Origin of the sequence: Dyella choica (assembly GCF_003977665.1) — a bacterium.
GTDB classification, from domain to species: Bacteria; Pseudomonadota; Gammaproteobacteria; order Xanthomonadales; family Rhodanobacteraceae; genus Dyella_B; species Dyella_B choica.
In genome coordinates this window covers 1-57,671 of the sequence record NZ_RYYV01000017.1, presented here as the reverse complement: position 1 = coordinate 57,671, position 57,671 = coordinate 1, and the positions used below count along the sequence as shown (strand labels likewise).

At 62.2% G+C, this 57,671-nt stretch carries 49 protein-coding genes and 1 riboswitch (1 of these 50 running past the window's edge); of the genes, 16 read left to right on the top strand and 33 right to left on the bottom strand.

The genetic code is table 11. The annotated features are described in order from the left end of the window. From EKH80_RS18435 to EKH80_RS18400, 8 genes are all read right to left on the bottom strand, one after another. A protein-coding gene (locus tag EKH80_RS18435; protein ID WP_230473798.1) for a DedA family protein/thiosulfate sulfurtransferase GlpE crosses the window boundary here: on the bottom strand, positions 1-915 show its 5' portion. The gene continues 72 nt to the left of window position 1, outside the view; the window shows 915 of its 987 coding nt (coding positions 1-915); it begins with the start codon at positions 913-915; its stop codon lies beyond the left edge, outside the window. 193 nt (positions 916-1,108) lie between these two features. Continuing rightward, positions 1,109-1,813, bottom strand: a complete 705-nt coding sequence (gene aqpZ, locus EKH80_RS18430) for an aquaporin Z (protein WP_126686260.1) — start codon at positions 1,811-1,813, stop codon at positions 1,109-1,111. A 266-nt stretch (positions 1,814-2,079) separates the two neighbouring features. Further along, positions 2,080-2,448 (bottom strand): HU family DNA-binding protein, encoded by a 369-nt coding sequence (locus tag EKH80_RS18425; protein ID WP_126686259.1) that lies wholly within the window; start codon positions 2,446-2,448, stop codon positions 2,080-2,082. A 141-nt stretch (positions 2,449-2,589) separates the two neighbouring features. Continuing rightward, entirely contained in the window at positions 2,590-3,330 is a 741-nt protein-coding gene (locus EKH80_RS18420) for a sulfite exporter TauE/SafE family protein (protein WP_126686294.1), read from the bottom strand. Between the two features lie 496 nt (positions 3,331-3,826). After that, the gene (locus tag EKH80_RS18415) at positions 3,827-4,378 is read right to left on the bottom strand and encodes a c-type cytochrome (RefSeq protein ID WP_126686258.1); all 552 of its coding nucleotides are present in this window, start codon (positions 4,376-4,378) and stop codon (positions 3,827-3,829) included. Between the two features lie 9 nt (positions 4,379-4,387). Next, positions 4,388-5,167: a copper resistance protein B gene (locus EKH80_RS18410; RefSeq protein ID WP_126686257.1), complete on the bottom strand. Its 780-nt coding sequence runs from the start codon at positions 5,165-5,167 to the stop codon at positions 4,388-4,390. After that, complete coding sequence (locus tag EKH80_RS18405) at positions 5,164-6,933, bottom strand: copper resistance system multicopper oxidase (RefSeq protein WP_126686256.1); 1,770 nt, start codon at positions 6,931-6,933, stop codon at positions 5,164-5,166. The genes EKH80_RS18410 and EKH80_RS18405 overlap by 4 nt, the downstream gene beginning before the upstream one ends. Positions 6,934-7,016: 83 nt before the next feature. Continuing rightward, positions 7,017-7,412 (bottom strand): hypothetical protein, encoded by a 396-nt coding sequence (locus tag EKH80_RS18400; protein WP_126686255.1) that lies wholly within the window; start codon positions 7,410-7,412, stop codon positions 7,017-7,019. Between the two features lie 140 nt (positions 7,413-7,552). On the opposite strand from EKH80_RS18400, the gene EKH80_RS18395 reads away from it, so the two are divergent. Then, entirely contained in the window at positions 7,553-8,494 is a 942-nt protein-coding gene (locus tag EKH80_RS18395) for an MBL fold metallo-hydrolase (RefSeq protein ID WP_230473797.1), read from the top strand. A 113-nt stretch (positions 8,495-8,607) separates the two neighbouring features. Here EKH80_RS18395 and EKH80_RS18390 read toward each other — a convergent pair whose 3' ends face one another. From EKH80_RS18390 to EKH80_RS18365, 6 genes are all read right to left on the bottom strand, one after another. After that, positions 8,608-8,961 (bottom strand): tRNA-binding protein, encoded by a 354-nt coding sequence (locus EKH80_RS18390; protein WP_126686254.1) that lies wholly within the window; start codon positions 8,959-8,961, stop codon positions 8,608-8,610. Then, the gene (locus EKH80_RS18385; RefSeq protein ID WP_126686253.1) at positions 8,958-10,247 is read right to left on the bottom strand and encodes an NAD(P)/FAD-dependent oxidoreductase; all 1,290 of its coding nucleotides are present in this window, start codon (positions 10,245-10,247) and stop codon (positions 8,958-8,960) included. The genes EKH80_RS18390 and EKH80_RS18385 overlap by 4 nt, the downstream gene beginning before the upstream one ends. Before the next feature lie 112 nt (positions 10,248-10,359). Then, the gene (pbpC, locus tag EKH80_RS18380) at positions 10,360-12,738 is read right to left on the bottom strand and encodes a penicillin-binding protein 1C (protein WP_126686252.1); all 2,379 of its coding nucleotides are present in this window, start codon (positions 12,736-12,738) and stop codon (positions 10,360-10,362) included. 137 nt (positions 12,739-12,875) lie between these two features. Beyond that, positions 12,876-18,908: an alpha-2-macroglobulin family protein gene (locus EKH80_RS18375; protein ID WP_230473796.1), complete on the bottom strand. Its 6,033-nt coding sequence runs from the start codon at positions 18,906-18,908 to the stop codon at positions 12,876-12,878. A 375-nt stretch (positions 18,909-19,283) separates the two neighbouring features. Continuing rightward, positions 19,284-19,922 carry a Vgb family protein gene (locus EKH80_RS18370; protein WP_126686250.1) on the bottom strand — a complete coding sequence of 213 codons (639 nt, stop codon included), beginning with the start codon at positions 19,920-19,922 and terminating at the stop codon, positions 19,284-19,286. Between the two features lie 30 nt (positions 19,923-19,952). Further along, positions 19,953-21,173: a helix-turn-helix domain-containing protein gene (locus EKH80_RS18365; RefSeq protein WP_126686249.1), complete on the bottom strand. Its 1,221-nt coding sequence runs from the start codon at positions 21,171-21,173 to the stop codon at positions 19,953-19,955. A 128-nt stretch (positions 21,174-21,301) separates the two neighbouring features. Between EKH80_RS18365 and EKH80_RS18360 the strand changes: the two genes are divergently transcribed. The 3 genes from EKH80_RS18360 to EKH80_RS18350 all read left to right on the top strand — a co-directional run bounded on the left by EKH80_RS18360 (position 21,302) and on the right by EKH80_RS18350 (position 24,529). After that, complete coding sequence (locus tag EKH80_RS18360; RefSeq protein WP_126686248.1) at positions 21,302-22,069, top strand: DUF899 domain-containing protein; 768 nt, start codon at positions 21,302-21,304, stop codon at positions 22,067-22,069. A 75-nt stretch (positions 22,070-22,144) separates the two neighbouring features. Then, the gene (locus EKH80_RS18355) at positions 22,145-22,918 is read left to right on the top strand and encodes a DUF2182 domain-containing protein (RefSeq protein ID WP_126686247.1); all 774 of its coding nucleotides are present in this window, start codon (positions 22,145-22,147) and stop codon (positions 22,916-22,918) included. Positions 22,919-23,257: 339 nt separating this feature from the next. After that, entirely contained in the window at positions 23,258-24,529 is a 1,272-nt protein-coding gene (locus EKH80_RS18350) for a glycerophosphodiester phosphodiesterase family protein (RefSeq protein ID WP_158628877.1), read from the top strand. Between the two features lie 159 nt (positions 24,530-24,688). On the opposite strand, the gene galU is transcribed toward EKH80_RS18350, so the two are convergent. From galU to cmk, 8 genes are all read right to left on the bottom strand, one after another. Then, positions 24,689-25,561 (bottom strand): UTP--glucose-1-phosphate uridylyltransferase GalU, encoded by an 873-nt coding sequence (gene galU / locus EKH80_RS18345; protein WP_126686245.1) that lies wholly within the window; start codon positions 25,559-25,561, stop codon positions 24,689-24,691. Beyond that, complete coding sequence (locus EKH80_RS18340) at positions 25,562-27,457, bottom strand: polysaccharide biosynthesis protein (RefSeq protein WP_126686244.1); 1,896 nt, start codon at positions 27,455-27,457, stop codon at positions 25,562-25,564. It abuts the gene before it with no gap. Next, positions 27,444-28,490, bottom strand: coding sequence for a glycosyltransferase family 4 protein (locus tag EKH80_RS18335; protein WP_126686243.1), 1,047 nt, complete (start codon positions 28,488-28,490; stop codon positions 27,444-27,446). Before EKH80_RS18335 ends, EKH80_RS18340 begins: the two co-directional genes overlap by 14 nt. After that, a complete protein-coding gene (lapB, locus tag EKH80_RS18330; RefSeq protein ID WP_126686242.1) occupies positions 28,483-29,658 on the bottom strand; it encodes a lipopolysaccharide assembly protein LapB in 1,176 nt (391 codons plus the stop codon). Before lapB ends, EKH80_RS18335 begins: the two co-directional genes overlap by 8 nt. Then, the gene (locus tag EKH80_RS18325; RefSeq protein ID WP_126686241.1) at positions 29,655-29,915 is read right to left on the bottom strand and encodes a DUF1049 domain-containing protein; all 261 of its coding nucleotides are present in this window, start codon (positions 29,913-29,915) and stop codon (positions 29,655-29,657) included. Before EKH80_RS18325 ends, lapB begins: the two co-directional genes overlap by 4 nt. Positions 29,916-30,171: 256 nt before the next feature. After that, positions 30,172-30,540 (bottom strand): integration host factor subunit beta, encoded by a 369-nt coding sequence (locus EKH80_RS18320; protein ID WP_268991920.1) that lies wholly within the window; start codon positions 30,538-30,540, stop codon positions 30,172-30,174. Continuing rightward, the gene (gene rpsA, locus EKH80_RS18315) at positions 30,540-32,213 is read right to left on the bottom strand and encodes a 30S ribosomal protein S1 (protein ID WP_126686239.1); all 1,674 of its coding nucleotides are present in this window, start codon (positions 32,211-32,213) and stop codon (positions 30,540-30,542) included. The genes EKH80_RS18320 and rpsA overlap by 1 nt, the downstream gene beginning before the upstream one ends. Positions 32,214-32,374: 161 nt before the next feature. Further along, positions 32,375-33,055 (bottom strand): (d)CMP kinase, encoded by a 681-nt coding sequence (cmk, locus tag EKH80_RS18310; RefSeq protein WP_126686238.1) that lies wholly within the window; start codon positions 33,053-33,055, stop codon positions 32,375-32,377. Positions 33,056-33,115: 60 nt separating this feature from the next. On the opposite strand from cmk, the gene EKH80_RS18305 reads away from it, so the two are divergent. Continuing rightward, positions 33,116-33,424 (top strand): acyl-CoA-binding protein, encoded by a 309-nt coding sequence (locus EKH80_RS18305; RefSeq protein WP_425481162.1) that lies wholly within the window; start codon positions 33,116-33,118, stop codon positions 33,422-33,424. 85 nt (positions 33,425-33,509) lie between these two features. Beyond that, on the top strand, positions 33,510-35,531 hold the full coding sequence (locus EKH80_RS18300; RefSeq protein WP_126686237.1) for an NADPH-dependent 2,4-dienoyl-CoA reductase: 2,022 nt from the start codon (positions 33,510-33,512) through the stop codon (positions 35,529-35,531). Between the two features lie 52 nt (positions 35,532-35,583). On the opposite strand, the gene EKH80_RS18295 is transcribed toward EKH80_RS18300, so the two are convergent. Continuing rightward, positions 35,584-35,823, bottom strand: coding sequence for a DUF1272 domain-containing protein (locus tag EKH80_RS18295; RefSeq protein WP_230473807.1), 240 nt, complete (start codon positions 35,821-35,823; stop codon positions 35,584-35,586). A 168-nt stretch (positions 35,824-35,991) separates the two neighbouring features. After that, on the bottom strand, positions 35,992-36,231 hold the full coding sequence (locus EKH80_RS18290) for a DUF1272 domain-containing protein (RefSeq protein ID WP_230473805.1): 240 nt from the start codon (positions 36,229-36,231) through the stop codon (positions 35,992-35,994). 408 nt (positions 36,232-36,639) lie between these two features. On the opposite strand from EKH80_RS18290, the gene EKH80_RS18285 reads away from it, so the two are divergent. Then, positions 36,640-37,551: a LysR substrate-binding domain-containing protein gene (locus EKH80_RS18285; RefSeq protein WP_126686234.1), complete on the top strand. Its 912-nt coding sequence runs from the start codon at positions 36,640-36,642 to the stop codon at positions 37,549-37,551. 63 nt (positions 37,552-37,614) lie between these two features. Beyond that, complete coding sequence (gene ykgO / locus EKH80_RS18280) at positions 37,615-37,740, top strand: type B 50S ribosomal protein L36 (protein WP_010342887.1); 126 nt, start codon at positions 37,615-37,617, stop codon at positions 37,738-37,740. A 98-nt stretch (positions 37,741-37,838) separates the two neighbouring features. Here ykgO and EKH80_RS18275 read toward each other — a convergent pair whose 3' ends face one another. The 4 genes from EKH80_RS18275 to carA all read right to left on the bottom strand — a co-directional run bounded on the left by EKH80_RS18275 (position 37,839) and on the right by carA (position 43,720). After that, the gene (locus EKH80_RS18275) at positions 37,839-38,585 is read right to left on the bottom strand and encodes an SDR family oxidoreductase (RefSeq protein ID WP_126686233.1); all 747 of its coding nucleotides are present in this window, start codon (positions 38,583-38,585) and stop codon (positions 37,839-37,841) included. 305 nt (positions 38,586-38,890) lie between these two features. Continuing rightward, the gene (gene greA / locus EKH80_RS18265) at positions 38,891-39,367 is read right to left on the bottom strand and encodes a transcription elongation factor GreA (protein ID WP_126686232.1); all 477 of its coding nucleotides are present in this window, start codon (positions 39,365-39,367) and stop codon (positions 38,891-38,893) included. After that, on the bottom strand, positions 39,364-42,591 hold the full coding sequence (carB, locus tag EKH80_RS18260) for a carbamoyl-phosphate synthase large subunit (RefSeq protein ID WP_126686231.1): 3,228 nt from the start codon (positions 42,589-42,591) through the stop codon (positions 39,364-39,366). Before carB ends, greA begins: the two co-directional genes overlap by 4 nt. Position 42,592: 1 nt before the next feature. Continuing rightward, on the bottom strand, positions 42,593-43,720 hold the full coding sequence (carA, locus tag EKH80_RS18255) for a glutamine-hydrolyzing carbamoyl-phosphate synthase small subunit (RefSeq protein WP_126686230.1): 1,128 nt from the start codon (positions 43,718-43,720) through the stop codon (positions 42,593-42,595). Between the two features lie 233 nt (positions 43,721-43,953). On the opposite strand from carA, the gene EKH80_RS18250 reads away from it, so the two are divergent. The 6 genes from EKH80_RS18250 to EKH80_RS18225 all read left to right on the top strand — a co-directional run bounded on the left by EKH80_RS18250 (position 43,954) and on the right by EKH80_RS18225 (position 48,449). After that, entirely contained in the window at positions 43,954-44,652 is a 699-nt protein-coding gene (locus EKH80_RS18250; protein ID WP_126686229.1) for a 2OG-Fe(II) oxygenase, read from the top strand. 39 nt (positions 44,653-44,691) lie between these two features. Then, positions 44,692-45,438: a prolipoprotein diacylglyceryl transferase gene (locus tag EKH80_RS18245; RefSeq protein ID WP_126686228.1), complete on the top strand. Its 747-nt coding sequence runs from the start codon at positions 44,692-44,694 to the stop codon at positions 45,436-45,438. Positions 45,439-45,514: 76 nt separating this feature from the next. Then, the gene (locus tag EKH80_RS18240; protein WP_126686227.1) at positions 45,515-46,951 is read left to right on the top strand and encodes a radical SAM protein; all 1,437 of its coding nucleotides are present in this window, start codon (positions 45,515-45,517) and stop codon (positions 46,949-46,951) included. Next, a complete protein-coding gene (locus tag EKH80_RS18235; RefSeq protein ID WP_126686226.1) occupies positions 46,948-47,271 on the top strand; it encodes a hypothetical protein in 324 nt (107 codons plus the stop codon). The genes EKH80_RS18240 and EKH80_RS18235 overlap by 4 nt, the downstream gene beginning before the upstream one ends. An 18-nt stretch (positions 47,272-47,289) precedes the next feature. Then, complete coding sequence (locus EKH80_RS18230; RefSeq protein ID WP_126686225.1) at positions 47,290-47,613, top strand: hypothetical protein; 324 nt, start codon at positions 47,290-47,292, stop codon at positions 47,611-47,613. Between the two features lie 83 nt (positions 47,614-47,696). Beyond that, positions 47,697-48,449 (top strand): tetratricopeptide repeat protein, encoded by a 753-nt coding sequence (locus tag EKH80_RS18225; RefSeq protein ID WP_126686224.1) that lies wholly within the window; start codon positions 47,697-47,699, stop codon positions 48,447-48,449. A 9-nt stretch (positions 48,450-48,458) separates the two neighbouring features. On the opposite strand, the gene EKH80_RS18220 is transcribed toward EKH80_RS18225, so the two are convergent. From EKH80_RS18220 to EKH80_RS18200, 5 genes are all read right to left on the bottom strand, one after another. Then, the gene (locus EKH80_RS18220) at positions 48,459-49,460 is read right to left on the bottom strand and encodes a sodium:calcium antiporter (RefSeq protein WP_126686223.1); all 1,002 of its coding nucleotides are present in this window, start codon (positions 49,458-49,460) and stop codon (positions 48,459-48,461) included. Positions 49,461-49,551: 91 nt separating this feature from the next. Beyond that, positions 49,552-49,689: riboswitch (yybP-ykoY riboswitch) on the bottom strand. Positions 49,690-49,786: 97 nt separating this feature from the next. Continuing rightward, entirely contained in the window at positions 49,787-50,836 is a 1,050-nt protein-coding gene (locus EKH80_RS18215) for a glycerophosphodiester phosphodiesterase (protein ID WP_230473804.1), read from the bottom strand. 56 nt (positions 50,837-50,892) lie between these two features. Further along, positions 50,893-53,109, bottom strand: a complete 2,217-nt coding sequence (locus EKH80_RS18210; RefSeq protein WP_425481163.1) for a TonB-dependent receptor — start codon at positions 53,107-53,109, stop codon at positions 50,893-50,895. Positions 53,110-53,283: 174 nt separating this feature from the next. Continuing rightward, complete coding sequence (gene dapB, locus EKH80_RS18205) at positions 53,284-54,087, bottom strand: 4-hydroxy-tetrahydrodipicolinate reductase (protein WP_126686221.1); 804 nt, start codon at positions 54,085-54,087, stop codon at positions 53,284-53,286. A gap of 314 nt (positions 54,088-54,401) precedes the next feature. Beyond that, positions 54,402-55,349 (bottom strand): alpha/beta fold hydrolase, encoded by a 948-nt coding sequence (locus EKH80_RS18200; protein ID WP_126686220.1) that lies wholly within the window; start codon positions 55,347-55,349, stop codon positions 54,402-54,404. Positions 55,350-55,466: 117 nt separating this feature from the next. On the opposite strand from EKH80_RS18200, the gene gcvA reads away from it, so the two are divergent. After that, the gene (gene gcvA, locus EKH80_RS18195; protein WP_126686219.1) at positions 55,467-56,354 is read left to right on the top strand and encodes a transcriptional regulator GcvA; all 888 of its coding nucleotides are present in this window, start codon (positions 55,467-55,469) and stop codon (positions 56,352-56,354) included. A gap of 123 nt (positions 56,355-56,477) precedes the next feature. Then, positions 56,478-57,458: an MBL fold metallo-hydrolase gene (locus EKH80_RS18190; RefSeq protein WP_126686218.1), complete on the top strand. Its 981-nt coding sequence runs from the start codon at positions 56,478-56,480 to the stop codon at positions 57,456-57,458. The last annotated feature ends 213 nt before the right edge of the window (positions 57,459-57,671 follow it).

Below are 57,671 nucleotides of genomic sequence, written 5' to 3'. Positions count from 1 at the left end.
ACCAGCATCGGCCCACGCGTCGAGTCCGCCCAGCAGCGGACGCACCTTCCGGTAGCCCAACATGATCAGCCCCTTCGCCGCCGTGGCGGCCGAGACTTCGTTTGGGCAGCTGCAATAGATCACCAGCTCCTGATCGATCGGCACATGCTTGAGCTCCTGCTCAATGCCGCCGAGGTTCGCCATCAGGGCGCCGGGAATGATGCGGCTGTCGGCCAGCCGCGCAGCCTGCGAGCGCACGTCTACTACCACCGGTGCCTTGCCGTCCTCGACCAGACGGTGGAGTTCATCCACGTTGATGCGCGCCAGCCGCAAGGCCAGCAGCAGCCGTTTGCGCTGCCACCATTTCACGACAATGTAGGCGAACAGCAGTGTAGCCAGCACTTCCACCGCCACCGTGCCGGCGCTGGCCAGCGCGAACAGCACGCGGTCGATCTGCTGCGAAAACACGTAACCCAGGCCGACGATCAGGCCGATCCAGAGCAGCGAGCCCAACGCATCGAGCAGCATGAACACTTGCGGCCGCAGCCTCATCGCGCCCATCAGCGGCGGCGCGATGGTGGAAAGACCCGGCACGAACTTGGCGATCAGCAGGATCCGGCCGCGCCAGCGCTGAAAGCGCAGTTCCGATTGCTTGACGCAGGAATCGGGCGAAAGCGAAATGCGGCACAGCGTGCGCATGACAGACGCGCCATAACGGCGGCCCGCGATGTACCAGGCAAAATCGCTGATCAGGCACGCCAATAACGCCACCAGCACCACCCCGCCCAGCGGCAACCTACCGGTGGATGACAGCGCCCCCGCCACCACCAGGGCCGGCACCGCCGGCAACGGCAAGCCCGCCTGCTCCACCAGTACGTTGAGGAAGATCAACAGCAAGCCGTATTCGGCAATCAGTTCGATGATCGCATGCGTCACCGGAATCACCTCGGGTCGGGACGCCTGCATCGTTGGGGTTGGCGAGGTGAATTGCAAGATGGTTTACGAGGGTTTTGCAGCCCATAAAGCTGCCCGCCTCTTTCGCAGCTCCCTCCCCTGCTTGCAGGGGAGGGAGTGGAGGTCGCAAGCAAACCGACAGCTCAGGCGTTACTTACATCTGGCTGAACACTCGTCACGCTCGCCTGGAGTCTTCACCCAGCAAAAAGCGGAAGATCAGGCCGCCCGCTGCGCCGCCCAGCAGTGGCACCACCCAGAACATCCACAGTTGCTGCAGCGCCCAGGTACCCTGGAACACCGCCACGCCGGTGCTGCGCGCCGGGTTCACCGAAGTGTTGGTGACCGGGATGCTGATCAGGTGGATCAGGGTGAGCGCCAGACCGATCGCCAACGGGCCGAAGCCGGCCGGTGCGCGACGGTCGGTGGCACCGTGGATCACGATCAGGAACATCGCGGTAAGCACGAATTCGCTCACCATGCACGCCTGCAACGAATAACCGCCAGGCGAATGCTCGCCGTAGCCGTTTGAGGCAAAGCCGCTCGCGGTGGCGTCGAACCCCGGCTTGCCGCTGGCGATCAGGTAGAGCACGGCGGCGGCGGCGATCGCACCGATCACCTGCACGAGGATGTAAGGAATGACATCTTTGCCGCTGAAGCGGCCCCCAAAGAACAGGCCCAGCGTGACCGCGGGATTGAAATGCGCTCCGGAAATGCCCGCGCAGGCATAGGCCATGGTGACCACGGTAAGGCCGAATGCCAGCGCCACGCCGGCAAAACCGATCCCCAGATTCGGAACCGCCGCCGCCAAAACCGCGCTACCGCAGCCACCCAGCACCAACCAAAAAGTGCCCAAAAACTCCGCACTCAGTCGCTTGAACATCACTGTCGTCTCCCATGAATGAAACGGTGAGCGAGACCACGCTACTTGACTTGCGCGGCTGCCTTACGTCCCCCTTGATTCCCTGCGGACACTTCCTTGGCCCTCAAGGACATGCGCGTAATACCACGCTGCCGGTTTGGACGAAAGAGGATTGGCGCGCAGCGCGGGATGGGAGTGCACATAAAAAACGGGATGCGCCGCCTCGCGGTGACGCATCCCGTGGTTTGCTTGCAGCCGCTGCTTGGCACAACGGCTCTAGGCGAGGATCAGAGCGCAGCGTCCTTGAGCTTCTTCAGCGGACGGATCTTGACCTTCACGGTGGCCGGCTTGGCGGCGAACCACTGCTCTTCCTTCGTGAAGGGGTTGATGCCCTTGCGCCGCGGCTTGGCGGGCACATTGACAGCGGTGACCTTCAGCAGACCAGGCAGGGTGAACATGCCGGCGCCCTTCTTATGAATCGAGGCATGCACCACGCCTTCCAGCGCGGACAGAACGCCACGCACTTCCTTGGATGCAAGACCCGTGGTTTCCGCCAGATGCGCAACCAGACCGGACTTGCTCAGCGCATCCTTGATCGGCTTCGGAGCTGCGGCGGCCTTGGACGCCGACTTGCTTTTTGCTGCCTTCTTTGCCATGGACTACCCCATCGTTATTTGGATTGTTGAAATATGCCTTTCGGCGAGCGAAATGTAGGGGAAATTTGTGCTCTCGCCAACTAGCCACGGCAAAAAAGGCCCAAAAAGATGCACTCGGACAGACCCGCGAGCCGAAAACCCCTACGGAAGCAAGCTTTTTGCCAGCATGAAAAGGGCCACCGCAACGATCACGGCAGCAAAAAGCATGCTGAGCATGCCCCGCACGGCGGACAATTTTTCAGCCACCCACGAACCCAGCCAGCCGCCTGCCATGCCGCCGGCCACGAATTTCCATGCCATCGACCACGCTACCCAGCCGGACGCCGCGTAGTTGAAGGCAGCCGTCAGGCCGAATGCGCCGACGCAAAACAAGGAAGTGCCGATCGCTTCAATGATTGCCATGCCGCTGGCGAACACCAGGCTGGGCACGATCAGGAAACCGCCGCCAATGCCGAAGAATCCCGCCAGTCCGCCGGCAGCGAATCCCGCCGCGCCAAGGCGGGGAAACATGTTGCGGTGCAGTTGGACCTTGCCGTCGTGAGCATGCCTGCCGCGCAGCATCAGCGCGGCGATCACCAGCATCAACAGCGCAAACAACACCAGCAGATGCCGGCCATCGATCAGCTTGCCCAGGCTCGAACCCAAGTAAGCGCCCAACACCCCGGTAGCAGCGAAGGCAAAGGCTGCCCGCCAGCGCACATGGCCGGCCCGCGCGTGCGGTAGCAGATTGGCAAAGGCATTGGTGGCCACCGCCAGCGCGCTGGTCCCGATCGCCTCGTGCGGATTGCTCAGGCCCACCACATATAGCAGCAACGGCATGGCGAGAATCGAACCGCCACCGCCGATCAATGCAAGCGAAAAGCCGACGAGCGATCCGCACATAACAGCCAGCAGGTCGTGCAATGAAAACAAGAGATCGCCTCACGCTCGCTCCGGGACCATGCGTATTAAACCGTAATCCGCGCGAGCATGAATACCCAAGCGCTGGTCTTCCCCTGCGGCATTTCCACGGGATTTCAGCCGGGGAAAAACACCCCGTGTAGATGAGTTCTTCATTTTGCTATCACCGCAGCTGCCATAAAGCTCTACTGTTCCAACAGGCACCGAGGGGCGTGTCAGGTATCACTGCAAGCCGTGCAACCGCAGATTGGGACCAACCTCAAGAGATTGCGGCAAGACCCCCAGGATCCCCTTCCATGCACGATGAGGCGCGTCATGCGCCGCCGGCTGCTGCGCGAGGGCTACATCAGCCTGCCGAGTACGTGTTTACCCGCGTGGTGGGGCTGGTGGCCGATTGCGGCGAAGCTTGAAGGCACGCCTACACAAGGAGGACGAGTACCGCCGGCCGCAAACCGATCGGCCGCAACCAGCCTACTCATCAATGCGAAGGCATGTCGTCATGGTCATGCCCCATGTCCATGTCTTCATCCGGCGGCGCCTTGGCGACGATGTCCTTGTACTGCGCCGGCGTCATGCCGGGCAGCTTGCGCACGAAGGCGACGATGCTCCAGATGGTCTGGTCGTCGTGCGTGGCGCCCCAGGCCGGCATGGCGGTCAGCTTGATGCCATGCTTGATGACCCAGAACGCCTCACGCGGATCGATAGGTTCCTGGCCCAGCACGGGCGGCTGCGGATAAAGGCCGGCACGCAGTTCCGAATCGTGCATACCCGGCGCCAGATGGCAACCGGTGCACATGGCCGCGTATTGGCCCGCACCTTTTAGTATCAGCGCAGGGTCGTCCAGCTTGGGCACGCTGATGGATTCGGCCTGATGCTCGATCGAGCGGTCCCTAGCCATGTCCAAAAAGCGATACGTAGCGGGCCAATGCGGAACATCCGCGCCTACGTTGTAATAACCCGACCAGGCATAAGCAAAGCCGAGCAAGGCCAGAATCACGGCGACCGCCAGTGTGCTGATGATGGTTTTCATGACTTTTCCCTAGAACCAGAAACGGATGCCGGCGACGAATTGCCGATCGAAGACGCTCTCGCGGTCCGCGCGGGTGAACGTAGCCGTGGTAGCGAAGCGGCGGGACCATACCACGCCGACATAAGGTGCAAATTGCCGCGTGATTTCGTAGCGAAGACGTAGCCCCAGCTGGGTATCGGAGACACCGCTGCCGATGCGTTGCGCCGGATCATCCTTGCTGTAGAGATTGATTTCGAACTCCGGCTGCAGCATAAGGCGTTGGGTGAAACGCAAGGTGTATTCCGCGCGCAGGCGTGCCGCGACACGCCCCTGGTTGCTGAGGTAGCTCGTTGCTTCCAGTTCGAACCAGTAGGGCGCCAGTCCTTCCACGCCGAATGCAGCCCAGTTGCGTTGCGGCCCGATACCCAGGTCATGGCGCACGCCCAGCTGCGTATTCCAAAAGGCCGAAACGGCATGACCCCACAGCGCTTCGAGATCGCCGCGCTCGATGCGCCGATGACTGCCCTCCCCTTCGCTGCGCAACCACAGTTTGTCGCTGTCGTTGCCGTACCAGGCCTCGGCTTCCCACGCCGGGCCGTTGCCATTATGGCCATGGCTCAATTCCAGTTGGTCGACGAGCAGCATGCCGTAACTGGCATTGTCATGCATGTCCATGTTTTGCATGGCCGGGGACGGCTCGTCGTGATGGGTCATCGACATGGCGTCTTGCGCCATGGCGGTGCAAGGCAGTGTGAGCGCTACGCATGCTAGCCACGCGCGCCGCCATCCTGCATAAGTGCGTCGATTCATGCCACCACCACCTCGCGGAACATGCCCGCCTGCATGTGAAACAACATGTGGCAGTGGTAGGCCCAACGCCCCGGATTGTCGGCAGTGACCGCATAGCTGATCTGCTGCGCCGGCTGTACGCTGACCGTATGCTTGCGTAGCTGGAAATCGCCGGCGGCATTTTCCACCTCGCTCCACATGCCATGCAGATGGATCGGGTGATGCATCATGGTGTCATTGACCAGCACGATGCGCAGCCGCTCGCCGTGGCGGAAGCGAACGGGTTGGGCGTCGGAGAATTTCACGCCGTCGAATGACCACATGTAACGCTCCATGTTGCCGGTCAGGCGCAGCGTGATGTCGCGCTCCGGCTCGCGCTGGTCGATCGGGCCACCGATCGTATGTAGATCGGCGTAGGTCAGCACGCGGCGGCCGTTGTCGCGCAAACCCACGCCGGGATCGTCCAGATTCGTGCGCGGCGCCGGCACGCGCATGTCCACGCCGGGCCCTGTCTTCAGCTGGGTGGCGAATGCGTGATCGTCCATCGCCATGCCGGGCATGTCCTGCATGTTTGGCATGTCGTTCATGGCTTCGTGATGCATGCCCTGCATGCCGCTGTGCCCACCTCTTCCCGGCGAGGCCGCGCCTCCCATCATGTCCTGCATGCCCACCCATACGCGCGGATCCATCGCCGGCACGTCGGCTTGCATGCCTGGGCGCGGCGCCAGCGTGCCGCGCGCGTAGCCGCTGCGATCAATGGTTTGGGCGAACAGGCTGTACGCACGATCTTCCTGCGGCTCGACGATGACGTCGTAGGTCTCGGCGGGGGCGATGCGCAATTCGTCCACCGTCACCGGCTCGACGTCTTGCCCGTCGGCGCTGACCACACTCATCTTCAGGCCTGGGATGCGCAGGTCGAAAATGGTCATGCCCGAACCATTGATCACGCGCAATCGCAGCTTTTCGCCGGGACGGAACAGGCCGGTCCAATTGCCTGCCGGCGTAAATCCGTTCATCAGGTACGTGTAGGTGTAAGCGGTCACGTCGCTGAGGTCGGTCGGATTCATGCGCATGGCATTCCACATGCGGCGCTTGGCGAAGGCTTCGCGCAGCCCCAGGTGCTGCGCGTCGCGAACGAAATCGGCCACGCTCGGCTGGGCGGTGTTGTAGTAGCCGCTGCTTTTCTTCAGGCGTGCATAGATGCTGGCCGGATGGTCGTCGCTCCAGTCATTGAGCATCACCACGTAGTCGCGATCGGCGGCGAAACGTTCGCTGCCTTGCGGATCGATGATCAAGGCGCCGAGCAGCCCGGTCTGTTCCTGATACCCCGAATGCGCGTGGTACCAGTAGGTACCGGACTGCCGTACGTTGAAGCGGTAGACGAAGCTTGCCCCGGGAGCAATGCCTCCGAAACTGATGCCGGGCACGCCATCCATGTCGAATGGAAGAATGATGCCGTGCCAATGGATGGAGGTCGGCACAAGCAAGCGGTTGGTCACCCGCAAGCGGACTTCGCTGCCTTGCTTCCAGCGCAGGATGGGCCCTGGCAGGCTGCCGTTGACGGTGGTGGCGATGCCGGGCTTGCCGGTGTAGTTCACTCGCGTCTGGCCAATGTCCAGGGCGAAATCCGTGCCGCTGAGCACGGTGGAGCTGGCGAAACTGCCGGAGGCGATGGCGCCGGTCGGCCGCAGCAGGCCCAGCGCGGCCGCGGCGCCGCCCAGGGCAAGGCCCTGGACGAATCGCCGCCGCGCCACATCGACCGCTGGCGGCGGGTAGAAGCTGTTCATGTGGTGACTCCCAATGCGAAGCGAAACATCGCGGCGAATCGCGCTCGATGCGCGTGCCGGCGGTTAACCATGTGATGGACGCTTCAGACAGCGGGTGGTCGCAAGGGAGGGATCAGATCAGGGGTGGGGGCATCGGCGCTGCGCATCGAAGCGCGAATCACGGCCAGTCGTGTCGGTCCGTACAATGCCGCCACGGAGGGAAGCAGGGCCGCAGCGCACATGGCCTCGCAATGGCAAGCCGCGTGGGTCGTGTCACCACAGCAGTGATCGTTGTGCAAGCCATCTGCCGTGGTAGCGTCGGCATGCGTGGCATGGTCCATCATCATCGAAGCCATGCTGGCGACGTGGTGATCAGAGCCCGCCATGACGCCGGCCGAAACCGCCGGCATGGACACCGTCATCAGCGACCAAGCAAGCAAGGCCATCACGCGCAGTAGGCGCGAGGTGGTGAAGCGGCGCAAGGAAAACGACGGGGACATGGGTACAAGCTTATTGCCGGCAGGTCGTTGACGGCAACTCTGGAGCAGGTCCAGGCCGGCCGGGCAATGCTTCGGATCGCTCTTAAGAAAAGTGACGGCATGCTGGATTCAAGCACCGTATAGTTGCCCCTGCGACCCTCATGCTGCCTGCCATGACTTCCAACGGCATTCATACGATCGATACCGGTTTCGTCCGGCCGCAATTCGATGCGGCCTACCTGCTGGTTCACCAGCGGCATGCTGCCTTCATCGATTGCGGCACCAACCATTCCGTGCACCGCCTGCTGGCTGCGCTCGCCGCTGCCGGCCTAGATGCTTCGGAAGTGGATTGGCTGATCCTCACCCATGTGCATCTCGATCACGCCGGCGGCGCGGGCGAGCTGATGGCGCGACTGCCCAACGCCAGTTTGGTAGTGCATCCACGCGGCGCCCGTCACATGGCTGATCCTTCGCAGTTGTGGGCCGGCGCCACCGCAGTCTACGGCGAAGAGGTCATGCAGCAAGCCTACGGCCGGCTTCGCCCGGTACCGGCGGAACGCATTGTGGAAGCGCCCGACGGTCACTTTGTCGATCTGCAAGGCCGGCGTCTGCGCTGCCTCGATACGCCAGGGCACGCCAAGCATCACATGGCGATTTACGACGAACAGGCCAACGTGTGCTTTACCGGCGATACCTTCGGCCTCTCCTATCGCGAATTCGACACCCGGCAAGGGCCTTTCATCCTGCCGACTACCACGCCGGTGCAGTTCGATCCTCAAGCGCTGCATGCTTCGATTGGGCGCCTGCTGGCGCTCAAGCCCGACGCGATGTACCTCACCCACTTCGGGCGCGTCGAACAAGTCGAGCAGCTGGCGCACAAGCTGCATGAACTGATCGATGCGATGGTCGTGATTGCACTCGACGCCAGGGGCTCATCGGACCGCCACGCACGGCTGGTGCATGAATTGACGCAACTTTACGCCGCGCACACCGCGGAGCATGGCTGGCATGGTGATCGCGAAGCGTTGGTGCATTGGCTGGGGACGGATATCGAGCTCAATGCGCAAGGACTTGGCGTATGGCTGGATACGCTTGGCACGTAGGTTCGGGTGCAAACCCAATCATTGCCATCCGCGTGCCGCGCGATGTTGGTTTTTTCACCCCAACCTACGCAATCGCTCCGACGTAGAATCGGAGCGTCGGCTTGCTGCTCAGTTCAGGCGAGCCTCGTCCCATTCGGCACCGGGCGCTCGATGCTGGTGATCACCACGCCCTGCTCGGTGGGGAAGCCGGTCAGCAGGAATTGCGAGCGGAATGGCCCGATCTGCTTTTCCGGAAAATTGATCACCCCGACGATCTGCCGGCCGAGCAGTGTTTCGGGCGTATACAGCGTAGCGATCTGCGCGCTGGTCTTGCGCTCGCCGTAGGGACCGAAATCCGCCCATACCTTCCAGGCCGGCTTGTGCGCCTCGGGAAAGGCTTCCACGCGCGTGATGGTGCCCGCCACCATCAGTACCTTCTCGAAATCCGCCCAGCTGATTGCTTCCGTCGCCACTGTCTGCACGCTCATCCTTCGAGGCTCGTCTTGAACCAGTCGTTGAATTCCTGCCACCAGTAGCTGGCCTGAGCCGCCAGCAGGCCAAAGGGTTTGTAGGCATGCGCAAGGCCGTAATCGGCAAACTGCCGCCAGCCTTCATCGGCCTCGGCAATGGCCGCGGCCAGCAGTTCACCGGCTGCGCAAGTGGGCGCCAAGCCGTGACCGCCAAATGCCTGCGCCCACCATAGACCATCGCCGGCGGTGCCGATCTGCGGCATCTGGTGGCGCGCATAGCTCATCAAACCGGACCAGGCGTAGTCGGCGCGCAGGCCCTTCAAGCCCGGGAAAACGCGCAGCAGGTCGTGGGTCAGGACGCGCTGCACAGCCGCTGCGGAACGGTTGCGTATCGAGATCCTGCCACCCCACAGCAGCCGCGTATCGGGCAAGGGCCGGTAATAGTCGAAGGCGAAGCGCGTATCGTAGACGGCGGCACGCGTCTGAAGGCATTCATCCAAGCGATCGCCCAGCGGCTCCGTCACCATGACATAGGTGGCGATCGGCAATACGGCGCGATCGATTTGCCGGCGCAAACCAGCGAGATAGCCCCCACATGCCAAGACCACATGCTCGGCCTGCACTTCGCCTTGTGGCGTACTGATGCGCCAATGACTGCGTTCGCGGTGAAGGCGCCATACGTCGCTGTTCTCGTAAATGCGTACCCCCTTCTGCACGGCTGCCGCCGCGAGTCCGATGGCGTAGTTCAACGGATGCAAATGCAAGGCATTGCGTTCGTACAGTCCGTCGTAATAACGCTCGCTGCGCACCAGTTCGCGCAGTTCTTCCTGCGGCAGCCAATCCCATTGCACGCCGTACTGCTCGGCCAGCAATCGCTGCCGTTTGCGCAGTACGTTCGGATCACGGAACCAATTGGCCCAGATCACGCCCTGGTCGACCATGTCGCAAGCGATGGCGTAGCGTGTCACACGTTCGCGTATGCACTGCACCGCTGCGGTGGTGAGATCGAAGATGCGCTTGGCACGCTCGTCGCCCAACTGATGGCGCAACGCTTCCTCGCCCAGCGAATAACCCCCGAAGACGAAGCCGCCATTACGGCCCGAAGCGCCGAAGCCGACCTGCTCCCGCTCCAGCACGATGACATCGCGCACGCCACGCTCGGCGAGTCCCATGGCGGTATTCAGCCCGGCAAACCCGCCACCGATGATCGCAACGCGCGTCTCGACGCGGTCCTGCAGAGGTGCATGCGGCTCGTACGGCGTGGCCGTGGCGCGGTAATAGGACGGCACCGAGGCTTGCTTCATGGAGATGAACCGGGCGGTTAAGGGGGCGAGGATAGCGTAGGTTGGGGGGCAAACCCCAACATTGCGATGCTTGGCCGGATGCTGAGGTTGGGGCTTGCATCGCAACCTACGATTATTGAACCAGGGTCACGTCCAGGTTGCGCTGGTCGGCCAGCCCGTGGTCATCCACCACGCGCACCGTATAGCGCCCTGCCCCATGCGGCTGCCAATACAACGGCTCGCCGGGGGCGCTGCGGCCGACGTAGGCATCGTCGACGAACCAATATAAGTTGCGCACAGCCGCGTCGTTGGTCGCGGTAAAGGGTATGCTTTCCTCAGCCAGCTGCTTCAGGCGCAAGGTATAGGTGCTGCCGCGCAGGGGGGAAGTGATGCTAGGCGGCAGCCCGTTGACGCGCTCAGTGCCGTTGCAATGGGAATTTACCGGTGGGCTGCGGCGTGGCATACCGGCCTGCTGGAACACACGTTGCAGATCCGATGGCCAGAATTCGTAGACCTCCACGTGCGTGCGCTTACCGTCGTACGGAGGGCAGGCGGGCAAGCCGGTGGCTTCATCCATCACCACCGGGCGATAGATATTGTCGACGCGAATCGGCGATTTGCCGGGAATGAACCAGGCCGGCCCCTGCTGCGGACACCATTGGGTGGGCAGATTGCCGCTGGCCAGGCAGACCTGCACGCGCCGCAAACCGGCCGGCATGGCGCGAATCGGTTCGTCCAGCGGCACGTGTTCGGCGCGCAGCGCGTCGATGATCTGGAAGAACAACGGCGCAGCGGCTTCCACACCGACGAACGCAGGATTGCCGCTGCCGTCGAAATTGCCGATCCACACGACCAATACGTAGGGCCCGAAGCTGCCCGCTGTCCACGCATCGCGAAACGCCCATGAAGTGCCGGTTTTCCAGTACACCGGCAGGCGCAGTTCCTGCGCGCCGACCACGTCGTCCGGCCGGGGGTTCTGGCGCAGGATGTCCATCACCATGTAGCTGGCTTCACCACTCAAGAGCCGCGTTCCTTCCGGCTGAGGATCATCGGCGCTGAGGCGCAGCGGACGCAGCACGCCTCGATTGGCGAGCATGGCGTAGAGACCGGCCAGCTCCTGCATGCTCACCTCGCCGCCGCCCAGCACCAGCGACAGGCCGTAGTGCTGCTCGCTGGCCAGGCGGCCAATGCCCGCCTGCTGCAGGAAGTCGTAGAGACTGGGCTCGTGCAGCTGGGAGGCCACCCACACCGCTGGAATGTTGCGACTGCGGATCAACGCCTGCGTCGCAGTGATCGGCCCGAGAAAATTGCCGTCGAAGTTTTCCGGCGTATACGGTCCGAAGGCTGTCGGCACGTCACGCAGAACGGTTTGCGGATGCAGCACGCCCTGGTCGAAACCCAGTGCATAGATGAAAGGTTTCAGCGTCGAGCCCGGTGAGCGTTTTCCCAGCGTGCCGTTCACCTGCCCCTGGATGGCGGGATTGCGATAGTCGGCCGAGCCCACCATCGCCTTGATGCTCATGTCGCGGGTATCGACCAACAGGGCCGCCCCGTTGGCAATGCCGCTCGGCGCCTTGCGCTTTACGTATAAGGCGATCTGACGCTCCAGGATATGTTGCAGATCCAGATCCAGCGTAGTGGTTACGACGGCACTGCGAGTGCTGTCACTCAGCAACTGCGTAGCGAGCACCTGCTCCACGGCCTGCGGCGCTTCGAACGGCAGACGGCTGCGCGCACGAAGCGCCAACGGCAACGCGAACAGCGGCTTCAGTCCGGCATCCTGAGGGTGCCGAGGCAACCAAGCCCGGTACAGGCGGTTGCGTGCATCGGCCAATCCGTTGCTGATCAGCGCATTGTCCGCACCGTCTCCGCTCAACAGGTGTCGCGACGGATTTTGCGGGATCACCGCCAGCGTCAAGGCTTCGGGCAGGGTGAGCTGGCTGGCCGGCTTGCCGAAATACACCAGGCTGGCGGTGGCGACACCCTGGACATTGGCGCCATAGGGCGTGAAGTTGAGGTACGCCTCGAGGATGTCGTGCTTGGAATAGAACAATTCGAGCTGCGCGGCGCGCCCGATCTGGCGCAGCTTGCCCAGCGGTGTCCGTGTATTGAGCCCCCATAGCAGGCGCGCCAACTGCATCGTGACAGTCGAGCCTCCTTGCGGGGCGCGATGCCGCACGTAGGTAACCCAGGCGCCACGCAGCAAACCATAGGGGTTGATTCCCGGATGCCACGCATACCAGCGGTCCTCGTGCAGCAATACCCCGTCGACCAGTTGCGGGGAAATATCCTTCAAGGGCACCCACAGGCGATATTGCTGATCACTGGAGAGTGTCAGGCGCAACAGGTGTCCCTTGCTGTCGTAGACCGCCGTGGAAGATGGCAGCCAGCTGCGCAACGATGGGTGCGGCCACCAGCGACAACCAACCAGCGCGGCCAGCAGCAATGCCGCTGCGACGAGCCAGTTTTGCCAGCGCGCAATCCAGCGGCCGGCGCTGCGCAACAGTTTCATGAATGCGGACGTCTGCATGGGTACCAAAACAGCCAACACCTGCCTCAGATGCGTAGGCTGGGGTGTAAACCCCAGCCTTGCCATGCACGCACATCGCGATGTTGGGGCTTACACCCCCCTTCTGTCATTCGGCACGCTCAAGGCTTGTCCACCACTTTCAACGACGCCCCACCGGCCGAACGCGCCTGTAACGTACGCTCATACATTGACTCGGCATAGGCAGGCGGCACTGCGAAGGTACCCGCGTTCGTCGCACGGATGCGGTACACGAACTCGCGAACGTCCGGCGTCGCTTGGCCATAAATCACCACGCGATCCTCGCGAATATCCGCATACTCGGGCCGCCAGGTCGAGGAGTCCAATCCGATCGGCGAGCGCCACGCCTGCGGCGCGCTGGTATTGCTGTCCGCGTTGCCGTCGCTTCCGGTAGCCCCGTCCACGGCCGGAGGGGGTTCGATGACCGGCTCGAAGCCGCCGGGCAGCAAGTCCACGATGGCGACGTCGCCGACGGCGTCATGACCGATCGCACGTATCTTCACGTGCACGTCGATCTCTTCGCCCAAGGTTGCCGTGTCCAGACGCTTGCCTTGCTTATCGGTGTAGTCGCGCAGGATCTCGATACCGTTGGCGATCGCTTTGTCCGGCTGTACGCGATCGTAGCCGCTTTGGCTGGCAACACGCCAAGCCGGCAGGCTGCTTTGATTGAGGAAGCGCAGCTTGGTGGCAGCCGCATCCCAGCTCCCCGCCTGCAGCAAATCGCCCTGGAGGCTGGCGATGGATTTCACGCTACCGTCGGCATGCACCTCCTGGATGCCCAGCTTGTCCAGCTCCTTGCCCGTCTGGCTGGCATAGCTGTCCAAGGCCAGCACTGTCATGGCCGAAGAAAGCGTGTTGTAGCGGTCGTGCGCCAATGGCCAGGCTATGTTCTCGAACACGCGCGCCGGCAAGGCTTTCGCACGCTCGGGAAAATGCTTGGCGAGCAGGTACAGCACGCTCGCATCGCGTACCAGTGGGTCGTAGTAGTAAGTGTAGTCATAGGTGACATCGTCCTTGGGACGCTTCAATACCTGCTCCGGTCCGGCCATTAGGCGATTGGCCTCGTCCTCCTGCTTGAGCAACTTGTACGACGCGGCCAGCCATGCCGCGGCCAGGTCACTCTTCCATTCCTTGGGATAGGCCTCTTGCAAACGCTTCTGGATGGCTGCCAACGCATTGGTGGTGACGTTGCCTTGGCGAGTCAGCAGGTAGGCTGCATAGGCACGTTGGCGCAACTTGTCCATAGAATCCATGCCATCGTTGGCGGCAAGCTGCTGCAGGTACTTGTTGCCGGCGTCGATCATGTCTTGCGGCACCGAAGCACCGCGATCGCGTGCTTCGAGCAGCAAGTTCATCGCATAAGCCGAAACGAAAGGTTCGGAGTCGGGTGTCGCCGACCACAGGCCAAAGCCGCCTTCGCTGTTCTGGCGCGCATGCAGCACATCCACCAGCTTGGCCAACGCTTGCTGATTGCTGATCTCCTTCGCCTCTTCGCCGCCGAAGGCCGGCTGCAGGGCACGCGCGAACACCGGCACTTGCGGCCATTTGCTCACAATCAGGCGCGGCATCGCCATGCTCACCACCTGCTCGCTGCAATAATGCTGGTAGTTGACCAGATAGCTGGTAACACCTTGCGCCAGCACTATCGGCAGCGGCGAGATGGCTGCGTCGCGTGCAGCATAGGCGTCGAACATCTGCCGCACGGGCGTCAAATCCGCCTGGCTTTGGCTGAATACCTGGCCAACATCAACCTGGGTACGATAGGCCGCAGCCGGGCGTATCGATACGTCAACGCCTTGATGTGCGGATTTCCCGGCATAGGCCGCGGTGAACGCCAGATGTCCGGAGCCAAGCTTGTCGGTGGCCTTGACGCGGAACTTCACCACACCCTCGCGCATTTCCGCCAGGCTGATGTTCTGCGTCGCCACGCCCACCACCTGCAATTGCGCGCCGGTCTGAAGTCTCACCGCCACCGGTACCTGCTTGCCGCCGAGGCCGGTAAGGTTGTTGGCAACACCCACGCTCACCTCTACTTCATCGCCCGGCGCAAGCGTGGTCGGCACATTCGGCGAGAGCACGAAGTCGCCACGCACCGTCGTTGCGCCTTCATAAGTGCCAATGCGATCCGGCGATACCGCCACCGCCATCACGCGCAGCTTGCCGTTGAAGTAATCGGGCACGGTATAGGTGAAGTCCTTGTCGCCATCCACATCGACGATACCCGACCAGAACACCACCGGCTTGTCGCGCTTGCGCTTGAACGGGTTGAGCTGGCGGCCGATCGCCGCATCGGCATCGCCGCCCGGCGCGGCGGACAGGGCCATCAGCTTTTCAAAGTCCGGCAGGATCAGATCGAGGATCTGCGAAGTCTGTACTTCGAGCATCCTCTTGCGGAAGAAGTACTTCAGCGGATCGCCGAGCTTATAGCGCGCGACCTGCAGAATGCCTTCGTCCACCGCGAACACCACGGCCTTGGCCGGATGCTCCGCATGCAGCTTGAAGGTGACCGTTTCACCCGGCTTCACCAGGTCGGGCGAATCGACCTTGAGCGCATCTCGGCGCGCGTCCAGGTCCACCGAGAACGGCACCACCCCATAGCTCAGCGGACTCATGAAGATTTCGTCCGACGAGGGGTCGCGGATGAACTGCACGTTGATGTAGCCGTTGCCTTCGAAATCCTTCGGCAACGTGATCCGTTGCACTGAACTGGTGGTATCGGCATGGAACCACGCATGCGCGTACACCTTGTCGCGCTCGATGGTGATCAGGCCACTGCCCACATAAGGCGCACGAATGGAAATGTCGACGGTATCGCCGGGTTTGTAGTCGGCCTTGTCCAGGGTGAGCTGGAGCTCGGCGTTGCGATCCAGCGAGCGCGACAGGTTGGCATCGCCGGACACGGAATAGCTCACCCGGTTCACTTCCACGCCATCGCCGCTGCGCCGGATGACCAAGTCGTAGTCGCCAGGCTTGTCGGTATCCAGCGCGACATCGACACCACCGGCCGGAATATTCAGCGCCTGCGCGTGGACCGATATTTCCTTGAGCTTGGATTGGTATCGGTAGACGCCCGAGCCTTGCTTGGTCAGCACGGACACATAGCGCCGTTCGATCAACTCGGCCTTGAGGCCATCCAGTTTGATCGACTTCGCTTGCGGGTCGATCGCCACCAGATGCACTTTGCGCACCGCGTTGCGACTGATGTAGCTCAGGCTGTCGGCGCTTCGATACCCGACCAGCCAATCATTGCTCGAAACCAGCGATTGCGTCGCGGCAGCAACATTGCGTCCACCTTCGGGTTCGTGCACTTTGGCCACGAAGTACAGCTGATAGGTCGCATTGGCGTACTTGTTCAGATCCAGGTCGAACTCGGCATGGCCTTTGTCGTCTGTCTGGCCGTCCTGCAGGTTTTCCTCAAAACCTTGCTTGGCATAGTGGAGATCGTAGAAGTGGTAGTCGGGCCAGCTGCGGAACGATGACCCTGCAGGACGCAGCGTGAGCGAGGCTTCCACGCGGCGATCTGCCGCCGGCGTACCGAACAGGTTCTGCGCATCGACCAGCGCCTTCAGGCCGTCGGGCTTCACCCAGCCCTCCACGACCTGGCTGGACAGCTTGGCGGTGACCTTCATGCGGTCGGGCTGGAATTCCTTCACTTGCACGGTGGTGCTGCCGATCTGCGTGTCGGCCTTGCCATCGCGCACGATGTACAGGTTCACCGTCCAGGTACCGGTCGGCGCGGTCTCCCCCGGCGTATAAGCCAGTTCGCCGAAGCCCGAATCGTCCATTTGCAGCGGCATCTGCTTCACCGTGACACCGCGCGGATCGACCACTTCAGCCTGTAGCGGAATGCCCGCGACATTGCGTATCCAACTGGCGGCCCTGACGATCAGGCCGATATGGATGTCGTCGCCAGGACGGTAAATGCCCCGATCGGAGAACAGATAGGCGGACAGCGTGCCGGGATTGACGGCGCTGGCTTCGCCGCCGATGTCGAAGCGCGAATAGTCCAGTTGCCGGTCGCTGCCGCCAATCGGCAGGAACGACAGGTCTTCGCCCTTCTTCACTACAAACATGGCGGGACTTTTTTCACGCTCCAGACCCTTGAAGGTCGGGAAGTGCACAACGCCCTCGGCGCTAGTGTCTTGCGTAAACAGTGTTTGACCGTTGACCGCCAACACCGACACCGTGGCGCCTGCTACCGGCTGACCGCTGTGGATCGATTGCACGAACACGTCCTGGCTGCCGTCCAGCGAACGCTTCACCAGCATGCCGAGGTCGGTGACGACGATCAGGCGATAATCCTGGGTGGGGCTGGAGGAGTCTTCGCTTTCGCCATTCCCCCCTTCCTCCGTCGCGCTCGAATCAGCATTGACTGACGCATCGCTGGAAGGCGTGGTGCTGACGTCGGCGTCGGCGTCCGGTTGTGCTCCCGCGGGCGGCGGTGCAATGCCCTGCTTCGCGCGCGCCTTGGCCTTGGCGGCCTGCTCGGCCTGCTTCTTGGCCTGGGCCGGATCGAAGTCGGACAGGTGCAGCAGGAAGACGCCGCGTTTGCCCGATTGCAGGTATTGCCCCAAATCCACCCCTTCGTAGTGCGCGTGCAGGGGATCGTTGGTGGGGAAGGCGCGCGTTAGCTCAAAGCGATCGACAATGTGGTCTTCCGTGAAGCTGTAGGGCAATTGCGGATGCTTGTAGTCGCCTTGATTGAGGCTGACCAGATGCTGCAACTGGTCCGGCAGCACGCGACCGACTTGCAATCGCATGCCCACCAAGTTGCGCGATACCACGGAAACGCGCTTGCTGCCGCTGAGCGAAAGCAGCGAACCGTCGCCCATGAAGCGCAACAACTTCGGATAGTCGGGCACGGTGACCACCGCTGTGGCCGGCTTGCCCAGTACATAGCCGCCGAATGACTTCAGGCCGGTCTCGACGCGCACGTATACGTGCTGGCCCGGGTCCGCATGAAATTTGAAGCTTTGCAGTTCTTGATAGTCGTTTTCCGTCGGCACCACTTCCAGCGCCAAAGGTTTGGACTGGCGCAGAACGTCTTCACCGACTTGCTCGACGCTCCACGGATAGGTGCCTTGTGCGGGATTGTCTTCGTCCTGGCTGTCTTCGTCGCCGTCTTGTTTGGCGGCACGCGGCTTGTTGTCCGGCAGCACCCAGGCATGCACCAGCTTGGTCAGCTGGCTATCACGCACGGCACCGCTGACGTTGATCACCATCACCTGCTCGGGTTCGTACTTGTCGTTATCGACCAGGGTGGGACTGATGTCGTCCACGGTAAGGCTGTACAGGCCCGGCACGCGCACACTGGTATTGAGCTTGTCGTCGGAAGGATAGCCGCCGCGTGAGCTGCGTGCGCCGCTGTCGAGCGTCAACAATACCGCGCCATCATCGCGCGGCAGATCCAATGGTTGTGAATGAATCCAGGCACTGAGTTTGGTCGCGTCGTAGGTCACACTGAATTTCAGCGGCGTCGCCTTGAGATCGCCACGACCTTGCAAACTCAGCGCAATACGCTTTTCAAATTGGGCGGTGTCGACCGGGTAATTGAAATCAACCCGGATGATGGTTTTCTTGGCCGCGGGATCCTGCGGATCCTGATAGAACTCGCCTTTCCCCAGCGTGACTTTGAACGGTTTTGTCTCGAATTCAAAATGATCGTCGGCCATCAGCACGTGATGGGCAAACACTTTGGGGATGTCGAAGCGCACGGTGTAATGCTGCCCCACCGGCCAGTCCGCAGCCGGCGTGAAGCGCAGCGTCTTGTCGCCAATCCAGCTCCATCGGCCATTCACTTCCGGCTGCATGGCGATGCCGGCGGGGACCGGATTGCCGACCAGCTCGATGGGTGCGGCGGAAGCGGAGAAATCGATGTCCAGCGGATGGATCTCCATCCGGCTGTAGTCGGTGATGTTCGGTGCATGAACCGTCCAGGTGATGCGCTCCGGTTCCTTCGGACGCGGCCGATTCTTGTACCAGTGCCAGCCGAACCAGCCGCCGCCAGCGACCAGCGCAACCGCGGCAAAAACGCCCAGCGAATGCAGGGGGCGCCTGCGTACGGTGTCCATCCAGGCCGGCGCCGACCAGTTCACCTGGCCGACCAGCGGGCCGAGCAGCCACCCCAGCGCCATCAAGACAGCGCCCAGCAGCCGTACTGGAATCAGAAGCAGAAACCGCAGCAAATCCATAATGCGCCCTGTGTTCAATCCGTTAGTTGACCCGGCCGCTTGCCGGCCAGGCGCTCTTCATCGTAAGGGGAGCCTTATGCAGAAGGCATAAGACTTGCGTCGGCACGAGATTCCCCATGCCCAGGCTGCCGCTTGGATATGGCAGCTCGCGGACACGATTCTGGCACGATCCGGTAAGAGCATGACAGTGCAATAGCACTGGAGCCATCGTTCCCGCGCAAGCGGGAATGACGGCAGTGAGGATGACGCATCCTTGAAAATGGACTCCCGCCTTCGCGGGGAATGACGGCAATGGCGAGTACGCCAGCCGGTATTCGACTACTCGTGCTTGGGCCGCAAGATCGCCCGCAGCTTGCCGGTGTTGCCGCCGCCGCAGAAAAACCGCTCGCCGCCATCGGATTCCAAGCCTGACACGCCCATGCCGGCCGGCATTTCGAGCCGCTCCAGCACTTCTCCCGTCTGCGGATCGACGCGGCGCACATCGCTGTCGTCACCTTCCCAGGTGGCATGCCACAGCTCGCCGTCGACCCAGCTGACGCCGGTGACGAAGCGGTTGAACTCGATGGTGCTGAGTATGGCTCCGGTTTGAGGATCGATGCGGTGGATCTTCCGTTCCCGGTACTCTCCGACCCAAAGCGAGCCTTCGGCCCAGGCCAACCCCGAGTCGCCACCGCCGCCGGGCGCCGGGATGGTGGCCAGCACGCGGCCGCTCTGCGGATCGATCTTGTGGATACGGTCCTCGGCGATCTGGAACAGGTATTGGCCATCGAAGGCCGTGCCGGCATGGGCGGCGACATCGACCGACCGCAACAGCTTGCCGCTGTCCGGATCGAGGGCATTGAGTTTTTCGCCGGATGCGAACCAGACCTGGTGGCCGTCATACGTCACGCCAGCCACCTTGTCGATACCAGGAAAGGGGCCGTACTCGCGGAGAATCTTGGCTGCGGAACGTTTCATGGCTTCATCCTGGTCAATGAGTGAATCATCCTAGTCAATGGGCAGCGGGCCTGGGAGTAACAATATCGACGGGAAGTCCGGCACCGGCGGGGTCATCCAGCGACGCGCGGGCCCGCGGCCGAACGACTGTACCTTGCCATCCGCAGCAAGCGATTCGAGCGCTCGCTGGACCGTGCGGGGGCTCGCGCCCAGGGCCATCGACAAAGCCGAGCTGGACCAGGACTCGCCGTCGGCGAGCAAGGCGAGTACTGCGGCATGCCGGTCCTCAACTGGCGGAGCCAGCACGACAACTTCGCATGCGGCGTGCGGCAGCAGCGCAAAGCCTAGTTCCGTCGCGCTTATGTCCGCCAACGGCCGCAATATGGCGCGCAGGCGCCCGACTTCGACCCGCAATCGTGCGCGATGCGTCTCATCGGCGTGCCTGATACGAAAGGCATCTGCGATGAGCGTGCTACGCGGCACGTCCCCAGGCCAAGCCTCCCCTAGATGGCGCATCAACGCGAACAGGATGGGGCGTGTGGCAAGCGAAACGACCGCATCTGCACCATGCACAACATGACGGCATGCATCCACGACGAACGTGGGCGATGCCAGCAACGTTTCGACCTCATCCAGCCGCAGTAGGTGCTCTTCGCCCCGTGCGATCACACGACCGGCCGGCATCTCCAACACGCGTGATGCGCTTTCGACCTCCGCCATCAGTGCCGGGATACGCGCCGCGCGTGCAGCCTGTCCGGCCACCTGAAGCGCGGCCCGCGCACGTTTCGTCTGCAAGCGCCGGATCGCTATGCCTGCTACGACCAGCTCGTGGGCGGCTCTGGACGCGGGAGGAAACGGCGTTGGGTCCAGGTCGGCAAGCATGCGTTCGGCATCGTCAAGGCGACCGAGCAGTAGCAGGCGCCGGACTTCGATATTGCGCGCATGCGCGGCATTGATGCGATCGCCATGCGAGTCGAGCGTTGCACGCGCGGCTTCGAGCGCCTTCACCGGCCAACCCAGGTCGCGTGATACGAGCGCGATTTCGGCTTCGGCCACGATGCACCTCGCCCGGGCCACCGCCTCCCTGGACCCGAACCCACGCGCCGCCCTGCGCAACAGCAACTTCGCTCGGGCAAAGTCGCCGAGCTGCGCCATGGCGATGCCCCGCAGCGCAAGGCTGGGCGCATCCTCGCGCAGCGCGACCCGCTTCAGGGCGCCGAGGGGGTCACCCGTGGCGAGCGCGCGCGCCGCAGCCGTGATCAGTGAATCCATCGCCATCGCGCCACATTTGTCACTCCCACCCGTTCGGAGCCTCGCGCTAACTATATCCCACGGCCTCGCACCACCAGGCCGAGGCGAATGCAGCAGGTACAGAACCTTCGACGAGCGGAGTAAATAGCATGACCACGCACATGATCGGAACACGCGAACAATGGCTGGCAGCACGGATCGAGCTGCTCAAGGCGGAAAAGGAGCTTACTCATCGCAGCGACGAGCTGGCACGGCAACGGCAAGAGCTGCCGTGGGTGCCGATCAACAAGGGCTATCGCTTCGATACCGACGAAGGCGGTGCTTCGCTGGCCGACCTGTTCCGCGGGCGCTCGCAACTGCTCGTCTATCACTTCATGTTCGGACCGGATTTCGCTGCAGGCTGTCCATCCTGCTCGGCGATCGCCGACGGCTTCAATGGCTTCGCCGAGCATCTGGCCAACCACGACGTGATGCTGTGGGCGGTATCGCGCGCACCGCTGGCGAAGCTGCAGGCGTACAAGCGGCGCCTGGGCTGGACCTTTCCATGGGCATCTTCTCACGGCGGCGACTTCAACTTCGATTTCACCGTCTCCATCACCGAACAACAACAACGTGAGGGGACCTACGAATACAACTATGAGCAAGGCGGCCAGGCGATGGACGCGACGACCCAGTTTCCGCAGGTCGTTGTCGAACACGCAGCCGCGACCGGAACCGATGCACTGGCCTTCGTGCGCGAAAGGCCGGGCATGAGCGCGTTCGTGCTCGAAGACGGCGTTGTCTATCACAGCTATTCCACCTACGCGCGTGGCCTGGACGGCTTGTGGGGCATGTTCCAGTGGCTGGACCGCGCGCCCAAGGGGCGCAACGAAACAAACGTCTGGTGGCGCCGCCACGACGAGTACAGCAAGCGGTAAGCAAAGCCACGCTGAGTGTCGAAATCGTGGCGCCCGCTTCGTCTATCGCATGAGACCTGCCGCTTCGAGTAGCCCATGATCGCCGTACCCGCCTCCGAACGCGCCTTCTTCGCCGCCTCGGCCTTGCTCTTCACGCTCAGCGCAACGCTGACGGTCGTCGGGGGCGCGCCCATGTCCGGCATGGATGTCATGCCTATGCCAGGCGGCTGGACCCTGTCGATGATATGGATGCGGATGCCCGGGCACAGCTGGAGCGGCACCGCGGCATCGTTCCTGGTCATGTGGGAGGTGATGATGGTCGCGATGATGCTGCCATCCCTGGTGCCCACGCTACGACGCTATCGCCAGGCCGTAAGCGCGACTGATGGAATGCATTTGGACATGCTGACCGTGCTGGTGGGCACCGGCTATTTCTTCGCATGGAGCGTGTTCGGCATGCTCGTGTTTCCATTGGGTGCTGCGTTGGCCGCCGCGGAGATGCAATCCCCGGCGTTGGCACGCAGTGTTCCGCTGATGGTCGGCGTAATGGTCTTGCTGGCGGGCGCCACCCAGTTCACGCCGTGGAAAGCGCGCCAGCTCACTCGTTGCCGGGACGCATTGAGGCATACTCGCACCTTGCCGGGGCAACCAGGTGCGGCGTGGCGGCAAGGCATGTGCCTGGGACTGCATTGCTGCCTGAGCTGCGCCAATCTGACGGCGATTCAGCTGGTGATAGGAGTGATGGATTTGCGCGCGATGGCGCTCGTCACGTCAGCCATCATCGCAGAACGCTTTGCACCGGCAGGCAAACTTGTGGCGCGAGCCATTGGTGTTTTGACCATCGGGGCGGGCGCGTTTTTGATGACCTGACGAACAGAGCAGAAATCTTGTTCAAGCCAGGATCAATACGTTACAAAAAACCATTTCGCGCGGGCTCGCAAGCCCACTGACTCCATATGCTGTTCAACGAGTGACTCGAACGAGTTGGACGCACTCGTAACGACGCGTGCAAAAAAATGCAATAAATCATGACCACCTGATCTCCTATCAAGTGGACGCATCTTTGCTATCGTAGAGCACATCATTGAATACGACCCGAAAAAACAGACCGACCCGGTCACCTCCAAAAGTCTTGCGAGCGCATCTGCGATGCGCGATACCTTGCTCATATATTTATTTCTTATCGACGCGACTACAAGATCTCATCATATGAAACACAAAAGTCTGGGACTGGCATTGGCAGTGGCATGCCTATTTTCATCAATGCAATCTATCATCGCACATGCTGGATGTTACGACCCGCGCCGTGTTATTGAGGCCATGGCGACACCGGATGAGCATGGCATCAATCCCGTTGTCATCGCCCACCGAGGGCTGTGGCGAGCAGACACAGGCACGACTGTGATCGCGCCTGAAAACAGCCCAATCGCACTGCAGAAAGCCGACGAAGCGTGCATTGAAGCCGTTGAATTGGATGTCAAAACGCTAGCAGATGGCACGCCCGTCGTCATGCACGACTTCAACCTCGGCGGCACGACGGATATTGGCGATCTTAAAGGGCAGCCGCTATTCGATCCCTACAAAAATACTGGATACAATCCACTTGCCAGCAATACGTCCTTGTCCGACTTTAGACAATTGAGGCTCAAAAATTCTCGGACGATGCAAACCATAGGAGCCTGGTCCGCCCCCTTGATCAAGGATGTGTATGACTATTACTACAGACATCGCATGTCCACCGCCCTTGTCTGGGACGTCAAAACCAAAGAGGCCGTCATAGCCCTGGCCAAACTCGTTGATGCCGACCGCCGCGACTATTCTCACGAAACGACCATGCCGCCCATAAGCGCCGCGGATATTACGGTGCTAAAAATTAACGCCACCGTCTATCCAAACGGCGCAGATTATGCGAGCGACATGAAGAAAAATGGCGTCACTCATGCACCGAAGGTGATACCCATATACACGACAAATATGGAAAAAGCGCTCAATGACATACATTCCTCTCCGCTACTGTCGTTGGAGAGCTGGAAAAATTCATCGTCCGGATACTTTCTGGCTCCTGAGATCGATTTGAAACAGGAGAATGGGCTGTTGTCGGAGACAATGAACTTCGCCACTCAGAACAATCTTTCAGTTGGCATATTCAATGCCATTCCTGATTGGCTGGGCGGTGGAGAAACAGCTGGATCATCGGGCATCCCATCAGATAAAGCCTTTGTAAATAACAATGGCGAATGCTGCTATCAACTTTCCAGTAAATATGCGGAGTTCAACGGCCAGCGGGACACCGATGACAAGAGGGGAGACTGGAGCTTTCTTTACTCCCAACACTTTGGCTCCATCACGACTGATCGAAGCACTGCTTTAATCCAGGATTTGAACTTGAAGGGTCGCGCCACCGACCGTTATGGCAAAGCACTATGGCGGTCATACGCCCCCGAATCGGAGGTAATCATCGTTTCAATGCTTCTCAACTGACCCAGGCCTATGTACCCGTCGCCGCAAGGTATGCGCGCCCCGCTTTGTGTAGGTTGGAGTGCAAGTCCCAACACCGCACAGTGTGGAGATGATCATGTTGGGGTTTGCACCCCAACCTACACAGGGAGGCGAAGCGAGGCGCTTCTTACGTCGAACCAATCAATACGCCTTGGCGACTTCGCGCACCACCTTCGCCAGGTTCGGATCCTGCATCGCCATATGCATGGTGGCCCGCACCAGGCCGGCCTTGTTGCCGCAGTCGAAGCGAGTGCCTTCGAAGCGATAGGCCAGTACCTTGCCCTGCTCGGTCAGCAAAGTTTCGATGGCGTCAGTGAGCTGGATTTCACCGCCTGCGCCGGGCTTGGTCTGTTCCAGCAACGAGAAGATGCGGCCCGGCAACACGTAGCGACCGACGACGGCCAGATTGGAGGGTGCCTCCGCCGGCTTGGGCTTTTCGACCATATAGCGGATGCGTGCGCTGCGCTCATCCACCGCTTCGGCATCGACAATTCCGTACTTGTCGGTCTGGTCATGCGGCACTTCCTCGACCGCGATGACGCCCGCTTGTTCGGCCTCGGCCAGTTCCGCCATCTGGCGCAGGGCGCCCTTGCCCCGGTTCCAGATCAGGTCGTCCGGCAGGACCACGCCGAATGGCTCATCGCCCACTACCGGCTTGGCACACAGCACCGCATGGCCTAACCCCAGGGCTTCGGGCTGGGTCACGAAGATCGCGCGCACATGACGGGGAAGCGTGCCCTGCACCAGGGCGAGCAGGTCATCCTTGCCCTTCTCCAGCAGCTTGGCTTCCAGCTCGTAAGCCTTGTCGAAGTAGTCGGCGATGGCGTGCTTGTAGCGATTGGTGACAAATACCAGCGTATCGGCCCCTGCATCGACGGCTTCGTCGACGGCGTACTGGATCAGGGGTCGGTCCAGCACCGGCAGCATTTCCTTGGCAACCACCTTGGTGGCCGGAAGAAAACGCGTGCCTAGACCGGCTACCGGAAACACCACCTTGCGCAATGGCTTACTCACTCACTTCTCTCCGATGTCGTTGCGGCGTAACGGAATCACGTTGCCGGATGGGGCAGCGTCGCTCCAACTGAATGATGGAAGCAGACTGGATACACACTGGCGCAGCTCGTCCTCATTGAAGCTGCGGACGGCTTCGGCGGCCTTGACCATCTGCGCCTGCAGCAGCTCCCACGATACTGGCCGGTGCTGTGCAAGGAATATCTTGTTGTGTGTCGTCGCGCTGTAGTTTTCCAGCGGATGAAACAGTTCCTCGAACAATTTCTCGCCGGAGCGCAGGCCGGTGTAGACGATGGATACTTCCGTGCCGGGCTTCTTGCCGGCCAGCCGGATCATCTGCTCGGCGAGGTCGCGGATCTTCACCGGCTCGCCCATGTCCAGCGCGAAGATTTCACCACCCTGCCCGATGGCCGCCGCCTGCAGGATCAGCTGCGTGGCTTCCGGAATGGTCATGAAGTAGCGCGAGATTTCAGGGTGCGTGACGGTTACGGGACCGCCGGACTGGATCTGCTGGCGAAACAGCGGTACTACGGAACCGGCTGAGTCCAGCACGTTGCCGAATCGCACGGTGATGAAGTGCGTCTTCGAATGAGCATTGAGGTTCTGGCACCAGATTTCCGCGATGCGCTTGCACGCGCCCATCACGCTGGTGGGATTGACAGCCTTGTCGGTGGAAATCAGCACGAAGCATTCCACGCCCATTTCGCTCGACAAATCAGCCACTGCACGCGTCGCTAGCACGTTGTTGCGCACCGCGGTGCGCAGCTGTCCCTGCAACATGGGCACATGTTTATAGGCGGCCGCGTGAAACACCACCTGCGGTTTCGATTCGGCAAACAGGCGCCGCATGGCAATGGGGTCGCCGCAATCGGTGAGCATGCTGTTGAGCAGCAGCTCCGGATAGGCGGCACGCAATTCCTGCGAAATCTGATACAGGTTGTATTCGCAGGATTCGACGATCGTCAGCGCCTGCACACCGAGCCGCGCAACTTGCCGGCACAATTCCGAGCCGATCGAGCCGCCGCCGCCCGTGACCAGCACGCGGCGGCCGGTCAGCGTTTCACGAATTTTCGTCCAGTCCAGCTCGACGGCATCGCGGCCGAGCAGGTCTTCGATCGACACTTCCTTGATCTGGTTGAACTGTGCGCGGCCGGCGACGACGTCCTCTAGCTTGGGCACCGTACGGTACGGCAGGCCTGTGCGATCGCACAGTTCCACCACCTGCCGCATCTGCCGTGCGCCGGCGCCCGGCAAGGCGATCAGCAACATTTGCACGGCCGACTCCTTGGCCACTTCAGGCAATTGCTCCAACGAACCCAGCACCGGCTTGCCGTTGATACGCGCACCGCGCAGCGAACGGCGGTCGTCCACGAAACCGACCACCATGTAACGGCTATCGCGATGCAGATCGCGTGCCAGCGCTTCGCCGGCGCTGTCCGCTCCGACGATCAGCACGCGCTGCGTCTTGGCACTCATGAAAAGATCGATGCGGCTGTCTTTCCAGAAGCGGTAGGCCAGGCGCGGCGTACCGAGGAACAAGGCCAACACGAAGGGATACAGCAGCAACACCGAGCGCGGCACGCCATCCAGACGTCCATACAGGAACAGAGAAACGCCGATTGCCACGGTGCCCACTATGGCCGCGCGCAGGATATTCCACAGGTCCGGCAGGCTGGCGAAGCGCCACACGCCTTTGTACAAGCCGGTCCATGCATAGATCAGGCCCTGCACCATCAGCACGATCGGAAATTCGTAAGGTTCGAAGGTGATGATCAGCTTCGGATCGAGCGCGTAGCGCAGCTCCTTCGCCACCCACCAGGCAAGCGCGGTAACCAGCAGGTCGTGCAGGACCACTGCCGCGCGCGGATGAACTGTGCCAACCCATTTACGTAAGGACATGACGAATCCTGTATCGATTTCGCCTGATCAAACGGCGCTTGGCATGAACCCAGACGGCAGCCGCCATCGAATAAGTGACGATGCATGCCGGCAGCCCCATCCCTGGTTGCAGCGCCGCCCACACAGCCAGCGGTGCCGCTATCACCAGATTCCAGCCCAAATACCAGCCAGCGCTTGCCCTATGCGTATAACCCCTGCGCACTATCCATTGATACAGATGTTCGCGGTGCGCAGCGTACCAGCGCCTGCCTGTGAGCATACGAGTGAGCAGGGTAAGGCTGGCATCCGTGATGAAAGCTGAACTGAGGATCAGGGCCGGCCACACCAGAGGCCAGCGCAGGCGCCACAGCATCGCCGTCAGTGCAAACAGCAGCAGGCCAACGGCTGCACTGCCCACGTCCCCCATGAAAATGCGGGCCGGCGAGCGGTTGTAGCACCAAAAGCCCAGGCAGGCTGCGGCCACACAGCCGGCCGTACCCGCCAGCACAGGCTGGCCGATATAGCCCGCGAGCACCGCAAGTCCGCCGGCTACGAAGATGCCCTGCTGCGCCAACAGGCCGTCGATCCCATCCATGAAATTATGCAAATTGACGCTCCACGCACCGCCAAGCACCCATAGCGGCAACCAGAGCCAGCTCAGCGGCCCACTGATCAGCCCCAGCAAAAACAGCACGACAGCCAATAATTGCACGCCAAGGCGTGGAAGCACCGGCAAGGAACTGTGATCGTCCCACCAGCCGATGCACGCAATCATCGCCGTAGCGAGCAGCAACATGACGACGAGGTGAAGCGGCCACGGCGAAGCCTGCTGCAGCAGGCATATCGGCATCATCAGCAGCACGGCCACGACAATGCCGATGCCACCCCCGCGCGCAGTCGCAATCTTGTGCGAACGCCGCTGCCCCGGCTGGTCGAACATGCCGCGGCGATACGCATAGGCAATGGCCGCCCGCACCACGCCCAGAGCGATCAGGAAAGCAAACACCACAGCAAGCGCGATCGGGGCAAGGCCAGCCACGAGCGCGTCACTCATTGGCCACGCCGTGGATCGGCCGGATCGTGCTCCAGCCTTTGCAGCTGGGACACTGCCAGTGATGTGCCTTGGTGCCGAACCCGCAATGGCTGCAGCGATACATGGCCTGGCCTTCGAGCAGCTTGCGCGTGAGGTCGCGCAAGATCAGGAAGTTTTCCCGCGCTTCGCCTTCGATCTTGTCCATGGTCGCATCGATCAAGGCCATCAGTCCGCGCACGGAGGGGCGTTGCCGCAATTGCGAGGTAAGGAATTCAATCGCCGGCTTTTCACCATCGCGCTGTTGGTACAGGTGCGTCAGCGCGAGCACCGGCGAGATGCCGTGATAGCGCCCCAGCATGTCGCGCAGAAAGCGCTCCGCCCGTTCCATCTGGGCAGAGCGGGCATAGCTGTCGAGCAAGGGCGGAAGGATTTCCGGTACGAACGCGATATCCGCTTCGACTGCGCGCTCGTACGCCTCCACTGCCTCCGCGTGTTGCCCTTCCTCCGCATGCAGGCGTCCGGTCAGCATGAACGCGCGCACGCAGTTGGACTGGGAAGCGAAAGCCTGCTGCAGATATTCCCTTGCTTCGGCGCGGGCGCCGTGTTGGCGGGATTGCTCGGCCAGCTCGCAATAGAACTGCGCGATGGTGGTGGCCTCTTCCTCGCCGGTCATCGTTTCCAGTCGGCGTGCGTGTTCGATGGCCTTGTGCCAGTCGCGCTCGTGCTGATAGATCGCGATCAGATGACGCAGGGCCGAAGGCGCATGCGCGTTCATGGCGACCAGATCGGAGAACAGCGCTTCGGCGCGGTCGAGCAGGCCGGCGCGCATGTAGTCTTCGCCCAGTTCCAGCAAAGCCACGGTCTTCATCCCTTCCGACAGGCCGGGACGGGAGACCAGGTGCTGATGCAGACGGATGGCTCGGTCCACTTCACCGCGGCGCCTGAACAGGTTGCCTAACGCTAAGTGCGTTTCCACGGTGTCGCGGTTGTATTCGGCGAGCTTGAGGAACACCTCGATCGCCTTGTCCTGCTCTTCATTCAGCAGGTAGTTCAGGCCACGGAAATAGTCGGAGGACAGCTCGCTGACCTGGGCACCCGAACGGCGTACCCCGGCACGCCGCGCCGTCCACCAGCCACTTAGGAAGGCTGCCGGTATGAGCAGTGCCAGCAGCGAATAAAAGACGCTCATGGTGCTTTGCTTGCCTTGGCGCCCTGAGCTTTCGCTGTGCTTCGTCGTTCGCGGCGATGCCGCGTGGTAACGCCCAGCCATGCCGTCAGGCCACCGAGTATCCAGCCCAGTGCCAAAGTGGCCAGCAAGGCGGCCCCTTTGGGGACCTGGACGCGCGCAAAGGCAAGGTCGTAGCCGACCAGGTCCGCATTGAGCGCCCCAAGGACCACTCCCCCGGCCACGAACACTAGCAATAGCAGCATGACGATCAATCGCATCGTGCGACTTTACCCGATTGACTGAACAGCTCACAGGGGAATGTGAAGGCGCAATTCAGGCAGACTGCCGGATTCGAGACTGGGTCGGCTGATGTAGGCTGGGTTGTCAAACCCAGCATCGCGCAGGTTGCACGCATGGCAATGCTGGGTTTGACAACCCAGCCTACGGCGCCATCTACGATACCCGCAAAAAGAAAAAGGCAGGATCGGCCCGAAGCCGCCTGCCTGTCGGAACAAGCTTGTGTCGAAGAGGGCCTTAGCCGAGCTGCTGCTCCAGCCGCAGGTTGACGCGCTCACGCAACTCCTTGCCGGGCTTGAAGTGCGGAACGTGCTTGCCGGGCAGGGCCACCGATTCACCCGTCTTCGGATTGCGCCCCATGCGCGGGGGCCTATAGTGCAAGGCGAAACTGCCAAAGCCGCGAATTTCGATGCGCTCGCCATGGGCCAGGGCTTGGCTCATTTGCTCGATGACATTCTTGACCGCCAGCTCGACATCGCTGAACGCAAGGTGGGTCTGACGCCTGGCCAGCGCCTCAATCAGCTCGGATTTGGTCATGGGTCCCCAATGTCCGTGACGTGGAACGAATCGGGGCGGCGCAACGCCGCCCCGACCTAGGCACTCTATCAGTCAGCCTTGTTGAGCTGCTCCTTGAGCAGCGCACCAAGCTTGGTCGTGCCACCCGACGCGGACGAGTATTCGGCCATGGCGTCTTGCAGCTCTTCCTCATCCTTGGCGCGGATCGACAGCGAAAGCTGGCGGCCCTTGCGGTCCATGCCGGTGAACTTCGCTTCCACCTTGTCACCCACCTTCAGATGCTGGGTGGCATCGTCGATGCGCTCCTTGGCGATATCGTTGGCGCGGATATAACCCTCGACGCCGTCGCCCAGGTCCACCACCGCACCCTTGGCGTCCACTTCCTTCACCGTACCGTTGACGATCGCGCCACGCGGATGGACGGCCATGAAGTGGCCGAACGGATCCTGCTCCATCTGCTTGATGCCGAGCGAGATGCGCTCGCGCTCCGGATCCACGGCCAGCACCACCGCTTCGATCTCGTCGCCCTTCTTGAAGTTGCGCACGAGGTCTTCGCCGGATGCCTGCCAGGAGATGTCGGACAGGTGCACGAGGCCGTCGATGCCGCCGTCCAGGCCGATGAAGATGCCGAAATCGGTGATCGACTTGATCTGGCCGGACACCTTGTCGTTCTTCTTGTGCGTGGCGGCGAAAGCTTCCCACGGGTTCGAGCGAGTCTGCTTGATGCCCAGCGAGATGCGGCGACGCTCTTCATCCACGTCCAGCACCATCACTTCGGTCTCGTCGCCGACCTGCACCACCTTGGCCGGATTGACGTTCTTGTTGGTCCAGTCCATTTCGGACACGTGCACCAGGCCTTCCACGCCCGGCTCGATCTCGACGAAGCAGCCGTAATCGGTGACGTTGGAGACCTTGCCGAACAAACGGCTGCCGACCGGGTAGCGACGCGAGATAGCCACCCACGGATCATCGCCCAGTTGCTTCAGACCCAGGGACACGCGGTTGCGCTCGCGATCGTACTTCAGCACGCGCACGTCCAGCTCGTCGCCGACGTTGACCACTTCGGACGGATGGCGCACACGCTTCCACGCCATATCGGTGATGTGCAGCAGGCCGTCGATGCCGCCCAGGTCCACGAACGCGCCGTAGTCGGTGAGGTTCTTGACCGTGCCCTTCACCACCGCGCCTTCGGTCAGGCGTTCCAGCAGCTTCTCGCGCTCTTCGGAGAACTCGGTCTCGACGACGGCGCGGCGGCTGACCACCACATTGTTGCGCTTGCGGTCCAGCTTGATGATCTTGAATTCGAGATCCTTGCCTTCCAGGTACACCGGATCGCGTACCGGACGCACGTCGACCAGCGAGCCCGGCAGGAATGCGCGGACATCCTTGATGTCGACGGTGAAGCCGCCCTTGACCTTGCCGGAGATCTTGCCGGTGATGGTCTCTTCCTTGTCGAAGGCCTGCTCAAGGTCGTCCCACACCATGGAACGCTTGGCCTTCTCGCGGGAGAGCTTGGTCTCGCCGAAGCCGTCTTCCAGTGCGTCGAGGGCTACCTTCACCTCGTCGCCAACGCGTACTTCCAACTCGCCGTTCTCGGTCTTGAACTGCTCGATCGGAACGATGCCTTCGCTCTTCAGGCCGGCGTTGATCACGACAACGTCATTGCGGATCTCGACCACAATGCCGGTGACGATGGCGCCCGGCTTCAGCTTAGAAATGGCCTGTTGGCTCTGTTCAAACAGCTCGGCAAAACTTTCAGTCATGTTGATTCCAAAATAAGAAAAGGCCCTCGACCCACTGCGCGCCGTCGGATATTTGCGCAGATGGACAGGCCCACCGGTTGTGGGTGTTCGGGATCGCTCCCTCGCACCGTTGACCCAAAACTTCATGCCGCGACATGAAGCGCCAATACCGCCGCAACCCTCTACGGATTCACGACGGCCAAAACTTCAGCGACCACATCCTCGATCCCCATGCCGGTGGTATCCACCAGCACCGCATCGCGGGCGGGTTTGAGCGGCGCCACGGCTCGCGATGCATCGCGGGCGTCACGCGCCTCAATTTCGCTCTGGAGGGAAGCAAGTGTAACGCTCAGCCCCTTTTCCTTCAACTGCTTATAACGTCTTTTCGCCCTTTCGGCGGCGCTGGCGGTCAGGAATACTTTGTACGCCGCATCGGGGAAGATCACCGTGCCCATGTCCCTCCCGTCGGCCACCAGGCCGGGCGCCTTGCGGAAGCCCAGCTGCAGGTCGACCAGCGCCTGGCGCACGGTCGGAATCGAGGCAATGGCCGAAGCGGCGGCGCCGGCCGTCTCGGTGCGCAGCTCGTCGGTGGCATCGTGGCCATTGACGATTACGCGCGTTTCGCCATCATGGGTCGCCGCACGAAACTGGATCCTGGTGGTTTGCGCGCAGCGGGTGACGGCCTCGGCATCGGACAAGTCCAGTCCGGCCATGCCCGCAGCGTAGCCCACCGCCCTGTACAATGCTCCGGAATCCAGCAGGCGCCAGCCCAGGTGTTCGGCCACCAGCCGGCTTATTGTGCCTTTGCCAGATCCGGAGGGTCCGTCGATGGTGAGTACGGGCACGGACTGGCGTGTTGGCATGGACGGACCTGATGGCACGGGAAGTGCTTAGTTTATCGCGTTTCCAGGGGTGCCAGGCGCATGCTTACCAGTTCCTCATCGACCGTATCCGACTTCCAGCCGGCTCCCATCAATGAGCTCGACAGCCAGTTCCACCAGGCCGCAGACGAGGCCCGGCAACTGAGACAACGACCCGATAACGACACTCTGCTCTCGCTCTACGCGCTCTACAAACAAGCGCTGGAAGGTGACGTGCACGACTGTCAGCCGACGAGCTTCTTCGACTTCATCGGCACTGCCAAGCAGGAGGCATGGGGACGCCTGAAGGGCATGCCGCAGGGCGAAGCCATGCAGCGATACGTGGAATTGGTACGACAATTGCTGGTCTGAGCCAGCCCCCTGCCCCTGCGGGACCACTTGCGCCTCACACGAATAGACGGCACATTCATACGATCGTTTGAACGATGGTCGCCGCATGAACTACCCGCATCTGTTTGCCCCACTCGACTTAGGGTCTGTCACCCTGCCCAACCGCATCCTGATGGGCTCGATGCACACCGGACTGGAGGACAAAGCAGCGGATTTCGACAAGCTGGCGGCGTATTTCGGCGAACGCGCCCGTGGCGGCGTGGGCTTGATGGTCACCGGCGGCATCGCTCCCAGTATCGAAGGCTGGCTCAAGCCCTTCGGCGGGCGCCTGACCCTGCCCTGGCACAAACCACGGCATCGCAAGATCACCCAGGCCGTACACGCCGAAGGCGGGCGCATCTGCATGCAGATCCTGCACGCCGGGCGTTATGGCTATCACCCGCTGTCGGTGGCGCCCTCGCGCATCCAGTCGCCGATCACGCCGTTCAAACCACGCGAGCTGAGCACGCGCGGCGTTGAACGCACCATCCGGGATTTCGTCCGCTGCGCCCAGCTTGCCCGCGAAGCCGGCTATGACGGCGTGGAGGTGATGGGCTCAGAAGGCTACCTGATCAATCAATTCATCGCCGCGCGCACCAACCAGCGCCAAGACGCATGGGGCGGTGATGCCGCAAGACGCATGCGCTTTGCGCTCGAAATCGTCGAGCGCATGCGCGCCGCCGTCGGCCGGGATTTCATCATCATCTACCGCCTCTCCATGCTCGACCTGGTGGAAGGCGGGCAGCCTTGGGCTGACATCGTCACGTTGGCCAAGGGCATCGAGGCGGCCGGTGCCAGCCTCATCAACACCGGCATCGGCTGGCACGAAGCACGCGTGCCCACCATCGTCACCAGCGTGCCGCGCGCGGGCTTCAGCTGGGTGACGAAGAAGCTCAAAGGGGAAGTATCGATTCCTCTGGTTACCACCAATCGCATCAACATGCCGGACGTGGCCGAACGGATCCTGGCCGGCGGCGAGGCCGACATGGTGTCGATGGCACGGCCACTGCTCGCCGATCCTGAGTGGCCAGTCAAGGCAAAAACCGGCCGCAGCGAACGCATCAACACTTGCATCGCGTGCAACCAGGCCTGCCTGGATCACGTGTTCTTGAATCAGCGCGCCACTTGCATGGTGAATCCTCGCGCCTGCCATGAAACGGAATTGCGCATCACGCCAAGCAACACGCACAAGCGGATCGCCGTGGTGGGTGCAGGCCCCGCAGGCATGGCTTGCGCCGCCACGCTGGCCGAACGCGGCCATGACGTCACGCTGATCGATGGCGCCGGTGAAGTCGGTGGCCAGTTCAATTACGCCAAACGCATTCCAGGCAAGGAAGAATTCCACGAGACGCTGCGCTATTTCACGCATCGCCTGGCCGATGTCGGCGTGCGCGTGCAATTGGGGCAGATCGCGGACGCCGCTGCGCTCAAGGCGCAGAACTACGACGACATCATCATCGCCACCGGCATCACGCCGCGCCGCGTGAGTTTTCCGGGTAGCGACGATCCCCGTGTGCTGAGTTACCTGGATGTGCTTGCACGCAACCATCCGGTCGGCCAGCGCGTGGCGATCATCGGGGCGGGCGGCATCGGCTTTGATGTGGCCGAGTTCCTGGTCGAACAGGCCCCCTCGCCCGCTACCGACGTTACGCGCTGGACGCGCGAATGGGGAGTGGACAGGCAGCTCGAACATCCCGGCGGCCTGATTGCTGCGCAACCGGAGCCGGCGGCTCGGCAGATCTGGCTGCTGCAACGCACGTCAGGGCGCCCCGGCGCGCGCCTCAACAAAACCACCGGCTGGGTGCATCGGGCTACGCTGAAGAACAAGCAGGTAGCGATGTTGGGTGGAGTCAGCTACGAACGCTTCGACGAGCAGGGGCTGCACATCAGCGTAGAGGGCAAAACGCAGGTGCTGCCAGTGGACAACGTGGTGGTCTGCGCCGGCCAGGAACCTAACCGAGGCCTGGTCGACGCGCTGATCGCTGCCGGCCATCCGAGCGTGCATGTCATCGGTGGCGCCGACGTGGCGGCGGAACTGGACGCCAAGCGGGCGATCGCGCAAGGAACGCGGCTGGCCGCGACGCTGTAGGCCGGGATGACAGCCCCAGGCAGGAATGGTCATCCCGGCCCGGCCTACGCGGCTATACCGCCTGGACGCCGTCAAGAGGCTTGAAGATACGCTGCGTGGAAGCTGGATACTTGGCGAGCAAGTCCGGCGATCGCGCGGGACGAGGGGCAAGCTCGCCACCGCAGTTGGGGCAGGCACCGCCGAGTATCGAGCTGGCGCATTCCTCGCAGAACGTGCGCTCGAATGAGCAAATGAACGCACCTTCGCGTTCAGGCGGTAGGTCTTTGTCGCAACACTCGCAGTTTGGTCTCATTTGCAACATGGGAGCCTCCTGGGTTTATGGACATCCAAGAACCGACCCGAGGCGCAGCCTTTCGCGGACGCCTCCATGGCAATACTAGACTGATTCCGCGGTAAGTACGCAGCAGCGGCCATCCCGCGCTATGGCCAGCCTGTGAGATGCAGGGATTGTCATCCCGGCCTACGCAGCCTTGGCACAGCCGCCAGGCTTGTGGACGCGCTGCGTGGAAGCCGGATATTTGGCAAGCAAGGCCACCGCTCGCGGGGGACGGGGGACAAGCCCCCCACCGCAGTTCGGGCAAACACCGCCAAGGACGGAGCTGACGCACTCCTCGCAGAAAGTGCATTCAAATGAGCACACGAATGCGCCTTTGGTTTCAGCCGGCAAGTCCTTGTTGCAGCATTCGCAGTTGGGCCTCATTTGCAGCATGGGCATTCTCCCGGGTTGGTGGACGCCTGACGTCGCGGTCTTGCTTGGCTTCGAGCGTCCTGATGACTTTCACTCGCCGCTCTCATCATAGGCCGGTGCTTCACGTTGGCGTTGCACGAACTCACGCATCAGTTACGGCTAAGCACTGCTTGCTGCTCGATGGCCGCTTGCTGGCGGCGATACGACCAAAACGGGAAAGAGAAAGGAAGCGCCCCGCTAGCGACGCGTCGGTAGTGGCTCTGGGGAGGGAGGCCGAATACCGCGGGGGTAGCGTCGCTGCGGGGCGAGGGTCAGCGCCACTCGGGGGGAGGGGTCAGTGGCGCGACGGAGAGAATATTATGATCGACGCGATACAGAATCAAATATATATTTAGACCCCAACTTATTCGAAAGTCATATATGTTTGATTTTCGCCAGCTGCGCTACTTCATCGCGGTGGCCGAGGAACTGAGCTTCACCCGTGCGGCCCAACGCCTGCACCTTTCCCAGCCGCCGCTCTCCCAGCAGATCCAGGCACTGGAACAGGACCTGGGCGTGCGCCTGCTCGAACGCGACAAACGCAACGTCGCCCTCACTCCGCCTGGCCGACTCTTCCTCGACCAGGCGCGGCAGATCCTGGCGCTGGCCGACGAGGCCCGCTCCCAGGTAGCGGAGGCCGCTGCGGGCTATAGCGGCCACCTGAAGTTGGCCTACACAGTGTCCGTGTCCTTTCATCCTGCCCTGCCCCAGACGCTGCTGAGACTCGGCCAGAACGCTCCCAACGTGCGCGTATGGCTTAGCGAGATGTACACCGAGCCTCAGTTCTCGGCCATTCGCGGCGGTCAGCTGGATGTGGGCTTCGTCCGCGACGTCCCCCTGCATGAGGACGACGCGCGCGCCTTGCGGCTGGATGTGATCGACCGCGAACCGCTGCTGCTCGCCCTGCCCGAGGGGCACCGCCTGGCTGGGCGGCAAAGCGTGGAGCTGGGCGAGGTAGCGGGCGATCCCTTTGTGGTCCAGCCGCGCGAACTGGCTGCCACGCTTTACGACCGGCTGGTACGCCTGGCCGCCAAATCCGGCTTCCACCCGGTGATCCGGCAACACGCCCAGCAGATCAACGGCCTGCTGGCCCTGGTTGCCGCCGGCATGGGCCTCGCGCTGATACCCGCCAGCATGCAGGTGGTGAAGATTCCCGGGGTAAACTACGTGCCGCTGGCCGATCCGGATGCCTACCTGCTGCTGGCGGTCGCCAGCGATGCCGATAACCCGTCGCCGGTCGTGCTGCAGTTCCTGGATACCGTTGCCGAAGCCAAGGCGGCCTTGGGCTTGTGATAAGTAATTCAAATCGTTATACTTGCGTGCTTTCTTTGATTCACTTCGTTCCAGGAGCCTGCCGTGAAGGTGCTTTCCTCTTTGAAGTCCGCCAAGGCGCGGCACCGTGACTGCAAGGTTGTGCGCCGTCGCGGCAAAGTGTTCGTGATCTGCAAGAGCAATCCGCGTTTCAAGGCGCGTCAGCGTTGATCGTTTGATCGCCGATGCGCCATGAAAAAAGCCGCTGCAAAGCGGCTTTTTTCATGGCGCATTTGCTTGAATCGCCGCGGATGCACAGGCGCTTTTTGCTAGCGGCCACCACTCACGTCGAGCAGCGCAGCGGTTACGTACGATGCTGCATCGCTCAGCAGCCAGACGATCGCTTCGGCAACCTCGTCCGCGGATCCCGAGCGACCGATCGGTGTTTGCGCCCCAAGCACCGCGGCGCGATCCGGCCACCCTCCGCTCGCATGAATTTCGGTATCGATGAAGCCAGGGCGAACGGCGTTGACACGAACGCCCTCTCTGGCGAGTTCTTTGGCAAGGCCGATCGTCATCGTGTCCATCGCACCCTTCGACCCTGCATAGTCCACATACTCGTTCGGCCCTCCGTGGCGCGCCGCCACAGACGATACGTTGACTATCAAGCCACCAGCGCCACCGCGCCCCCTGGACATACGCCGCGCGGCCTCACGGGCACATAGATAGGCGCCCAATATGTTGATATCGAACAATTGCTTGATCCGCGTAACGCTCATGTCGGCCAATGGCATGGCGGGAGCGACGATGCCTGCATTGTTGACCAGGGCATCGATACGACCAAGCGCCCCCTCCAACACATCGAACATGGCAATGACATCGGCTTCGTCGGCAACGTTGCCGCGAATGGCACATGCGCTACCACCAGCCTGGGAAACTTGCCTGACGGTCTCCTGGGCAGCTTGCTCGTCTCGCGCGAAATTGACTCCAACCGACCACCCGTGCGCACCGAGTAGTCTTGCCGTCGCGCGACCTATGCCACGACTTGCACCAGTAATCAAAGCAACCTTTGCCATGCCAGGGGTCCTCCATCAAAAAAACATGGGACACCCTGGCGGCGGCATCGTTCATGGATAGCTGACGCTGGTTATTTCATACCATTTCACGCCATGGGGCGCGATGAACTTGAAGTTGTCGCCTTCGCTTTTGCCGATCGAGCGGTCCGGATGTCATCCGTAGCTGATTTGGCAGCCAGCGCGTAGGCTGGGATGAAAATCCCAGCTTTCCACGCGGCGTCCCGACTGCTGGAATTTCCATCCCTGGGATTTCCATCCCAGCCTACGCGCTACTACCGCTCCGGCAGAGCCAGAGGAATGACTCATCACTCGTAGCTGACGCCGGTGATCTCGTACCGCTTCACCCCGTTCGGCGCGCGGAATTCGAAGCTGTCGCCCGCGCTCTTGCCGATCAGCGCACGCGCGATCGGCGAGGACACCGCGATCAGGGCTTGCTTGATGTCCGCTTCCAGGTCGCCGACGATCTGGTACTTCACCGCCTCGCCGCTCTCCTCGTCTTCCAGTTCCACGATCGCGCCGAACACGATCTTGCTGCCCGGACTCAGGCGCGACACGTCGATCACTTCGGCCGTGGACAGCGCCGCTTCCAGTTCCTTGATGCGGCCCTCGATGAAGCTCTGCTGCTCGCGCGCGGCGTGGTATTCCGCGTTTTCCTTCAGATCCCCGTGCGCGCGCGCTTCGGCGATGGCCGCGATGATCTTGGGACGCTCGACCGATTTCAGGCGTTCCAGCTCCGAGCGCAGGCGTTCCGAACCGGTCTTGGTAATGGGTGCGCGACTCATGCATTGAGCTCCTTGTGTAGTTCCTGCAGGCTGTGCACTTCGCCAGTGTCGTGGTAATCCAGCGAGTGCACTAGCGCACGTGCGCCTGCAACCGTAGTGGAATACGTGACGCGATGCTGCAGGGCTTCGCGCCGGATCGAGAACGAGTCGGCGATCGCCTGCTTGCCCTCGGTGGTATTGACGATGTAGACGATCTCGCCGTTCTTGATCAGGTCGACGATATGCGGTCGGCCTTCCAGCACCTTGTTGATGCGTTCGCAGATCACGCCGTGCGCGGTGAGGTAGCTTGCCGTACCGGACGTAGCGACCAGCGTGAAGCCGCGCGAAGCGATGTCGGCAGCGATCGGCAGCAGGCGGTCCTTGTCGGCATCGCGCACCGATACGAACACCTTGCCCTTGGGCGGCGTCTTGATGCCGGCCGCATCGTGGCCGCGCGCAAACGCGGCGCCAAAGCTGCGCCCCACGCCCATCACCTCACCGGTGGAACGCATTTCCGGACCCAGGATCGGATCGACGTTCTGGAACTTCAGGAACGGGAAGATCGCTTCCTTGACCGAGTAATAGCCCGGAATCACTTCCCGCGTCGCACCTTGTTCCTCCAGCAGGCGGCCGGCCATGCAGCGTGCGGCGATCTTGGCGAGCGCCACGCCGGTAGCCTTGGAAACGAACGGCACCGTACGCGATGCGCGCGGGTTCACTTCCAGGATGAACACCGTCTCGCCCTGGATCGCAAACTGCGTGTTCATCAGGCCGACCACCTTCAGCTCCTTCGCCATCAGAGCGACCTGGCGGCGCAGCTCGTTCTGGATCTCCGGCGACAGCGAATACGGCGGCAGCGAGCAGGACGAATCGCCCGAATGCACACCCGCTTCCTCGATGTGCTCCATGATGCCGCCAACCAGCACATTGCCGTTGCGGTCGGCAATGATGTCGACGTCCACTTCCACCGCGTGATCGAGGAAGCGATCGAGCAGCACCGGCGAATCGTTCGACACCTGCACCGCTTCGCGGATGTAGCGCGACAGATCCGCATCGTCGTACACCACCTCCATCGCGCGGCCGCCCAGCACGTAGCTTGGGCGCACCACCAGCGGGTAGCCGATCTCGCGCGCGAGCGCCAGCGCCTCGTCGGCGTTGCGCGCGGTACGGTTCGGCGGCTGGGTCAGGCCGAGCTTGACGATCATCTGCTGGAAACGCTCACGGTCCTCGGCCAGGTCGATCGAATCGGGCGTGGTCCCGATCACCGGCGCGCCGGCGGCTTCGAGTGCGCGGGCAAGTTTCAGCGGCGTCTGGCCGCCATATTGCACGATCACGCCCTTGGGCTTTTCCAGATCGATGATTTCCAGCACGTCCTCGAGCGTAAGCGGCTCGAAGTACAGGCGATCGGAGGTGTCGTAATCGGTGGAAACGGTTTCGGGGTTGCAGTTGACCATGATGGTCTCGAACCCGTCCTCGCGCAGCGCCAGCGCGGCGTGCACACAGCAGTAATCGAATTCGATGCCTTGCCCGATGCGGTTCGGACCGCCCCCCAGCACCATGATCTTGTCGCGACTGGTGGGGTTGGCCTCACACTCTTCCTCGTACGTCGAGTACATATAGGCCGTGGTCGTCGCAAACTCGGCCGCGCAGGAATCCACGCGCTTGTACACCGGGCGCACACCCAGCGTGCGGCGCAGATGGCGGATCGCCGCTTCGTCCGTGCTGGTGAGTTCGGCCAGGCGCGCGTCGGAGAAACCAAGGCGCTTCAGCTCGCGTATGCGCACCGCGTTGAGCGCGCTAATACCCTGCGCCTGCACTTCCTTCTCGACCAGCACGATGTCTTCGAACGCGGCGAGAAACCATGGGTCGACGTAGCTGAGCTCATGCACTTCTTCCAGTGTCAGGCCGGCGCGGAACGCGTCGGCCAGATGGAAGACGCGATCCGGGCGTGGCTCGCGCAGTTCGCGCTTGAGCGTGGCGAGCCCTGCTTCACTGGTGATGTCCAGATTCGTCGGATTGAGACCGGTCTTGCCGATCTCCAGGCCACGCAGCGCCTTCTGTAGCGATTCGTGGAAACTGCGGCCGATCGCCATCACCTCGCCCACCGACTTCATCTGGGTGGTGAGGCGCGCGTCGGCCTGCGGGAATTTTTCGAAGGCGAAGCGCGGAATTTTGGTGACCACGTAATCGATGGTCGGCTCGAATGAAGCGGGGGTGAGACCGCCGGTGATGTCGTTCTTCAGTTCGTCCAGCGTGTAGCCCGCGGCCAGCTTCGCCGCGACCTTGGCGATCGGGAACCCGGTGGCCTTCGACGCCAGCGCGGACGAACGCGACACGCGCGGATTCATCTCGATCACCACCACGCGGCCGGTCTCGGCATTCACGCCGAACTGCACGTTGGAGCCGCCTGTATCCACGCCGATCTTGCGCAGCACGGCGATCGATGCGTCGCGCAGGCGCTGGTATTCCTTGTCGGTGAGCGTTTGCGCGGGCGCCACGGTGATCGAGTCGCCGGTGTGCACACCCATCGGATCGAGGTTTTCGATCGAGCACACGATGATGCAGTTGTCCGCCTTGTCGCGGACCACCTCCATCTCGAATTCCTTCCAGCCGAGCACGGACTCCTCCACCAGCACTTCGTGCACCGGCGAAAGTTCGAGGCCGCGCTTGACGATCTCCTCGAATTCCTCGCGGTTGTACGCGATGCCGCCACCGGAACCGCCCAGCGTGAAACTGGGGCGAATGATGGTCGGGTAGCCGACGGTGGCCTGAATCTCCACCGCCTGCTCGAACGATTTGGCCACCGCGGCGCCTGGGCATTCCAGCCCGATCTCGGCCATTGCCACGCGGAACAGCTCGCGGTCCTCGGCCATGCGAATCGCTTCACGCGAAGCGCCGATCAGTTCCACGCCGTACTTCTCGAGCACGCCGTGGTCGGCCAGGTCGAGCGCACAATTGAGGCCGGTCTGGCCGCCCATGGTGGGCAGCACCGCATCCGGGCGTTCCTTGGCGATGATGCGCTCCACCGTCTGCCAGTTGATCGGCTCGATGTACACCGCATCGGCCATTTCCGGATCGGTCATGATCGTGGCCGGATTGGAGTTCACCAGGATCACCCGGTAACCCTCTTCGCGCAGCGCCTTGCAAGCCTGCGCTCCGGAGTAGTCGAACTCGCAGGCCTGGCCGATCACGATCGGGCCGGCACCGATGATCAGGATGCTCTTGATGTCGGTACGTTTTGGCATCTCAGCGGGTCTCCTGCATCAGCTTGGCGAAACGGTCGAACAGATAGCCGATATCGTGCGGGCCTGGGCTCGCCTCGGGATGGCCTTGGAAACAGAACGCAGGTCGATCGGTCAAGGCGAAACCTTGCAGCGATCCATCGAACAGCGACGTGTGCGTGACGCGCACGTTCGAAGGCAGCGTGGACGCATCCACGGCGAAGCCGTGGTTCTGCGAGGTGATCAGCACGCGGCCGTCGTCGAGGTCCTTCACCGGATGGTTCGCGCCGTGATGGCCGAACTTCATCTTCATGGTCTTCGCGCCCAACGCGGCGCCCATGATCTGGTGCCCCAGGCAAATGCCGAACAGCGGAATTTCCGCGGCGAGAAATTCGCGCGCGGCGGCGATGGCGTAGTCGCAGGCAGCCGGATCACCAGGGCCGTTGGAGAGGAACACGCCATCCGGTTCCATCGCCAGCACTTCCGCAGCGGGCGTTTGCGCGGGCACTACCGTGATCTCGCAGCCACGCTCGGCCAGCAGACGCAGAATGTTGCGCTTCACGCCGTAGTCGTAGGCCACCACGTTGAAACGCTTGTCGGTCTCATGGAACGCGGTGTGGTCGAGGTCGTACACACCCTCGTTCCAGTTGTAGGGCTTGTTGACGCTGACCACCTTGGCCAGATCCATGCCGTTCAAGCCGGGGAAGGCCCGCGCCTTGGCCAGCGCCGCCTCGGCGTCGATCGATTCGCCTGCCACGAGGCAGCCGTTGAGCGCACCCTTGTCGCGCAGGATGCGCGTAAGCCGGCGCGTATCGATGCCGGCGATGGCGACGATGCCATGCCGCCCAAGGTAGTCGGGCAGGCTCTCGGTGCTGCGCCAATTGCTGGGTCGGCGCGGCACGTCGCGTACGATCAGGCCGGCGGTATGCACCCGGTCGGATTCGGCATCCGCCACATTGCAGCCGGTGTTGCCGATGTGCGGATAGGTAAGGGTCACGATCTGGCGGGCATAGGAGGGATCGGTGAGGATCTCCTGATAACCCGTCATCGCCGTGTTGAAAACCACTTCGCCGACGGTTTCGCCAGTCGCACCTACGGAGTGGCCGTGGAATACGCTGCCGTCTTCGAGGGCAAGCAGAGCGGGATGAGGCATGGAGGGGCCGCCTTTTTAGGTACAGCAAGGTCCGCAAGCCGCATCGAAGCAGGCTTGTGGACCTTAGGTGAAGGAAAGTCTCGGGCGGGTTGAAATGATAGGCTTCGAGCGGCTTGCTGTCCACCCGAATCCAGTGCTCACAAACCAATTTTCCCAGAGCGCAACATGGCGCACTGGCGACACGCCCGCGCTAGACTGGGCAAACACTTAGCCGGGAAAGCTACTTCAGTTCGATGAATGCGACCGCCCTACTGCTGGACCCTGCCCGGCTCGATCGCCCGGATACGGATGTGCGCCAGCACCCGTTTCCGTTCCTGATTGCTCACGGCCAGCTGCCGGATGAAGCGCGCGGCGACCTGGAGAGGGACTTCCCCAAGTACACCAGTGCCGGCTTCTTTCCCTATGATCCGGCCGACTGCGGCCCCTCGGTCAACGCGCTGGTGCAGCAACTGACCACGCCTCAGTTCGCCAGCACGATCGGCCGCCATCTGGGCATCGACAACCTGGGCCATTACCCCACTCTGGTCACCCTTTGTCGGGCCTTGAACAAGCGCCATGGCACCATCCACACCGACAGCCGGTCCAAGGTCGCCACCGCCCTGCTCTACCTCAATACGCGGTGGCCGGACACTAGCGACGGTTGCCTGCGTTTCCTCCATCGCATCGACAGCATCGACGACCTGGTCGCCCCCGAACTCAAGCCGCTGTATGGCGAATTCGCCGTGTTCAAGCGCTGCGACAATTCCTTTCACGGCCACCTTCCCTACGAAGGCGAGCGCCGCGTGATCCAGGTGGCCTGGCTGACCAGCGAGGAAGAAAAACTGCGCAAGACCAAGCGCGGCAAATTCTCCCGTGCGTTCAAGAAATTGTTCGGCGTGCTCGATCGCAAGCTGGGCGCCGGGCGCGATCGCAATGCTGCGCACCCCGACTGAGGTCTGCAGCTGTCCGATGCTCTCGTCCGGCTTTCGCCCATGACACCCGTCGCGCTTCACACCCTGTGCGAGGCGTTGGCCTATGCAGTCGGCTTTCGCACCTTTGTATGGACACGCCAACGCCTTGCGCCCGGCGCGTTCAAGCAAAAGGACGAAGTGGCATGGATTGCCGTGAGCGCCATCGTCGGCGCCGCCCTGGGCGCCAAACTCAGCTACTGGCTGGACGATCCGCTGACCGCGTTTCGAGACTTCCCCGACGTGCGCAACCTGCTGCAGGGCAAGTCCATCATCGGCGCGCTGCTCGGCGGCCTGCTCGGCGTGGAACTGTGCAAGAAGGTCGCCGGCATCCGGCAATCCACCGGCGATGCGTTCGTACTGCCGCTTACCGTGGGCATGTGCATCGGCCGTGTCGGCTGCTACCTGGCCGGATTGCAGGATCACACCTATGGCAACGCCACTTCGTTGCCCTGGGGTGTGGATTTCGGCGACGGCATCGCGCGCCATCCCACGCAAATCTACGAAATCCTCTACCTGCTCGCGCAGTACGCCTGGATCCATGCGCGGCGCCATCACTTCGCGCCGGGCGATCGCTTCCGCGCCTTCATGATCGGCTATCTGGGCTTCCGCCTGCTGGTGAAGTTCATCAAGCCGCTGTTCTTTGCCTACCCGGGGCATTTGTCCGGCCTGCAATGGCTTTGCATCACCGGGCTGCTCTACTACCATCGCGATATTCCACGGATCGCGTATCTGATGACCAAGGGAAACGCAGCACGTAGGCTGGGATGACAATCCCAGCATCGCGGTGGTGCATGCATGGCAATGCTGGGATTTGCATCCCAGCCTACACGGGGAACCGCAGCGCATGGGAGCCAAGGTAAGGCCGTACCTGTTCTACGACAGCGCCGTATCGATCTGCAGCACCTGCCTGCGCCGCATCGAGGCAAAAATCCTGATCAAGGACGAGCGCGTCTATCTCGAAAAATGGTGCCCGCATCATGGCCGCGAACGCGTGCTGATCGCGGACGACGCGGCGTACTACCGCCAATGCCGCGAGGTCTACATCAAACCGCCGGAACTGCCGCAACAGTTCAACACGGCGCAGCATTTCGGCTGCCCCTACGACTGCGGGCTGTGTCCGGAACACATGCAGCACTCGTGCCTGACCCTGGTGGAAATCACCGATCACTGCAACTTGCGCTGCCCGATCTGCTACGCGGAAAGCGGCCCGCACCGGCCGGGTTACCGCGACCTGGCCACGGTCGAGCGCATGCTCGATGCCGTGGTCGCCAACGAAGGCGAACCCGATGTGGTGCAGATTTCGGGCGGCGAGCCCACCCTGCATCCGGATTTCTTCGCCATCCTCGATGCCGCCAGGCAACGGCCGATCCGGCACCTGATGGTCAACACCAATGGCTTGCGCATCGCCCGCGAAGCGGACTTCGCGGCCAGGCTGGCCGATTACCAGCCCGGCTTCGAGCTTTACCTGCAATTCGATTCGCTGCGCGATGAAGTGCACAAGGACCTGCGCGGCGCGAAACTGCGCGACATCCGCCTACAGGCGCTGGAGCACCTCAACCGCCACGACATCTCCACCACCCTGGTGGTCACCGTCAAGAAAGGCCTCAACGACGATGAGCTGGGCTCGATCATCGAGTTCGCCCTCACCCAGCCTTGCGTGCGTGGCGTCACCTTTCAGCCGATCCAGGCGGCCGGCCGCCTGGAGGGCTATGACGCCGAACGCGATCGCCTCACCTTGAGCGAAGTGCGCCGCCGCATCCTCGAGCAAAGTACGATCTTCCGCCCCGACGACCTGATCCCCGTGCCCTGCAATCCCGATTGCCTGGCGATGGCCTATGCCTTGAAGCTGGGCGGCCAGGTGCTGCCGCTGACACGCTTCGTCTCGCCTGAAACCCTGGTCAGCAAGGGACGCAACACCATCGTGGTCGAACGCGATGAACAGTTGCGCGCACACGTGTTCGAGCTGTTCGCCACCAACCATTCGCCCGAATCGCAGGCCTGTTCGCTGTCGGACCTGCTGTGCTGCCTACCGCAAGTGCAGGCGCCGGCCGAACTCTCCTATCGCAACGTGTTCCGCGTGCTGATCATGCAATTCATCGACGCACACGGCTTCGACCTGCGCGCGGTGAAAAAATCCTGTGTGCACATCGCACAGCCGGATGGCCGCATCATTCCGTTCGACACCTTCAATCTGTTCTACCGCGACGACAAGGCGGAAAAGCTCGCCGCGCTGCGGCGTGAAATCGAACAAGCCCGTGCCGTCGAGAAAGGTGCGTCATGAGCGGTACCCAACCGTATGAGCCGCCTCAGTCGCCGCTATCCGACCCGGAGCCGCAAGGCGACAGCGGTTCGGTGGCGGGCGGCATCGGCCTCGCGTGGTTGATCATGATCCTGGGCGGGATCTTGCTCATTTCCACCAGGGTTTTCCCCTTATTGTTGCTGCTTCCGGTTGGCATCCTCGTCGCCGGCATCGTCATGCTCGCCGGCAACAAGCAGCGCACCGGCAAGGGTCTGCTGCTGGGGTTGGCCTCGATCTTTGCCGTCGCGCTGCTGCTGGTCGCCGCGTGCTTTGGCATGCTGCGAGGCGGCATCGGCGAGTAGCCGCTGGAAAAACCCGCCATGATCGATATTCCGCCCGGTGCCTATGAATCTTCGCCCGAACCGAAGCCGCCCGGCGACGATGGATCGCTGGGGGCAGGCATCGTCCTCGCCTGGGTGAGCATGATCCTGGGCGAGATCGTGCTCGTCCCGATCGGCGGCCTTCCCTTGGGACTGCTGCTTCCGGTCGTGATCGTGGTGATCGGCATCCGCATGCTTTCCGGCGACGCCCCACGCACCGGCAAAGGCCTGCTGATGGGAGTGGCCTCAGCTTCGGCCGTCATACTGCTGCTGGTCGCAGCCTGCTTTGGGCTCGTGTCCGGCATTGGCGAGAACTTCCGATGAAATGAGGCGCTTGCGATGCAAATCGGCGCCCGCATCAAGCCCGTGGCGTAATATCGTGCGTAGGAATTGCTTCGAGGGAAACCATGTCGTTCGTGTTCCTGTTGTCCTTGGGCCTGCAGATCGCCTGCGCCGTGCACGTGATCCGCAGTGGCCGCCCGCTGTATTGGATCTGGCTGATCCTGATCGGGTCTTATCTCGCCGTACTGGTCTATGTGGTGATCGCGGTCATTCCCGATCTGCGCCATGATCCGCGCGGGCGTACGGCGGCCCGGACCGCGATGAAGATGATCGATCCGCAGCGCCGCCGGCGCGAGCTGCAACGGCAGCTTGAAATCAGCAATACGGTGGACAATCGCCGCCGCCTCGCCGAGGAATGCCTGCAGCAAGGCGATTACGTCAACGCGCAGGAACTGTATCAGGGCCTGCTCGGCGGCATGTACGCCACCGATCCGGACTTCATGCTGGGGCTGGCCCGGGCGCAGGCCGGCAGCGATCAATTTGCCGATGCGCGCCAGACGCTGGACGCCCTGGCCAAGGCCAATCCCAACTACAAATCGAGCGATGGCCAATTGCTGTATGCGCGCTGCCTGGAAGAACTAGGCGAAACCGAAGCCGCGCTGGCGGAGTACCGCGTGCTGGCCGACAGTTATCCGGGAGAAGAAGGGCGCTTTCGCTACGGCCGCCTGCTAGGCCGCAGCCAGCACCGCGACGAAGCGCGCAACGTGCTGCAGAGCCAGCTTCGGCGCGCCCAGCTGATGCCCCGCTACTATCGTCGCAAGGAGCAGGAGTGGCTCAAGGCGGCCAAGCTTGAGCTATCGCGCCTGGGCGAGTCCTGAGCCCAGGCCTCACATGAGACTGTGCGCGACGTAAAACGCAAACACCAAGTAGAGCAAACCAGCCGGCACCAAGGCACGGCCATCGACCCGGCCGCGCTTGAACAATCCCCACAAATAGACGATCGCCAGCATGGTCAGCACGCCCGACACCACCAGCGGCGCATCGAACAGCCAGGGTGTGGCGAAGATCGCGAGAGCGCTGGGCACGGTGGCCTGAATCATCATGGCACCGGAGATGTTCGCCAGCGCAAGCCGTTCCTTGCCCTGGCGCACCCAGATCAGCGCATTCATGGTTTCGGGCAGTTCCGTAGCCACCGGACTGAGCACCAGCGCCACCAGGTGCGGCGCAAGATGCAGGGCCAGTCCGATGCCTTGCAGCTGCAAAACGAAGAAGTGCGAGGCCATCGCAATCACCAGCAATGAAAGCGTCGCCTGCAACGACACAGCCAGCATCGACGGCGTCGACGCACGCGGCTGAAATTTCAGTGGCTCGAGCTCCTCGTGGTCGGCTGCATCGCCCTCATCCTTCAATTCACGCCACACGTAAAGCGCGTAGGCCAATAGAAACAGGACACCAAGCCACGGCTTGAAGGCGAAGGCCGCCAAGCCGAGCGCGCATTTCACGATGAAGATCGACAGGAACCACCCCTGGTCGCGCGCCAGCCGCGCACTTTTCACCTGCACGTGCATCGTGGCGCGCCCCAAGCGTCGACGACAGCTCCACAGCGCAATGCCCACCACCGCGTAGGCAATCGTGGCCAATACGAGGGGACCGCCCATCGCCGCGCCGACACCGATGTCGCGTACCTCGGCCGTGCGCCCCATCATTACCGCCACGAACGTCACCGCGCTTTCCGGCAAAGCCGTGCCGAATGCCGCCAGCACCGTACCCGTGGCGGTCTCGCCGAGCTTGAGCTTGTGCCCCAGCCATTCGATGCTGTTGACGAAGTACTCGCAGGCTGCGTAGATCGCTGCCGCGGAAAGCAGGAACAGCAACGCCGTGATGAGCATGGTGAATTCCGGGCCGGGCGAGCGCAAACCAATGGCGCACGTACGCCGCTCGCCCGGCCGGGGTAAGCGCGTCGTGGCCAAAGGTCTCGCCGGACTGCCGCAAACCGAATGCCTGCGACAACCACCCGCGCCATGAAGCCTAGGCTTCAAGTATGTTGACGCGGATTCCTCGATGCATGCGCGCCTGGCGGCCGCCGCAGGAGGATGGCTACTCCCCAATGACAGTGAGTGGCGCGGATGCTACAGGCTTTAACGCGAGCCCTCAACATCCGAGCTACTCAAAACAAGCGGCTCCCTCCCCTACTACACGTAGGGGAGGGAGCTAGTTAGCGCCCATCGACCGCCTTGCGCCCGATGGCCGGGTCGTCGGTAAAGAAGGCGTCGATCCCCGCGCCAAGATAGGTGCGGATCTCCGCGATCGAACCGGCCTCGTTGAAGGTCTTCGGATCGCTGCCCTGCCAGAAATTCTTCGCCTGGAAGTGGTTTTCCGGACGAAACGTATACGGATGCAGCTCCAGGCCGGCCGCATGCGCATCATGCACCAGCGGTGTGGGCGCGCCCAGGCGGCCGTCGGCCTGCAAGGGAATGATCGCGCGGATGTTGGGGCCGATCGCATCCGCATAGGTGGCGATCTCGCGCAAGCCCGCCGGCGTGGTCATGTCGCCATAGCTCAGCTTGCCACCCGCTGCCGTCACGTCGTACGGCTGCTCATGCGCATCATCGATCAACTGCAGCAGGCGTACGTTCGGGTGGCTCTTGCCCAGTTTGCCGCGCAAATAGCGCAGATTGGCGATTTCGAACGACTGGATTTCCACCGGCGCACGCTGCGTGTAGTGATGCGCGGCAATGATCGCCAGCACGCGATCTTCCATCGGCAGGTCCAGCTTCTGGAAATAGGTGCTGTGTTTGATCTCCGGAATGATGCCGATGACGCGCCCACGCGTGGCCGCTTCGGTTGCGACGAAGTCGATGATCTCATCGAAACTCGGTACCTGGAAATCGCCGTCGTATTGCGTGCTGCGATACTCCGGCAGTCGTTCGCGCGCACGCAGGGTCTTCAGTTCAGCCAGGGTAAAATCTTCGGTGAACCAGCCGGTGACACGGTGCCCGTCGATCGTCTTGGTCGTTTTGCGCGAGGCGAACTCCGGATGGCCGGCTACGTCGGTAGTGCCGCTGATCTCATTCTCGTGCCGGGCCACCGGCACGCCGTCCTTGGTCATCACCAGGTCGGGTTCCACGTAGTCCGCGCCATCGGCAATGGCCTGGCCATACGAGGCCAGGGTATGCTCGGGCCGCAACGCGCTGGCGCCCCGATGGCCGATTACCAGCACCTTGGCGGCGATCGGCTTTTCGTCGGCACGCACGCTGGTGGACATGGCTACGGCTCCAAGGCAGCAGGTCAGCCATAGTAGCGTTTTCATGCTCCGCTTCCTCACAATTTCAGGTCCAGCGTCAGAAAGCTTTGGCGCGGTGCGCTGGCGTGGAAGGCCAGCACCGTGCCCTGCGGATCATTGTTGGTGAACGCGGTAAGGTTGGAAGCATAGCGCTTGTCGGTGAGGTTGGTGATGTTGAGTGACAAACGCACGTCACGCGCAAAACCGACCGGACCGAAGTCGTAGCCCGCGCCCAAGTCGAACGCGGTGTAGCCGCCGAAACCCTGGTCATTGGTGTAGGTGTAGAAACGCGACTCGGTGTACTTGCCGCGCAGGCTCACGTTCCAGCGGCCATAGACCCAGCTGATTTCGCTGGCGAACATCCGGTTGGGCGTGTCCACCGTGGTACGGCCGCGGGTCGGTACTACCACTCCATTCTGCACGTAGTTATTGTCGTAGGTGGAGCGGTTGAACGATGCCGAGTTGTACCACTCCAGATGCGCGACCGGACGCCAGATGAAGGTGAATTCCGCCCCCTTGCTGGTCACCGAGCCCACGTTGTAGAAGCGGGTGGTGCAGGCCGGCGTGGTGCCCTGCTGGATGCTGGGACAAGGATTGAGCGACAGCAGGCGGTTGTCGAACTTCACATGGTAGACGGCCGCGGAAGCGTCGAACTCGCGCTGCGAAATGCGATAGCCGCCTTCCAGGGTGCGCGACTGCTCCGGCTTCAGATTACCCAGCGTGGCGTTGTACGAAGCCTGCGTCACCAGCAGCGGTCCGCTTGCGCCACCGCCCTGGTAGGCCGCGATGTTCTCGGCGTAGGAGGCGAACAGCTCCTGGCCGCCACCCAGCTGATAGCCCAGCCCCACCTGCGGCAACAACGCCTTGCTGGCGCTGAGGCGGCCATTTGCCACTGGCGCCTCCACCTTGATGCCCGGCGCTTCCTGGGCGGTCATGAGGGTGTGCGGACTCTTCACGCCCACATCCACGCTGAGCTTGTCGTCGAGCAGCTTGAAGCTGTCCTGCAGGTAAGCCTGCTTGGTGGTGATCACGTAGCGCTGGTTGAACAACAGGCGATTGGGATCGGTAAGAAAGCGATCGTCGTTGATCGGGCCGGTGATCCAGTAAAAGTTGCGTTGCACATCGTGGTAGTTCTTTTCGTACCACAGGCCGGCTTCCAGATGATGGCCCTGCAGATCCCACGCCACCGAAGCAACCGCGCCGGTGCGATTGATCTTGTAGTTGGTGCTGCGAATGGAAATCGGGATCGCCGCCGGCGTGCCCGGATACGACACCTGCTGCGGCGCCCACCAGTGGCCCTGCCCCTCGTCCTCATGGTGGTAGACCTGCGCGTGCAGCGTCACCGTATCCGCAGGATTGAAATCGCCGGCCAGGTAATAAAGATTGTCATTGCGCAGGGCGCGGCTTTGGTAGTACGCATCGTTGATGTTGTTGACGCCGCCGGTGAAAATGCCGCGCGCAGCATTCAACGCACGCTGCCAGTCGGGCGCATACAGGTTCCAGTCCCAGCCCAGACCGCGCGCCATGCCGCTTTTGGACAGATAGGCGTAGTCGGCCTGCGAAGTGCGCGAGGTATCGGCGAAGCCGGTGATGCGTCCGCCGCTGAACTCGTACACCGCCTTCAGGTTGTACTGCTTGGTGGACGTTGGCAGATTCGGCCTCGCCCACATGTCGGCGGTGGCGCGAATACCCGACACATACATCGAAAACCCGTGGTAATCGCCCGTGTCCACCCGCACATAGGTGCGGCGATTCTGGTCGGTACCGACGGTTTGCGCGATGCGGCCGCCGAACGTGGTGGCGGGATCGTCGGAGTAATACTGGATGGCGCCGCCGAGGTTGCTGGTGGAAGCAGTGCCCAGGCTGCCGATGCCTTCGGCCAGTTCGGCTCCGCCGAAATTCTCGGCGATCAGCGCACGGCTGATGTTGAGGCCGTTGTAGTTGCCGTAGGCGTTGTCGCCCAACGGCACGCCATCCAGCGTATAGCCCAGGCGCTGGCCATTGAAACCGCGCAGGCTGATCGTTTCCGATTCCTCATTGGCGCCGAACGCATCGTTCGATTGCACGTTCACGCCAGGCATGCGGTTGAGCACTTTCTGGATGCTGGTGCCGGGCGGCAGCACGGCAACGTCCTTGCTGGTCACACGTTGCACCTGGCGGGTTTCGCCCTGGCCGATCACCGATACGGTTTCCAGGCTCTTGGATTTCTCCGGCGTTGACGCGGCAGCATCCGTGTCATTGGCCAACGACGACATGGGGCAATAGGCCAGGGCCATGGCGGCCGCCAGCAAGGTCTTCTGCATCATTGTTGCGCCTGCTCCGTCCGGCGGTGGACGCCGGATCGCAAATTTATGTGAAGGGGGGCGCAACCATGGCAAATATTTGCGACAGAATTCTTTAAATCATATGAAAGAATCGATTGCGCGTGCTCAACGCGAAAGCCGAGCCTGCAACATGTCGTCGATGGCATAGCTGCCGGGCGTTCGACCGGCCAGCCACGCTGCTGCTTCCAATGCACCGCGCGCAAAGATCGAGCGGTCGGTGGCACGATGGCCCAGCTCGATGCGCTCGCCCTGCCCGAGCAACAACGCCGTGTGCTCACCCACCACATCGCCACCGCGCACGACGGCAAAACCGATGCTACCGCTACGGCGTGCACCGGGACGGCCTTCGCGCGCGTACACAGCATCTTTCTCCAGGTTCGTGCCACGCGCTTGGGCAGCCGCGTCTCCCAACGCGAGCGCGGTGCCTGAAGGCGCGTCTTCCTTGCGGCCGTGATGGGCCTCGACGATTTCCAGGTCCCAGTCGGGCAGCGCCACGGCCGCATCACGCAACAAGCGCTTCAGTACCGCAACCCCCAGGCTGAAATTGGCGGCGTGCAGTAGCGGAATGTGCTGCGCCGCTTGATCGAGCCTGGCTTGCAGCGATGCGTCGATGCCGGTCGTTCCGGTGACCAGGGCGGCACGCTGCGCCGTGCAGTAGCCCAGTGCTTCGACAAGGCCATCCGGGCCGCTGAAATCGATCACGACATCTGCCGTCATTGCGCTCCAGTCGTGCGTATAGCGCAGCGAAACGGGCAATTCGGGAAAGACCGGCGTGTTGTGGTGCACGGAGCCTGCGGACACCAGGGCGCCAGCCAGTTCGAAGCGCCGGTCCTCGCGCACCAGCGTGAGCAGGGCACGGCCCATGCGGCCGGAGGCACCGTTGATGGCTAGGCGGAGGGCTTGGGTCATGCGGGGTGTCCTGGCGCTTGTTGCCCCACATCTTCGCAAGATTTGCCACCTTGCCCAACCCCGCCAAAGAAACTTGAGCTTGCGAGGAGCCTCTACTTACCTCACCGTCATTCCGGCGCAGGCCGGTACGCGGGGAAGATACATGGATGTACCTGGCTTTGAGGAGCGAGGAATCCAGTCTAAATACTCGTCCGAAGGACACATCATCATCTTTATATCGAGCGCTTCGCACTACGTATTGAAACTGGATTCCGGCCTTCGCCGGAATGACCGCGAGGCAAGATTCGGCCGTGCGAAGTACCCAGGCGCTTCCATCATCTGCGCAGCTCGTCATGATGCCGGCGAAAAAAATCGCCCAGCAGCGCCGCCACCTGGTCCGGAGCATCCAGCGTGGCAAAGTGGGTGCTGTCAAGAATGTGAACTTCCGCCTGGGGGGCGTCGCGCCGATAGGCCTCGGCCCCTGGCGTCGTAAAGAACATGTCCTGCTTGCCCCACAGCACCAGGACCGGAACGTGCAAGCTGCGCAATCTGGCTTGCCAGGCCGGATAGCGTGCGACGTTGCTGCCGTAGTCGAACCACAGGTCGTTGCGCGCTTCGATCACGCCGGGACGCTGGAAGGCGGCGATCATCTGCACGGTGGCATCGGCGCCGGCATGGTCTTCATCGGACCAGTGCTCGGCCTGAGGAAAACTCAGGGCATGGATATAGGCAGTGCGGCGCGCATCGACGGCAGGGTTGCGCTGCAGCCAATGGCGCCGCAACTCCCCATCAGGGTCCTGCGCGGTGGGAAAGCCATCCAGGTGGATTACGCCGTTTTGAACCATGATGGCAGTGATGGCGCGCGGGTTGGCGCTGATCAGCCGAAACCCGACCGGCGCGCCATAGTCCTGCATGTACAAAGCGTATCGCTCGATGCCGCGCAGCTTGAGGAAATGGCTGACCGTCTCGGCCAGATGATCGAAGGTATAGCGGTAGGACGTGTGATCCGGTGCATCGGAATAGCCGAAGGACGGATAGTCCATGGCAATCACATGCACCGGCTGGCTGGCAGCCAGTTCCTCCATCACCCTCGCATACATGATGGAAGAAAGCGGATTGCCGTGCAGGAAGACGATCGTCGGCGCCTTGGGGTTGCCGCCTTCACGATAGAAAAGATGCAAGCCATCCACCTCCTGCCAGCCTTCATGCAGCGAGGCAGCCCGGGTTGCCGGGCTGAAGAAAGCAACGGCCAGGGCCAGGCACAGCAGCCATCGATAGATCATGCGCGATCCTTAGGGGTGCGTTTGCGGTGCGCGCTATTATTCGGCGCAGCCATCGCCGCCTGAAGCGATCCGTTTTCATCGTGCGATGAAGCAGATTCATCCTGTGGAAGCCATCCGATGCGAAAGCCACTGCCCCCAATGCACACCTTGCGTACTTTCGAGGCATTGGCGCGTGCGCGGAATTTCGCGCGTGCGGCCGAAGAGCTGCACCTCACCGCCAGCGCCGTCAGCCATCAAATCAAGGCGCTGGAATCGTTCTACGCCACCAAATTGTTCCAGCGAAACCGGCGTGACGTGGCCTTGACCACGGCAGGCAGCAAGCTGCTGGAGGTAGTCGGCAACGTGCTGGAGCAGTTGGCGGAGGTAGGTGAATCATTGCGAGCGCGCGACGGCAGCCGACTGTCGATTACCGCGCCGCCATCGCTGGCAAGCCGCTGGCTGATGCCTCGTCTGGGCGCTTTCATGGCGACGCATCCGCACATCGAATTGAAGCTGCACGCCACACCGGCGCTGCAGGACCTCGATGAGGACGAGTGCGATTTCGGACTGCGCTACGGCAAGGGACGCTGGGCGGGCCTGCACAGCGAAAAACTGTTTGACGAAGCCTTGTTTCCAGTGGCTTCGCGAACCTACGCCGCAGACAAGAAAATTCGCGGTCTGTCTGACCTCAAATCCTGCCTGCTGCTGCGCGACGACTTCCGGAGCTGGGAAGATTGGTTCGCGCAAGTCGGACACCGACCGGACCGCATGACCTACGGCCCGAGCTTCAGCGATTCGGCCCTGCTGATGCAGGCCGCCGAGGCAGGGCAAGGTGTTGCACTGGCACGCAGCGCTTTGGCGGCAGACGCGATCGCAGCAGGCTCCTTGATCCGTATCGGCAAGCTATCGGCACCGGCACCGGGTGCCTATTACCTGGTGTCGTCGTCGCGACGGCCGGATTCGCCATCTGCCGCTTTGTTCCGGCAATGGCTGTTGGACACGGCGCGCCGGTCTTCGGGCGTTTGAAAGCTAGCCTTGGCTTTCTTGACAGACCTTGCACCATTCACCACGATTCGCGCCGCTGTCGGGCATGAAGCTTTTTTGTCGATCTGTCCCAACCGGCCACCCCACGATAATCAGGACAACAGCATGAGCACGAAACAACGTTTTGTACGCGCGGCAATGACTACCGCATTGCTGCTAGGCACCGTGATCGGCGGTGCCTCCGTCGAATCCGCACACGCCGCCGCTCCCATGGCCAAGACTTCGGCGCCCGCGTATTACCGGATGATGCTGGGCGATTTCGAGATCACTGCACTGAGCGATGGCACCTCGCCCTTGCCCGTGCAAAATCTGCTTACCCACACAACACCGGAGCAGACGAACAAGACCCTGGCGGCGTCCTTCATACAACCGCCCTATGAAATGAATTTCAACGCGTTCCTGGTCAATACCGGCAGCAAGCTGGTGTTGATCGACACGGGTTCCGGCGCCTTCTACGGCCCGAACGTGGGCAAGCTGCTGGCCCGCTTGAAAGCGAGCGGCTACAAGCCGGAACAAGTGGACGAGGTCTACATCACCCATATGCACCTCGATCACGTCGGCGGCCTGGTGGATCACGGCAAGCGCGTGTTTCCCAATGCGATCGTTCGCGCCGACCAGCGCGATGCCGATTTCTGGCTGAGCCCGGCGCAGATGGACAAGGCGCCGAAGGAAGCGAAGGATTTCTTCAAGATCGCCATGGACGCCTTGAACCCTTACGTCCAGGCGGGCCGCTTCAAGCCTTTCCATGGCGAAACCGAGCTGGTTCCGGGCATTCGTGCCGTCGATTTGTCGGGCCATACGCCCGGCCACACCGGCTACATGATCCAGAGCAAGGGCCAGAAGATGCTGGTCTGGGGCGATGTCCTGCATGTGCCCGCGATCCAGTTCGCGCAGCCCGACATCACCATTCAATTCGATACCGACAGTCAGTCGGCGCTATCCGTGCGTGACCATGTGCTGGCCGACGCCGCCAAAGAGGGTTACTACATCGCCGGTGCGCACCTGAACTTCCCTGCCATAGGCCACGTGCGCAAGGCCGGTTCCGGCTATGAATGGTTGCCGGTGCAATATAGCGAGCTGCACTGATGGCACTGACCCTCCCCTGCTTTCGAGGGGAGGGTCGGGTGGGGTTGCACGAGCTTGCCACACAGCCTGACTTCACCGCGAGATTGCTTCACCCCACCCCAGCCCTCCCCTACTACACGCTTGATTAGCGTCGAGTCTCAGTAGGTGAGCAGAGGTAGGGCGAGCATGGCGGCATCCCTCAAGCGGAGGTGCCGCCATGCCGATGAACCGCGT

Bases quoted from the DNA above. Each gene is read 5' to 3' on its own strand.
- EKH80_RS18350 (WP_158628877.1), top strand. From the start codon at position 23,258: ATGAAACACAAAAGTCTGGGACTGGCATTGGCAGTGGCATGCCTATTT.
- EKH80_RS18425 (WP_126686259.1), bottom strand. From the start codon at position 2,448: ATGGCAAAGAAGGCAGCAAAAAGCAAGTCGGCGTCCAAGGCCGCCGCA.
- EKH80_RS18220 (WP_126686223.1), bottom strand. From the start codon at position 49,460: ATGCTCATCACGGCGTTGCTGTTCCTGCTTTCCGCGGCAGCGATCTAC.
- EKH80_RS18210 (WP_425481163.1), bottom strand. From the start codon at position 53,109: ATGTCGTCGTTGGCCAATGACACGGATGCTGCCGCGTCAACGCCGGAG.
- EKH80_RS18400 (WP_126686255.1), bottom strand. From the start codon at position 7,412: ATGTCCCCGTCGTTTTCCTTGCGCCGCTTCACCACCTCGCGCCTACTG.
- EKH80_RS18300 (WP_126686237.1), top strand. From the start codon at position 33,510: ATGAACTACCCGCATCTGTTTGCCCCACTCGACTTAGGGTCTGTCACC.
- EKH80_RS18285 (WP_126686234.1), top strand. From the start codon at position 36,640: ATGTTTGATTTTCGCCAGCTGCGCTACTTCATCGCGGTGGCCGAGGAA.
- aqpZ (WP_126686260.1), bottom strand. From the start codon at position 1,813: ATGTTCAAGCGACTGAGTGCGGAGTTTTTGGGCACTTTTTGGTTGGTG.
- EKH80_RS18275 (WP_126686233.1), bottom strand. From the start codon at position 38,585: ATGGCAAAGGTTGCTTTGATTACTGGTGCAAGTCGTGGCATAGGTCGC.
- EKH80_RS18240 (WP_126686227.1), top strand. From the start codon at position 45,515: ATGGGAGCCAAGGTAAGGCCGTACCTGTTCTACGACAGCGCCGTATCG.
- EKH80_RS18370 (WP_126686250.1), bottom strand. From the start codon at position 19,922: ATGAAACGTTCCGCAGCCAAGATTCTCCGCGAGTACGGCCCCTTTCCT.
- EKH80_RS18355 (WP_126686247.1), top strand. From the start codon at position 22,145: ATGATCGCCGTACCCGCCTCCGAACGCGCCTTCTTCGCCGCCTCGGCC.
- EKH80_RS18245 (WP_126686228.1), top strand. From the start codon at position 44,692: ATGACACCCGTCGCGCTTCACACCCTGTGCGAGGCGTTGGCCTATGCA.
- EKH80_RS18365 (WP_126686249.1), bottom strand. From the start codon at position 21,173: ATGGATTCACTGATCACGGCTGCGGCGCGCGCGCTCGCCACGGGTGAC.
- EKH80_RS18250 (WP_126686229.1), top strand. From the start codon at position 43,954: ATGAATGCGACCGCCCTACTGCTGGACCCTGCCCGGCTCGATCGCCCG.
- EKH80_RS18340 (WP_126686244.1), bottom strand. From the start codon at position 27,457: ATGTCCTTACGTAAATGGGTTGGCACAGTTCATCCGCGCGCGGCAGTG.
- EKH80_RS18360 (WP_126686248.1), top strand. From the start codon at position 21,302: ATGACCACGCACATGATCGGAACACGCGAACAATGGCTGGCAGCACGG.
- EKH80_RS18415 (WP_126686258.1), bottom strand. From the start codon at position 4,378: ATGAAAACCATCATCAGCACACTGGCGGTCGCCGTGATTCTGGCCTTG.
- EKH80_RS18410 (WP_126686257.1), bottom strand. From the start codon at position 5,167: ATGAATCGACGCACTTATGCAGGATGGCGGCGCGCGTGGCTAGCATGC.
- EKH80_RS18215 (WP_230473804.1), bottom strand. From the start codon at position 50,836: ATGTCCACCAGCGTGCGTGCCGACGAAAAGCCGATCGCCGCCAAGGTG.
- EKH80_RS18225 (WP_126686224.1), top strand. From the start codon at position 47,697: ATGTCGTTCGTGTTCCTGTTGTCCTTGGGCCTGCAGATCGCCTGCGCC.
- EKH80_RS18235 (WP_126686226.1), top strand. From the start codon at position 46,948: ATGAGCGGTACCCAACCGTATGAGCCGCCTCAGTCGCCGCTATCCGAC.
- dapB (WP_126686221.1), bottom strand. From the start codon at position 54,087: ATGACCCAAGCCCTCCGCCTAGCCATCAACGGTGCCTCCGGCCGCATG.
- EKH80_RS18395 (WP_230473797.1), top strand. From the start codon at position 7,553: ATGCTGCCTGCCATGACTTCCAACGGCATTCATACGATCGATACCGGT.
- EKH80_RS18405 (WP_126686256.1), bottom strand. From the start codon at position 6,933: ATGAACAGCTTCTACCCGCCGCCAGCGGTCGATGTGGCGCGGCGGCGA.
- pbpC (WP_126686252.1), bottom strand. From the start codon at position 12,738: ATGAAACTGTTGCGCAGCGCCGGCCGCTGGATTGCGCGCTGGCAAAAC.
- EKH80_RS18335 (WP_126686243.1), bottom strand. From the start codon at position 28,490: ATGAGTGACGCGCTCGTGGCTGGCCTTGCCCCGATCGCGCTTGCTGTG.
- cmk (WP_126686238.1), bottom strand. From the start codon at position 33,055: ATGCCAACACGCCAGTCCGTGCCCGTACTCACCATCGACGGACCCTCC.
- carA (WP_126686230.1), bottom strand. From the start codon at position 43,720: ATGCCTCATCCCGCTCTGCTTGCCCTCGAAGACGGCAGCGTATTCCAC.
- EKH80_RS18375 (WP_230473796.1), bottom strand. From the start codon at position 18,908: ATGGCGCTGGGGTGGCTGCTCGGCCCGCTGGTCGGCCAGGTGAACTGG.
- lapB (WP_126686242.1), bottom strand. From the start codon at position 29,658: ATGAGCGTCTTTTATTCGCTGCTGGCACTGCTCATACCGGCAGCCTTC.
- EKH80_RS18295 (WP_230473807.1), bottom strand. From the start codon at position 35,823: ATGAGACCAAACTGCGAGTGTTGCGACAAAGACCTACCGCCTGAACGC.
- EKH80_RS18420 (WP_126686294.1), bottom strand. From the start codon at position 3,330: ATGTGCGGATCGCTCGTCGGCTTTTCGCTTGCATTGATCGGCGGTGGC.
- EKH80_RS18385 (WP_126686253.1), bottom strand. From the start codon at position 10,247: ATGAAGCAAGCCTCGGTGCCGTCCTATTACCGCGCCACGGCCACGCCG.
- gcvA (WP_126686219.1), top strand. From the start codon at position 55,467: ATGCGAAAGCCACTGCCCCCAATGCACACCTTGCGTACTTTCGAGGCA.
- carB (WP_126686231.1), bottom strand. From the start codon at position 42,591: ATGCCAAAACGTACCGACATCAAGAGCATCCTGATCATCGGTGCCGGC.
- EKH80_RS18190 (WP_126686218.1), top strand. From the start codon at position 56,478: ATGAGCACGAAACAACGTTTTGTACGCGCGGCAATGACTACCGCATTG.
- EKH80_RS18290 (WP_230473805.1), bottom strand. From the start codon at position 36,231: ATGAGGCCCAACTGCGAATGCTGCAACAAGGACTTGCCGGCTGAAACC.
- greA (WP_126686232.1), bottom strand. From the start codon at position 39,367: ATGAGTCGCGCACCCATTACCAAGACCGGTTCGGAACGCCTGCGCTCG.
- EKH80_RS18325 (WP_126686241.1), bottom strand. From the start codon at position 29,915: ATGCGATTGATCGTCATGCTGCTATTGCTAGTGTTCGTGGCCGGGGGA.
- EKH80_RS18230 (WP_126686225.1), top strand. From the start codon at position 47,290: ATGATCGATATTCCGCCCGGTGCCTATGAATCTTCGCCCGAACCGAAG.
- rpsA (WP_126686239.1), bottom strand. From the start codon at position 32,213: ATGACTGAAAGTTTTGCCGAGCTGTTTGAACAGAGCCAACAGGCCATT.
- EKH80_RS18305 (WP_425481162.1), top strand. From the start codon at position 33,116: ATGCTTACCAGTTCCTCATCGACCGTATCCGACTTCCAGCCGGCTCCC.
- EKH80_RS18390 (WP_126686254.1), bottom strand. From the start codon at position 8,961: ATGAGCGTGCAGACAGTGGCGACGGAAGCAATCAGCTGGGCGGATTTC.
- EKH80_RS18200 (WP_126686220.1), bottom strand. From the start codon at position 55,349: ATGATCTATCGATGGCTGCTGTGCCTGGCCCTGGCCGTTGCTTTCTTC.